The following is a 42,694-nucleotide window of genomic DNA, read 5'->3' as shown; positions in this document are numbered from 1 at the left end:
CGCTTTGCGACGCCGACGAGCGTCATGAGGCGAGGGCAGCCGCTGCGCGCAGCCGTGCCAATGGCGAACGTACGGGCATTGCCCTGCTGATGACGCCGGTGATCGCTGCGCTCTTCGCGTTTTACGTGATCATTGCCATGGCCGGCAGCGGGATCAAGAGCTTCTCGGTGGTGGCCCTGGTGGATCTGCACGGCATCACCCTGGCCTCTGCCAACATGGCGCTCAGCGCGTACTTCGTCGCGGCAGCCGCTGGCACGCTGCTGGGCGGCTGGATGGCGGACCGTGTGCAACGCCGTGAGCTGGCCACGGCGGTGGCGTTCATTCTTTCGGCCGGTTTCGTCATGTTGCTCACCTTTGCCGGGTTGCCGTTGGCGGGCGTGTTCGGGCTGATGCTCGGCGCGGGGTTCTTCATTGCGGTGGTGGCGCCCATGCGCGATGTGATGGTGCGCCAAGCCGCGCCCCGCGGCACCGTCGGCACGGCCTTCGGCCTGGTCACCACGGGCTTCAGCGCCGGCGCGGCCGTGGCTCCGGTGCTGCTTGGCTGGGTGGTGGACCAGGGTGCTCCTGGCGGGGTGTTCTGGGCCATCGGGGCGTTTACGCTGGCCGGGGTGCTGACGCTGACGGGGGTCGGGGCTGCTCGTGCCGCCCACCGCGTTCGGGCCTGAGCCTCCGGCAGCACTGCGCCGGTTCACCTGCTCTGTGTTCTCTCCATTATCCTTTGCCTGTACGCGCCGGTGATGGCCGGCGACGAGAGACGGCGTCTGTACGTGCAGACCTCGGTGCCGGTGCATGTGGTCGAAGGGCTTGCGCATGAGGAGCCGTCGGCCCGTGCCGGCTTCGCGGCGCTTGTGCTTGAGGCACTGCTCAAGGCCTGTGATGAACTCTAGCAGTCGCGTGGGGCAACGGAACCTGATTCGAAGCGGGCGTAGCGGCTCAGACGATGGCGTCGCGCCATGGAACTGGAACTTGCTTGCCTGTCACGGTTTCGGTCCGCACTTGCGGAGGCGGACGAGGTCGTGGTCAGCATCGATCGTCAGGGGCAGGTCCTGCTCCTTGTGGGCGGTTCACTGCTCCTGGTGAGCTGGCCGTGGGTGGCTGGGCAGGCCGAACGGGGGGCAGCCGGTCGTGGAGCCCGAGCCTTCGGCGTAAATGACCCGCAAGTGGGTCACACTGGTGGACTGCAGTGAGGGGCGACGCACGGATGGCCTGACCACGGTCGAACGTCTGGAAAGATACGGTGAAATGGAGCGGGATGCCTAGGTCGGTGCCGAAGAGGCCGAGCAGATTCTCGATCACATCGAGCACGGAGTCTACGATTAAGTGCAGGTCTGGCGTCTGACTGCCCGATGTCGAGCGTCTGACACCATCACAGGAGAAGGTGCCCGAAAGCATCACAACCGGCGGGTGCCGAGGAGCTTGCTCACCGTTGACACTTCGGATTCAATCGGATTTGCCGAAATCGAGACTCTCGTGCATATGGATATCGCGCATAAAATGACGTCGGCCTGCACCCAGGAAGATCCAGATCCAGAATGCACTGCCAATCGAGTGGGTGCGCTTTAACGACATAACGATCCAGACCATCGGGCGTGAATGGTTTGCTGGAGAGGAGAGTGCCGTCCCGATCGTGGCTCTTGGCCGTTATCTCCAGCGACCAGTTTCATCCTGAACACAGAAGTTCCCGACATCGACAAGATTGTTGGCGACCAGCCGGTCGACTTCGGACTCAAATTGGGCCTCTGGAACCAACAAGGTGAGGTTGTTGGCCCTGCCGACTGAGCCCCCCAGGAAAGGGGGCCCACCAGAGCATTGTCGGGTGTGTGCCGCCCTCCCGGAAAGTGCCCGCATGTGACCTTCGTTCCCCTATACCACGGCGTGACGGTCCCGGATTCGCACCAGGTTCCCCATTGTCACAGTCACATAATGTTGTGGCAAAAACCGGGCTGTGCGCGTCAAGACTAATGGGGGCGCAAGCCCCGAGGAATCCCAGCACCGTGTCGCCCACATGAACCCTGCAGCTTGGTGCTGGGCCAGTGCTCATGGCGCGGTATGGCAGTGAGGCGATCAGGGCTCCGGTACTTCGTCACGATGCGCCCGTGCCAGATCGACGAAAGCATGCAGATACCCGATTCCGGCGTCTGCCTCGCGGAAACCTAGGAAGATCTGCTTGGTCACGCCCCGTCGCCCCAGTCTCACCGGCATAACGCTGAACTTGGCGGCGTTTTCCTCCACCAGCCAGCGCGGCAAGGCGGCCACGCCGCGCCCGCTCGCGACCATCTGCAGCATGATGTCGGTGGTCTCGATGTGCCTGTGGCGCTTCGGGGTGATGCCCGCCGGGGTGAGGAACCGGTTGTAGATGTCCAGTCGGTCCGCTTCCACGGGATACGTGATCAACGTTTCGTCGGAAAGCTGTTTGGGCTGTACAAAAGCCGCCTCGCGCAGAGGGTGTCCCGGACCGACCACCAGTACCAACTCGTAATCGAACACCGGCTCAAAGCAAAGCCCGGTTTTGTAGAGTGGGTCAGGTGTGACCAGCATGTCTATCTCAAACCCAAACAACGCGCCGATGCCGCCAAACTGGAACTTTTGAATCACGTCCACATCGACCGTCGGCCAGGCGGCGAGATAGGGCGCCACGATTTTCAGCAGCCACTGGTAGCAGGGGTGGCATTCCATGCCGATGCGAAGCGTGCCGCGCCCTCCCTCGGCAAACTGACGCAAATGCGCCTCGGCATGTGCGAGCTGTGGTAACAGGCGCCTGGCAACGCTCAGCAGATACTCACCGGCTTGGGTGGGCCGCAGGCTGCGCCCCTCGCGCCGCCAGATGGCCAACCCCAGGTGATCCTCCAGCTTGCGCACACTATGGCTGAGCGCGGACTGAGTGAGATGCAGTTTGTCCGCCGCGGCGGTCAAGGAGCCGTGTTGGTCGACCGCGCGGATGATTTCGAGATGGGTGCGTTCCAGTCGGGCCATGCCGGGCCCCCCTCATGTGAATATGCTTCATGTATTGATGAAATAATACCGTTTTTGTTCATAGTTGTGGCGACGTAGCATGGCACCCTCGTTCAACCGACGGAGGCTAACACCATGGCACGCACCCACAACCTCGGCTATCCGCGTATCGGCGTCCGGCGGGAACTGAAGTTCGCCCTCGAATCCTACTGGAAAGGACAGTCATCCCTCGATGCACTCAAGGAACTCGGTGCCGAGCTTCGTCAGCGCCACTGGCGCGACCAGGCGGGGCTGGATCTCCTGCCCGTGGGCGACTTCTCCTTCTACGACCAGGTGCTGGATATGAGTTTCACTCTGGGCAATCTGCCCGAGCGCGTGCGAGGCCTCCAGGGCGAAACACTGGACAACTATTTCCGCGTCGCCCGCGGGCGCTCGACGCAGGCGGCCGAAGCACACACGCGATGCGGTTGCGGGATCGCAGCTGGTGAAATGACCAAGTGGTTCGACACCAACTACCACTACATCGTCCCCGAATTCAGTTCCGACACCGCGTTCAAGCTGGATGCCTCACGCCTGCTGGACCAACTGGCCGAGGCGAAAACACAATCCGTCAAACTCAAGCCCGTCATCATCGGTCCGGTGACCTACCTCGCACTCGGCAAGGCCAAGGACGGTTCCAACAAGCTCGCACTGCTCGAGCGCCTGCTGCCGGTCTATGGCGAGCTGTTGGAGACGCTGGCCGGACAGGGTGTCGAATGGGTGCAGATCGACGAGCCCATCCTGGTCACCGAACTCGCTACCGACTGGCAGCATGCCTTCAACACCGCCTATCACGATCTCAAGGCGAGCCGGATCAAACTACTGCTGACTACCTATTTCGGCACGCTGCAGGACAACCTGCAACTGGCCTGCAATCTGCCGATAGCCGGTCTGCACGTGGACGCGGTGCGCGGCCGCGAGGAAATCATCAATGTCGTTGACTGGCTGCCGGCCCACAAAGTGCTGTCAATCGGTCTGATCGACGGCCGTAATGTCTGGAAAACCGACCTGAACGCGACATTGGACTGGCTGGAGCCGTTGGCCACGAAACTCGGTGAACGTCTGTGGATCGCGCCGTCATGCTCGTTGCTGCATGTGCCGATGGATCTGGACAGCGAAGCAAAACTAGACGCCGACATCCGCAGCTGGCTGGCGTTCGCCACACAGAAGTTGGCGGAACTGTCCGTACTGGGCAAAGCCATAAACGAAGGGCGCGATTCTGTGGCCGAAGAACTGGCTGCCAACAAAGCCGCCATGGAGAGCCGTCAGCGGTCCGGGCGCGTACATGATCCGATGGTGAAAGAGGCCGTAAAGAATATCACCTCCGAACTCGGCAACCGTCGTAGTTCCTACGCCGAGCGCGCCGCCAAACAACGCGCCCACCTGAATCTGCCACTGTACCCGACCACCACCATCGGCTCTTTCCCGCAGACGCACGATATCCGTAAGACCCGTCTTGCCTTCAAAAGGCAGGAAATTTCTGCCGATGAATACACCGCAAGAATGAAGGCCGAAATTGAACGCGCCGTGCGTGAACAGGAAAGACTCGGTCTGGACGTTCTGGTGCATGGAGAAGCCGAGCGCAACGACATGGTGGAGTACTTTGGTGAGCAACTGGAGGGGTATGTATTCAGCCGGTTCGGCTGGGTGCAGTCCTACGGTTCACGCTGTGTCAAACCACCCATCCTGTTCGGCGACATCAGGCGCCCACGGGCAATGACCGTGGAGTGGACCGGGTACGCGCAGTCTCTGACCGACAAGCCCATGAAAGGCATGCTCACGGGCCCGGTGACCATGCTCAACTGGTCGTTCGTGCGTGACGATCAGCCACGCCGAGAATCCTGTCTGCAACTGGCTCTGGCCATGCGCCAGGAAGTTCTGGATCTGGAAGCCGCCGGCGTGAACCTGGTTCAGATCGACGAAGCGGCGCTGCGCGAGGGCCTGCCGTTGCGTAAGGCGCAGTGGCGGGACTACCTGAACTGGGCCGTCGAATCCTTCCGCATCACCGCCAACGGCGTGGCGGATGAGACTCAGATCCACACTCACATGTGCTACTCGGAGTTCAACGACATCATCGAGGCCATTGCTGCCATGGACGCCGATGTCATCACCATCGAGACCTCGCGTTCCGACATGGAACTGCTCGACGCCTTCGACCACTTCAGGTACCCGAACGAAATCGGCCCCGGCGTCTATGACATCCACTCACCCAATATCCCTTCCGAGCAACACATGGTCGAGCTGATGCGCAAGGCAGCCGAGCGCATCCCGGCCGAACGCCTCTGGGTCAACCCCGATTGCGGACTGAAGACCCGCCAGTGGAACGAGGTCATCCCGGCTCTGACCAACATGGTCGTGGCGGCCAGACGCCTGCGCGCCATGCAGTGACCCGGACCGTGCCGGCAACGGCGGGCGGACCATCGCCCGCCGTCCGACCTTACTCTGTCAACACGGTCCACGACCTGATCGTGCCGAGAGAGTCTCTTGTCTTAGGCAATGCATCATCATCAGCCGTGGGAAGATGCACCATGCGAGATCTGAGACAGCCCCTGAGCCTGTTGCCTTCCATCTAGGAACCGAAGCCGCCTGATCAGGGGTGTGGGACCTACAATGTCGAGTTCGTCTAAAGCTGAGGGTGGCATTGGGGCGGCTAAGCGGAAGCAATAACTCGCAACCCAACCATTCGTGGAAATGCGGTAGAATCCTGGTGACGATACGACCGTTGCCGAGCTTCGTGGGCGCACCGGTGATGATGTCTCAGTTCACATCGACCTGTTGTCTTGTGCCGTAGAGCACCGCGTAGGGAATCAAGGGACTGACGCCAGCCGGCTCGGGCATTCGCTCGGCAGACAGGCCGAGTCATTATTGCAGTCGTCGGCCGTGGCACTGATCAATTCCACCTCTCGACCCTGAACGCACATTTACGGGGACGCCGGCTACGGCGAGGTGCTGTTTTGCAGCATCCCGGACTCCGTGATAATTCTGTCCATCGGGATATCGAGATCCTGTGGATAAATGGTTTTCAGCCGGGAATGGTCGTAACCGATTCCAAGCACTAACGGCCTGGGAATGAACCTCACTATGGTTCTGTCGTAATAACCGCCACCGTATCCCAATCGGTACAACGACTCGTCGAACCCCACTAGGGGAATCAACAGGAGGTCCGGCCGTATCGGCTGACGCGTCTTTGGTGCTGAACCGCCCCGGGCACCGCGGAGGCTCCAACTCTTGAGAGGATGGAGCCATGAACAAGTCAAACAAGTTTTCACCTGAGGTCCGGGAGCGGGCGGTGCGCATGGTCCAGGAGCACCGTGGGGAGTACCCGTCGCTGTGGGCGGTTGTGGAGTCGATTGCGCCGAAGATCGGCTGCGTGCCACAGACGCTGCTGGAGTGGGTCAAGCAAGCGGAGATCGATGCGGGTGCGCGACCGGGCATGACTGCGGCCGAGACGCAGCGCATCAAGGACCTGGAGCGCGAGAACAAGGAGTTGCGGCGCGCCAATGAGATCCTGCGTACCGCCAGCGCTTTTTTCGCGCAGGCGGAGCTCGACCGCAAACTGAAGTCGTAAACGCCTACATCGATCAGCACCGGGACACCCATGGGGTCGAGCCGATCTGCAAAGTGCTGCAGGTTGCCCCATCGGCCTACCGGCGCCATGCGGCCCGGCGGCGCAATCCGGAGATGCGCAGTGCCCAGGCCAAGCGCGATGAGCGGCTGGTTACACAGATTGAGGGTGTCTGGGAGGCCAACCTCGAGGTTTACGGCGCCGACAGGGTCTGGAAGCAACTCAAGCGCGAAGGTGTTCCCGTGGCGCGCTGTAGCGTGGAGCGGCTCATGCGCCGCCTGGGCTTGCAAGGTGCACGCCGTGGCAAGACGGTCTGCACCACCGTGCCCGAGCGTGACGATGCCCTGACCCATCACTCCGACCGCGGGTCGCAATACGTCAGCATTCGCTACACGGAGCGACTTGCCGAGGCCGGTATCGAGCCGTCGGTCGGAAGCCGTGGCGACAGCTACGACAACGCCCTGGCTGAGACCATCAACGGCCTGTACAAAGCGGAGCTGATCCATCGCCGCGGCCCCTGGAGGTCCAGGGAGTCGGTGGAGCTGGCGACGCTGGAATGGGTGTCCTGGTTCAATCATCAGAGGTTGATGGAGCCCTTGGGGTATATTCCGCCGGTGGAAGCTGAGGCAAACTACTATCGGCAACTCGCCAGTCAAGCCGCGATGGCGGCTTGACTTAAACCAACTAGCCTCCGCGATACCCGGGGCGGTTCAGTGGACGCTCATGAGGTCGCACAAGTGATGGCTAGAGTCGGGCCTCATTTGGTACTGTGTCGTAATCCAGCTAGCTAGCCGTGGATAGGTCGCGCAATGGAAGGTTCATTGAAGAGCGAGAACAGCGCAGCGCTGTATGCCGTGATGGCCGCCAATTTGATCGTCTTCTATGCGATCCTCAAGGGCCAGCTGCTCCTCGCCGGCGACTGGATTGCAGCTGCCTACGACCTAGGCCAAGCGCTACCCGCTGGCTTGGGGCTTATTCTGACAGGAGTCCTGAGCGCACAACTTTCTGCTGATGCCAAGTCCAGAATTGTGTTTTTGCGCTGGAGCAATCCGCTACCCGGATGCGAGGCCTTTTCCCGATATACCCGCTCAGACCCGCGCGTCGATCTGAGCGCTCTTGAGAAGTAGCACGGACCGCTGCCCACTGATCCTCGGGCACAGAATGCTCTTTGGTATAAGCTCTATAAGACCGTCGAATCAGAGCCTTCGGTGGTCCAAGCGCATCGGGCCTACTTGTTCACGCGGGATTACGCCGGTATCGCCTTGATGATGCTTGTGGCACTAGGGGCCGCAGCCATATTTCAGATGTCACCTATGAAGGTGGTGCTGCTCTATATCGGAGGACTGGCTTTGCAGTTCTTGCTTGCGGGACAGGCCGCGCGCAACCACGGACGGCGGTTTGTTTCGACGGTATTGGCAATAAAGGGTGCGGGGCGCTAGCGGCACGATGAGCGACTACTTTGAGATTGACTTCCTGGACGTAGAATCTTCCAAAAGTGGAGACGCAATCTCGCTCCGCTATCAGATTGACGATAGCGCGTACATCCACGTGGTAGATGGCGGATTCCAAGCTGCTGGGCAGAGCGTTGTGGAGCACATCAAGAAGTACTACGGAAACCCAGCGTACATTGGACATGTAATTGTGAGTCATCCGGATGGCGACCACGCGGGCGGCCTAAGAACCGTCTTGGAGACGTTTGAGGTTGGGCATCTCTGGATGCTAAGGCCGTGGGTCTACGCGGGCGAGATCATCGATCGATTCTCTCGCTTCTCATCAATAGAGAACCTCCAGAGGCGCCTACGGGAGATCTATCCGAATATCGCCGCCTTGGAGGAGATAGCAGAGGAAAGAGGTATCCCTATATACGAGCCGTTTCAAGGCGAAAGGATTGGAGCATTCTGCGTCCTGGCGCCTACGAAGCAGCGATATCTCGATCTTGTAGTCCAGTCAGAGCGGACGCCTGAGTCGACAGAGGAGGAAAGAAAGTTCTCTGGGGATGGAATTGCGGCATTCTTGGAGAGGGCGGCTGCAAGGACAATGTCGTTACTGAAGGCGGCGTGGGGCACGGAGGTGTTCTCGCCGGAGGAGACCAGCGCAGAGAATGAGATGAGCGTCATTCAGTACGCCAATCTTTGTGAGAAACGCATAGTTTTGACTGCTGATGCCGGCCGAGCGGGCCTTGCCGAGGCGGCAGACTATGCCCCACATGTCGGTCTCGCATTACCCGGAGTGGATCGGTTCCAGGTCCCTCATCACGGGTCGCGGCGCAATGTGTCGACAGAGCTTCTTGATCGGTGGCTTGGTCCTCGACTTTCTGCGAAACCGCAGAATGGCCAAGAGAGATTTACAGCCATCATCAGTTCTGCCAAGAAGGACGAGGACCATCCGCGCAAAGCCGTTGTACGAGCCTTCATCCATAGGGGTGCGAAGGTGATCACAACCGAGGGACGGAGTATCAGAACAGGCCATAATGCGCCCCATAGGGAAGGATGGACAGCTGTAACTCCAGTCGAATATCCAGAGGAACAGGAAGAGTAATAGATGGACGGGTGGCAGGGCGAATCAGACAAAGCCCAATAAGGTGTTCCATCCGACGCGTATCGTGCATGGACGACTGGCGGACGTTGGGCAGCGGGGATCTATGGAAATGGCATCCCCTTGTGCATGGGGGAGGAGACTAGATGCATGGCACGACCTCAATGAGGCGGCCGAATGAGTCGGACCAAGCTAAAAAGTAGGGGGGTATATGCAGCACATTCTTCGCCTTGCTTTGGGAGCATGTCTAGCGATCGCTACTTTCTCTTCGCAGGCATATGAGATTAGTAGGCATTCGGATGGTTCCTTCAATCTCACCATCAGCGGCATAGCCATCAACAGTGGGTCCTCACTAGAGCGGGAAAGCATCCTGTTCAACGATCCCAGTTCGCCGGTTCAGATCCGCTCACATGCCACGGCGATCGCATATCAAGATCGCGCCTTTCGGTTTGCCGCTGAAACGATCATAGTAGTGGACCATCCGATTCGCGGTCTTCAGCTACGTACGATCCAGTACGACGCCTTTGGGCAGCATATGAGTAACCTTGCAAACACGGAGATCAAGGATTTTGGTGCAGGTGAAGTGTCACTGTCTGCTCAGTGGCGTGCTCGAGAGACGGATATCACTCGATTGCTCACGTCAGTTACGTATATTGCCAGAGTTCGACTGGCGGACGGCTCGCAGTGGGTCTATGACCAAGATGAGCTAATAGTCGCGCTTCGCAGTCTTAATCTCGAGCAAAAGATAGGAGATGACGGAGACTCCGAGTAGCAGAAGCGATGGGCAACGTAGTGCGAGAACGGACAGACTTGATTGGTGGGGATTCTGCAAGGACCATGAGCAAAACGATCCGCAATGAGGGCTCCGGCTCAGCACTGCGTTGCCTCGCCTAGAGCGATTGTTTTGGGAGATCTCAAAGGAGTTTTCGCGCCAGCGGCTTGACAAGGCGGAAAGATGGAACCAGATAACTAATCGATTCAGACAACGACGTGTCTTTCCGAGAGAAATGACGGCATGTTCGCGGGGGGGTAGCCCGGTAGTGCCAACTGACCGAAGGAGTGGGAGATGTACGATTGCGAGTGTTTGTCGGCGATGCTGGACGAGGTGAACAGAGCGACCGAGCGGGCGGAGCGCGCGGTGGATGACGCAATCGAGCATTGTGCGAGATCGATGGAACGCATTGCGGAGATGGAAGCGACGGCCAAAGCGCGACGAAACGACCCGGGACTTGGGTCAAACGGTTGAAAGAACCAGATAGTCGGTTGCGATTTCGAAGCGTACGATGCTAATCTTAAATTACTGCGGGTGTTACTCCGTGGTGTTACGCGCAAAGAAAGTCGTTGTGAAAAGGCTCCCTAAATCAACGGCTTAAGGGCAGGGTGCTCGAATCCCTCCCTCTCCGCCATATCCAAACGCAGAGGGGCNNGCCCCTCTGCGTTTGGATATTTGATGGGAACGAGATTCGAACCCTCGATATAGAGACGTGGGTTCGATCAGATCGGCAGGAAGCCGATCTGACGTTGCGCGTAGCGCAACGCCCCGAAGGGGCGGGCGACATGGAGGTCGCCCGTCAATCCCTCCCTCTCCGCCATATTCAAAGCAAAGGGTCCCCGGTGTTATCGGGGCCCCTTCGCTTTCAATCTCTTGAAACAGCGCTTGAACACTTGGTAACAAATCTTCCTCAGGTGTCGCCCTCGGGAGACAGGCCTGACGCATCATTTTCTCTCTGGCATAGTGACCCGCAGGGATCCGCCTTGGTGCGTCCCTGACGATACGGGTTTGGGATGGATGATGTTTGAGCAAGCCGAAAGGACGGAATGGCGGCGACGGAACGCCATCCTGATTTTGGCAGGTTTGGTGATTGCGGCCCTGCTGGGATCCGCGGGCGCCGACGATGAACACCTTGGCCTGCCACGCTTCCCCTCGATCAGTCCGGATGGTTCGGAACTGATCTTCAGCTGGGGCGGGGACCTATGGCGTGTTCCCGGCGTTGGCGGGGATGCGATACGCCTGACGCGTCATCAGCTGGATGATCTGCACTCCAGCTGGAGCCCCGACGGGGAGTGGATCATCTTCACCTCCATGCGGGACGGGTACCTCAACCTCTGGCGGATTCACCGCGACGGCACCCGCCTGTCCCAGATCACGCACGGCGACCGCCACGTTCGCTTTCCGGCCTACAGCCTCGACGAGGACGGGCAGTCGGTGATCACGTTCTCCGGTCTTCTCGAGGCCGACGTCTATCGCGATCAGCGCCCCTATGTAGTTTCCCCGGAAGGCGGAGAGCCGAGGCGTCTGCATGAAGCGTTCGGATCGGCGCCCCGGCTCTCGCCCGATGGCCGCCGTGTGGCGTTCACCCGGGGCGGGTACTACCACGACTGGGGCCGCCGGCATTACCGGGGTCCGGATGCGATGAACATCTGGATACTGGACCGTCGGGAAGGCACTTTCGAGGCGCTGACGGATCGGGACGGAGACGACGGCAACGCCCAGTGGGTCGATGGTCGCACCCTGGTTTTCATGTCGGATCGTGAACTCGATACCGTCAATCTCTATCGTGTCGATCTGGACGACGAGGACCGACAGGTCCGGCGCCTGACCGGGTTCGAGGGGCGCGATATCCAGCATTTCGATGTGGCACGTCACGGCGACACGGCAGTGCTCCATGTCTGGGACACGATCTATACGCTGGATCTCACCGATCCTGAGGCCGAACCCCGGCCGGTCCGCATGCATGTGGGCGACGAGGGCCATGACGACCACGAACTGCGCCGCATCGACCGGGATGTGACCGAGGCGAGGCTGAGTCCCGACGGGAGGACCATGGCCTATATCGCGTATGGGCGTGTCTATGTGCGCCATACGGATCGGCACAGCGCCACCCGCGCCGTGACACCCGGCACCCATGCCCGTCACAGGGATCTGGCCTGGTCCCCCGACGGCGTCAGTCTGTACTTCACCAATGACTCCGATGGGACGGAGTCCATCTACGAAGCGCGCGTGGCACTGACGCGTGGCGAGATCCGTCGCACCTACGAACGCCACCCCGGCGGTGAGTCTGCCGCGACACCGGATCCCGCACCCCGGGCCGCCGCCGACGTCCCGGATGCAACGGGGGCGACGGCCGAGCCGGATCAGGCCGACGAACCGGAGCCGGAACCCGAACCACCCGCGCTGGATCCGGAAGACCCGTTCGCCCCGGTGGATCCCGCCATCCCCGATGATCCACTCGCGGAGCCGGATCCCGATACGCCCACCGACCCGGCAGCGCTGCCCGAGCCGATCCAGGAACTGCCCGAACTGCCGGAGAGCATTCCAGAGCGGGAACTGGAGCCGACCCCCGCGCGGGAGCCGCCCCTGGCGGACGATCCCGCACGCTGGCACGAGGCCGTGATGTTCACGGTGCTGCCGGTGGTGCAGACGGAACATAACGAACGGGATGCCGCGCCATCGCCCGACGGACAGTACATTGCGTTTCGGCGCGGACGGGGTGACCTGGTGGTCAGGCACCTGGAAAGCGGTGACGAGCACAGGCTGGTACGCGGGTGGGACAGCACCATTCGCTGGCGGTGGTCGCCTGACGGTCGGTATATCGTCTACGCCCAGAACGATCTCAACTTCAGTGCCAACATCTTCATCGTGGCTGCAGACGGATCGGGGGATCCGGTCAACATCACCCGACATCCGCGTGACGACATCAACCCCCGCTGGTCCGCGGATGGACGCAAACTGACGTTCATTTCCAACCGATCCGGTGGCAGCTACGACCTCTACCGGGTATACCTCGACCGGGATCTGGAGCGCTACACGGCAAGGGAGCTGACAAGGTACTACCGTGACGCGCGCACGGCAGCCGCCGCAGGACAGTCGGAGAGTGATCGGGACGGGAGCGCCCGGGCCGGCGAGGAACTCGACCTCGACCTGGAAGGGGCCTGGCGACGTGTGAAGCGCGTGACGGCGCAACCGACGCATCAGTTTTCCAACGAGATGAGCCCCGGGGGGGATCGTTACGTGTTCAATTCCGCGGGGGAGGGGCTGATCGTCATGAACTGGGACGGCAGTCTGAGGCAGCCGCTGGGGCCCGAGGTCAACGTGCAGCACCTGGACAACGCCGGAGACCGGCTGATCTACATCTCCCGGGGTCGCGTGGGCATGGTGAACCTGAGCGGGAATCCGGTGCACCGTCAACTCGACATATCGGATACCATCCGCGTCGATCTGCGGCGCCAGTCCCTGCAGAAGTTTCACGAGGCGGCACGCATGATCGAGGAGCACTTCTATCGCCCTGACATGAAGGGGCTCGACTGGGCCACCGTGGTGGAAGACTACGAGGCGCTGATCGCGCGCGCGCGCACGCCGAGCGAGTTCAGCGACGTGGCCAACCGCCTGATGGGTGAACTGGCGGCATCGCACACGGGCGTATCCAATCCCGGCCCGGGCTCGCCGTTGCGGCAACCGGTCGGGCGCCTCGGCATCGAGCACGAGACCGTGACCCTGGCGAACGGCTATGTCGGTTTTCGAATCACCGGCATCGTGCCAAACGGCCCTGCCGATAGCGGTTCGATGCAGCTCCGGGAGGGCGACATCGTCACTGAGGTCGACCTGCAGCCCTTCGAGCCGGATGAGTCGCTCACACGGCGACTGCGCGGACGTGTCGGGCAGGAGGTCATCGTGACCCTGGAACGTCCGGTCGGGACCCTGCGAAACGTCTATCGCACTCTGATCACACCGGTGGATTACGACGCGCTCGCCCGGCTTCGTTACGAGGCCTTTCTGGAGGAGAGCCGCCGCACCGTCAACACGCTCTCCGACGGGCGGATCGGGTATCTGCACATTCAGGCGATGAACCAGACCTCCCTCGAAGGGTTTCAGGCCGACCTGTACGCCGCCGCGGAGGGCAGGGAGGGTCTGATCATCGATGTACGCAACAACGGCGGAGGGAGCACGACGGATCGCATCCTCACGTCCATCATGGCGCCGGAGCATGCCTACACCGTCCCGGCCGGCGCCGACCCCGAACAGGCCGGCCATTACCCGCAGGGCAGGCTTGATGCGCCGCGCTACACCCTGCCCATCAATATGCTGGCCAACGAGAAGAGCTATTCCAATGCAGAGATTCTTGCGCACGCGTTCACAACGCTGGATCGCGGCACGCTCGTGGGCCGCCAGACCTACGGCGGTGTGATCTCCAGCGGCCGGTACAGCCTGATCGACGGCGCCACCGTACGGCGACCGTACCGCGGCTGGTATCTGCCGGACGGAACCGACATGGAGCATCACGGGGCCATGCCCGACCTGCCGGTGGACCAGACGCCCGAGGACGAGGTGGCCGGCCGGGATCCCCAGCTCGAACGGGCCGTGGAGGATCTGTTGCACCGGCTGGACGGGGAACGATAGCGCCAGCTGCGCCAGGGGACTCCCGAGACGCTTTTCTGTCCGGATCGAGGTATTTCGGGCGCCCATCGCTGGCCCGATGAACCGGCGGGTGCGACAGCCGGAGCATATTGACAGATGAACTGCGCAAAAAATGTGAAAAATATGAATAGTATTACAATTGTTAATTTGAGCCGGGTATCGCTGACATGATCCTGGCCCTGGGGGCAAGTACGCCGAATGTGCTGACCCACACGGGGCAGTGCAGGAGGCCATCGACGACATTTGTTGGGGGGCAGCATGCCGGAACGTGAACAATCGAGGGCTCAGGGGGACGCGACCTGCGTGTCTCTGCCCGAATCAATGGACATCACGAGTGTGCGGGCGGTACGCGAGCAACTTCTCGCGGCCCTGGGTGCGGGTGTCCCGGTGGAACTGCACGCGCACCCCGTATCCCGGACCGACACCGCGGGCCTTCAGTTACTGGTGGCGTTCCTGCGAGAGGCTCACGCACGCCAGGTACCGGTCAGCGTGCACGCCGCGGGAGATGTGTTGCCGGCCGCCGTTCGGCGGCTGGGTGTTGAGTCCCTGTTCGGGCCCGCCATTCGGGGCCGGGACGACTGAGTTGACAGGAAGCAACGGAGAGAAGCCAGTGGCAAAGATTCTTGCGGTAGATGATTCGACCTCGTTGCGCCAGATGGTTGTTTTCACCCTGAAGGAGGCCGGTCATGACGTGTTGGAGGCGACCGACGGGCGTGATGCCCTTACAAAGGCCAAGGGGGGAGGCGTGGACCTGGTGCTTTCGGACGTCAACATGCCGGGCATGGACGGGATCTCCCTTGTGCGCGAACTGCGATCCCTGCCCAGCTACAAGTTCACGCCCATCCTCATGCTGACCACCGAATCCAGCCCGGAGAAGAAGCAGGAGGGCAAGGCGGCCGGTGCCACCGGCTGGATCGTCAAGCCCTTCAGTCCGGATCAGCTGCTGTCCACCGTCAAGCGTGTCCTTGGCTGACCGGTCATCATGAGCATCGATGTCAGCCAGTTCGTGCAGACCTTCCTCGACGAGAGCTTCGAGGGTCTGGATGCCATGGAGTCCCAGTTGCTGGAGCTTCAGGCGGACGACGTGGAGGCGATCAACACTATCTTTCGAGCGGCGCATTCCATCAAGGGCGGTGCGGGGACCTTTGGCTTTGGTCCCGTAGGCGAGTTTACCCACGGCGTCGAGACGTTGCTCGATGAGATGCGCGGGGGGCGCCGCGCGGTCAGCCCCGAACTGGTGAAGCTTCTGCTGGAGGCGGTGGACTGCATGCGCGAGATGCTGGTGGCCGCCCGTGACGGCGTGGAGGTGGACGCGCAGCGCATCGCCACGGTGCGAAGTGCCATCGACGCCTCGCTTAACGAGGAAAACACCGCCCCGATGCCTGAGCAGACTGCGGTAAGCACCGGAGGGAATGGCGCCGGATGGCACATACGATTTGCCCCGGAGCCCGATGTCATGCGTACCGGGAACGATCCGTTGCGCATTCTCGCAGCCCTGGAGGAGTTGGGCAGCGTGCAGGTGACGTGTGATCTGGCGCGGCTCCCCTCCCTTGAGGAGCTCGATCCGGAGGACTGTCTGCTGTCCTGGGATATCCGCCTCGAAGGTCCCGTGGGTCGGGAGGCGGTCAACGAGGTGTTCGAGTGGGTGGAGGATCAGTGCGAGTTGCGCATAGAGCCGCTCTCGGGCGGCGAGGTGGCGGCACCCGTTCAATCATCGACGGCCGTCGCGCAGCATGCGTCCGCCGGCTCCGGGGTGAATCCGCCTGCGCAGACCCGTTCCGGGTTTGATCGGCGTTCCGGTGGTGACCGCCGTGGGGCGGGCGACCGGCGTGCCGACACCGGCTCCATTCGTGTCAACACCGACAAGATAGATGCCCTCATCAACATGGTGGGTGAGCTGGTGATCACCCAGTCCATGCTGGGCCAGATCGGCAACGAACTGGTGCAGGGCGGCTCGCAGGTGCAGCTGGAGAAGCTGCGCGACGGTCTGACGTCACTGGAACGCAACACCCGGGAACTCCAGGAATCGGTGATGCGCATCCGCATGCTGCCCATCAGCTTCGCCTTCAACCGCTTTCCGCGCCTGGTGCACGATCTGAGCGCGCAGCTGGGCAAGCAGGTGGAACTGAGCATGTCGGGCGAGAACACGGAACTGGACAAGACGGTCATGGAGAAGATCGGCGATCCACTGGTGCACCTGGTGCGCAACGCGCTGGATCACGGTCTGGAGGTCCCGGAGGTGCGGTTGGCCGCCGGCAAGCCCGCTACCGGTCATCTTCTGCTCAACGCGTACCACCAGGGGGGCAACATCGTTATCGAGATCATCGACGATGGCGCCGGCATCAACCGGGAGAAGGTGCTGAAAAAAGCCATCGAGCGGGGCCTGATCAGCGAGGCGGATGCGGCCGCGATGCCCGATGAGCGGGTGTGCGACCTCATCTTCCAGCCCGGCTTCTCCACGGCCGAGACGGTGAGCGATGTATCCGGGCGCGGTGTCGGCATGGACGTGGTTCGGCGCAACATCCAGGACCTGGGTGGAAGCGTCGAGATCACCTCGCGCCAGGGACAGGGTTCGCGCATCACCATCCGCCTGCCGCTGACGCTCGCCATTCTGGACGGCCAGCTGGTACGCGTGGGCGAGCAGATCTACATCATCCCGCTGGTCTCTATCATCGAATCGCTGCAGGCCATGCCTGAGTCGCTCAACGTGGTGGCGGGTATGGCCGAGGTCTACCGGCTGCGCGACGAGTATCTCTCGGTGATCCGCCTGCACCGGGTGTTCGGCGTTCGGGGCGATACCGAGGACCTCACCAAGGGCCTGCTGGTGGTCGTGGAGGGCGACGGCCAGCGGGCCGCCGTGTTCGTGGACGAACTGCTCGGTCAGCAGCAGGTGGTGATCAAGAGTCTCGAAACCAATTTCCGGCGCGTGGAGGGCACCTCGGGGGCGACGATCCTCGGTGACGGCTCCGTCGCGCTGATCATGGACATCCCCGGACTGATCCGCATGACCAATCCGCCGGCGCAGGACGCCGTACGAAAACGGGCCCAGATTGAGGAGGCTGTATGACCCAGGTGATCAAGCAAGAGCAGAGTCTTCGGGAGACCGCCGGGAAGGCCGGCGATTCACAGGTCAACCAGTACCTGACCTTCTCCCTGGCCGACGAGTACTACGGGGTGGACATCCTGCGCGTTCAGGAGATCAAGGGCTGGACCCCGGTGACCCAGATCCCCAACGCGCCGGCCTATCTCAAGGGTGTGTTGAACCTGCGCGGCGTTATCGTGCCCATCGTGGACCTGCGCATGCGCTTCAACCTGGAATCGGTGGAATACACCCCCACCACGGTGGTGATCGTGCTGTCGCTCATGCACGAAGACCGCGAGCGCACATTCGGCATCGTCGTCGATGCGGTCTCGGACGTGCTGAACTTCGCGCCCGAGGACATCCGCCCGAAGCCGGATTTCGGCACGGTGGTGGACGCCGACTTCATCAGCGGTCTGGCCACCCTGGACAAGAGCATGGTGATGCTTCTGGACATCGACCGCCTGTTGAGGCCGGAAGAGCTGAGCGCTATCTCCCGCGCAACCGAATGACCTTTTCGAGGTAATCAAACGATGAAGTCTCTTACGGTCAAGCTGCGATTGAATGTCACCCTGGCGGTGGCGATCGTGCTGTTGCTGATGGTGGGCGCCATGGGCATTACCGGCCTTGGCATGGTTCGCGACGGTCTGCAGACGGTCTACGAGGACCGCACCGTTCCCCTGGATCAGCTGCGCAACATCGGACGATTGCTGCAGGAAAACATCAACCTGGCCACCCGTTCCACCATGAATGCCGACGCACAGGCTGCCCGCCGGGACATGGAACGCATGGACGCCAATATCGCCACCATCACCCGCATCTGGGACGAGTACATGGCGACTTACCTGACCCCGGAGGAGGCGCGCCTGGCGGAGGACTTCGCCCGGAACCGCGGGCGGTTCGTGCAGGAGGGGCTGCGTCCGGCGCAGTCGCTGTTGCGCGCCGGCGAGTTCGAGCAGAGCCGTGCCCACATCAACGCCAACATGATGCGGCTGTTTGAACCGGTGGGGGAGAACATCGAGGCGCTGCTGCGTCTTCAGATCGACGTGGCCGGCGAGGAATACGCCAACGCCGTGACGCTCTACGAGAACCTGCGGCTGTATACGGTGCTCGCCATGGGCTTCGGCCTCGTGTTCCTGGTCGCCATGGGGTGGCTGCTGGTGCGCGCCATCATGGGCCCGCTCAACCAGGCGGTGACGGTGGCCAACCGCATTGCGCAGGGAGAACTGGACAATGACATCCAGGTGCAGCGAAACGACGAGCTGGGCCGGTTGCTCACCGCCCTGCGGGAGATGTCCGGCAAACTCTCGGAGATCGTCGGCGAGGTGCGCACGGCGTCTGATTCCGTGGGCTCGTCTGCCCGTGAGATCGCCTCAGGCAACGACGATCTGAGTCAGCGCACGCAGGAGCAGGCGTCTGCGCTGGAGGAGACGGCGTCGAGCATGGAGGAGATGACCTCCACGGTGAAGCAGAACGCCGACAACGCGAGCCAGGCCAATCAGCTGGCGATCGGCGCGCGCGGCCAGGCAGAGTCGGGCGGCAAGGTGGTCTCCCAGGCGGTTTCGGCCATGAACGAGATCAGCGCCTCGAGCCGCAAGATTGCCGACATCATCAGCGTAATCGACGAGATCGCCTTTCAGACGAACCTGCTGGCGCTCAACGCGGCGGTGGAGGCGGCGCGAGCCGGCGAGCAGGGCCGGGGCTTTGCGGTGGTGGCCACGGAGGTGCGCAATCTGGCGCAGCGTTCCGCGGGTGCGGCCAAGGAGATCAAGGACCTGATCGAGGATTCGGTGGAGAAGGTGAAGAACGGATCGGAGCTGGTGGACAACTCCGGCAAGACGCTCACGGAGATTGTGGAGAGCGTGAAGAAGGTGACGGACATTGTGGCGGAGATTGCCGCGGCGAGCCAGGAGCAGTCGGCGGGCATTGAGCAGGTGAACAAGGCGATCACGCAGATGGACGAAGTGACGCAGCAGAACGCCTCGCTGGTGGAGGAGGCGGCCGCGGCCTCGCGTTCCATGGAGGAGCAGGCCCAGCGCATGGTGCAGATCATGAGCTTCTTCCGCACCGGCGCGGCCGCGGCCCGTGCCGTGACGGCTTCCGTGCCGATGCGTCAGGAGAAGGCGGCTCCGGCCGCCGCGAAGACCAACGGGCAGGACAAGCCTAAACCCGAAAAACCCAAGTCCAAGCCAGTACAGGCCGCAAAGCCACGCCCGGAGCCGCCACCCCCGCCGCGCAAGCCGCTGCGCCCGGTCGCCGAGCCCGACGAATGGCAAGAGTTCTGAGGGGCCGTTTCGGTCCGAGGAAACGATCCCGAACATCAGGAGGGAGTTGACATGATTTCATTCAATAACATGACCGTACGCGCCAGGCTGCTTCTGGTTCTGGCCTTCCCCGTGATCGGGCTGCTGTTCTTCTCCGTGAACAGCGTGCTGGACCGGTCGCGCACGGCCAACGCCATGCAGGACCTTGAGGCCCTGGCGGAACTGTCGGTGCGTTTCTCCGCAGTGGCGCACGAGTTGCAGATCGAGCGCGGCATGACCGGGGGCTTCCTGGCCAGCCGCGGCGAGCGCTTTGCCTCGGAACTGCCGGCCCAGCGCACGCAGTCCGATCGCATGCTGGGTGAACTCAACACCACCCTGCAGGCCTTTGACCGTTCCGGACAGTCCGCTGACCTGATCCAGGCACTCAACGCGGCCGAGCGGGACCTGCGCGAACTGGATTCCACGCGCGGCGCCATCAGCAACCATTCCATCGCCGGCGCGGATGCCCTGGGCTACTACACCCGCACCATCGCCTCGCTGCTGTCCGTGGGCCGTCAGGCGATGCTGCTCAGCGACGACCGCGAGGTGACGCGGCTCGCCACGGCCTATTCGAACTTGTCCCATGCCAAGGAGCGGGCCGGCATCGAGCGCGCCGTGCTCAACGTCGTGTTTGGCGCGGGCAGCTTCACGCCCGAGATGGTGGAGCGTTTCCTGAGCAACGCCGCCGCCCAGGCTACCTATTTTCACGAGTTCGAGGTGGCCGCCGGCGAGCAGCAGATGCAGTTCTTCCGCCAGACCGTAAGCGGACGCGAAGTGGAGGCGTCGGAGCGCATGGTGCGTACGGCCGTGGAGGGCATCGACGGGCGCCCCCTGAACGTGGACGCCGATCACTGGTTCGAGATGGTCACGGGCAGGATCGACCGGCTCAAGGACGTGGAGGACCGCCTGGCGGTGGATCTCATGGACGCGGCTGCGGCCTTGCGTGCCGGCGCGCAGAATACCCTCTACCTGTTCCTGTTGCTCACGGCCATGGCGCTGGCGGCCACGGCCCTGCTGGCCTTTTCAACCATTCGCAGCATCCTGCGGCAGCTGGGCGGCGAGCCCGCCCTGGCCGCGTCCATCGCGGGCCGCATCGCCGCGGGTGAACTGGATGTGCAGGTGCCCGTGCGCAGCGGTGACAGCACCAGCCTGATGGCCGCCATGAGGACCATGGTGGAGAAGCTGGCCGGGATCGTCACTGAGGTCCGTCAGGCCTCCGATGCCGTGGGCACCTCCGCCCAGGAGATCGCCACGGGCAATGACGATCTGAGTCAGCGCACGCAGGAGCAGGCATCCGCGCTGGAGGAGACGGCGTCGAGCATGGAGGAGATGACCTCCACGGTGAAGCAGAACGCCGACAGCGCGAGCCAGGCCAATCAGCTGGCGATCGGCGCGCGCGGCCAGGCAGAGACGGGCGGCAAGGTGGTCTCCCAGGCGGTTTCGGCCATGAACGAGATCAGCGCCTCGAGCCGCAAGATTGCCGACATCATCAGCGTAATCGACGAGATCGCCTTCCAGACGAACCTGCTGGCGCTCAACGCGGCGGTGGAGGCGGCGCGTGCCGGGGAGCAGGGCCGGGGCTTTGCGGTGGTGGCCACGGAGGTGCGCAATCTGGCGCAGCGTTCCGCGGGTGCGGCCAAGGAGATCAAGGACCTGATCAAGGATTCGGTGGAGAAGGTGAAGAACGGATCGGAGCTGGTGGACAACTCCGGCAAGACGCTCACGGAGATTGTGGAGAGTGTGAAGAAGGTGACCGACATCGTGGCGGAGATTGCCGCGGCGAGCCAGGAGCAGTCGGCGGGGATCGAGCAGGTGAACAAGGCGATCACGCAGATGGACGAGGTGACGCAGCAGAACGCCTCGCTGGTGGAGGAGGCGGCCGCGGCCTCGCGTTCCATGGAGGAGCAGGCTCAGCGCATGGTGGAGATCATGAGCTTCTTTCGGACCGCCGGCGCGGGCGCTCAGGCGCACACCGTCCAAGGCGGGAAGCGCGAGAATCCGGTGTCCGAGGATTCGATGGTGGCCGCCCACGCGGGTGCCTCCTGAGTGATCGGTGCGAGTTGTCCGGCACCGGCGAACGGGGGGGGTACCTGAGTGAACCCGGCGGCATCCTGTGTGGCGTACCAAGGACCGCCCGGGCGGGCGGCCATGGCGGCCAAGAGGGGAGTTCGTCCCGTGGATACAGAGATCCGGGAGTTCCAGTTCACCGACCGTCACTTCGACAAACTGCGCCGTCTGGCCTCGGAGCACACCGGTATCGTACTGGGGGAGAACAAACGCCAGATGATGTACGGGCGTCTGGCGCGGCGTATCCGGCAGCTGGGTCTGCGCAGCTTCGACGAATACTGCGCGCGCCTGGAGGAGGACCCGGAAAGCGAGCTGGGTGAGCTGGTCAACGCCATCACCACCAACCTGACCGCCTTCTTTCGTGAGAATCATCACTTCGAGCATCTGGCGCGTACGGCCGTGCCCGAAGTCCTGGAGCGCAACGCCGCCACGCGGCGTCTGCGCATCTGGTCCGCGGGCTGCTCCACGGGGGAGGAGCCCTACTCCATCGCCATGGTGCTCGGGGAGAGTGCCGCGCTCTCCGGCTGGGACACCCGTATCCTGGCTACCGACATCGACACCAACGTGGTGGCCAGGGCCGATACGGGTGTCTACCCCATCGAGCGCGTCAGGGACATGGACTCCAAGCGCCGGCGCCAGTGGTTCCAGAAGGGCACGGGGGCGAACGCCGGCAAGTGCCGGGTGCACCCTTCACTGCGCGAGATGATCGCTTTTCGTCCCCTGAACCTCCTCGGCCCGTGGCCGATGCGCGGCCCGTTCGACATCATCTTTTGCCGCAACGTGGTGATCTATTTTGACAAGAAGACCCAGCGCAACCTGTTCGACCGCTACGCGGACATTCTGGCACCGGGCGGCTACCTGTATATCGGTCACTCGGAGAGTCTGTTCCGGATCAACGATCGCTTCGACTCCGTGGGCGGCACAATCTACCGGAAGCGCTGAGATGGACACCCCCGTGCGCCATAACCAGGTCCGTGCGCCCATGCCCAGGGCGCTGCCCGGTTTCGCTGCCATCAACCGTTACTGGGACGATGCCCACGGCATGTACGCCGCCAAGCTCCTGCCAGGCGAGTTCTACGTGACCGCGGAGAACGAGACCATCGTCACCGTGCTGGGGTCCTGCGTCTCGGCCTGCATCCGGGATCCGGAGACCGGCGTGGGCGGCATGAATCACTTCATGCTGCCGGTGAGTCTGGGTGCGGGGAGCTGGGAGGCCAGGGGGGTCGACGCCTCCACCCGTTACGGCAGCCATGCCATGGAGCGGCTGATCAACGAGATCCTCAAGCACGGCGGCCGGCGGGAGGCGCTGGAGGTCAAGCTCACCGGCGGCGGGCGTGTCCTTGCGCAGATGACGGACGTCGGCGACCAGAACATCCGTTTTGTGCAGGAGTATGTGCGCGCCGAGCGTCTGCGGGTGCTCTCCCAGGACCTGGGGGACATCCATCCGCGCAAGGTCTATTACACCCCCGCCACCGGCAGGATGCTGGTCAAGAAGCTGCGCTCCCTGCACAACAACACCGTCCTCGAGCGCGAGACGCGCTATCTGCATGAGATCGAGTCGAAGCCGGTGCAGGGCGAGGTGGAGCTTTTCTGATGCGAACGACGGACGGCCATGGAGCCGGCGATGCCGGTCGACGGCACGGCGGCCACGGGCCGCCCTATGGGTATCGAGGCAGACAATGAACAGGGTGAAGGTGTTGGTCATCGACGATTCTGCGCTGATTCGCAAGCTGCTGACCGAGATCCTGGGGGGCGACCCGCAGATCGAGGTGGTGGGCACGGCGCCGGATCCCTATGCGGCCCGGGAGCGGATCAAGGCGCTGCATCCGGATGTGTTGACGCTCGATGTGGAGATGCCGCGCATGGACGGCATCACCTTTCTGGGCAACCTGATGCGGCTTCATCCCCTGCCGGTGGTGATGATCTCCTCCCTGACGGAAAGAGGCGCGGAGATCACCCTCCAGGCCCTGGAGCTGGGCGCGGTGGATTTCGTTTCCAAGCCCAGGATCGATGTGCAGCAGGGAATGCAGGAGTACGCCGAGGAGATCCGTGCCAAGGTGAAGACCGCCGCCCGGGTGCCGCGCTCGCGCCTGACACGGGAGCGCGTGTCGGCGGTGACGGGCAGCGCGCCCCCCAGGCTCGGTGCCGACGCGGTGCTCAATGCGCGTCCCGGGGGCCGCCCTTTCAGGACCACGGATGCGATCATCGCCATCGGGGCCTCCACGGGCGGCACCGAGGCGATCCGCGAGGTGCTGCAGCGACTGCCCGCCGATGCCCCCGGCGTCGTGATCACCCAGCATATCCCCGCCGAGTTCAGCGGCCCGTTCGCCCGGCGCATGGACGGGGTGAGCGCCCTGTCCGTGTGCGAGGCGCGCGACGGCCAGCAGCTCCTGCCGGGTCACGCCTACATCGCCCCGGGGGGGCGCCACCTGCTGGTGCGGCGCGACGGCGCCCGTTACGTGTGCGACCTGAGCGACGGTCCCCCGGTGAACCGGCATCGTCCGAGCGTGGACGTGCTGTTTCGCTCGGTGGCCCAGAGCGCGGGCATCAACGCGGTGGGGGCACTGCTGACGGGCATGGGCGACGACGGTGCCCGGGGGCTCAGGGAGATGCGCGACGCCGGGGGCCGGACCCTGGCCCAGGACGAAGCGAGCAGCGTCGTCTGGGGCATGCCCGGGGCGGCGGTGAAACGGGGGGCGGCGGAGGAGGTGTTGCCGCTGGAGGCCATCGCGGGTGCCCTGTTGCGCGCCGCCTTCCGCCAGCCTGCGGCCCATGCGGGATGAAGGAGCGATGATGTTGAAACAGGCAAGATCCGTGATGGAACACATGAGCGATGCGCAATGGCCGAGGTGGACGGGCATTGCGTTGGCTGTCGTGCTGGTGCTTATGGGTCTTGTCAGCGGTGCCTGGCTGCAGGCGCTGCTGGCGCTCGTTCTGGGCGCGGTGATCATGGGCGGATGGCCGACTGGCGCGCGGCCGGATGATGCCCCCGATCCCGCGCAGGCGCTTGAGAGCCACAGGCGGCATCATGAACGCGTCCTGGACGAGGTGCGTGAGACCGTGGGAGGAGAGGTGCGTGAAGTGGAGCAGGAGGTGAACCGGGTCACCTCCATGATCGGCCATGCGGTTACTGAACTCTCCGATACGTTTACCCGGTTGCACCAGTTGTCCCGCCAGCAGGGAGATCTGGTGCGCGACGGCATCGAGTTGAAGGACGAGCAGGGCGACGCCATGACTCTGAGCGGATTCATGAGCGGTTTCGCCGCGAAGTCGGAGGATGCCCTGCAACTCTTCGTTGACACCCTGGTTCAGGTGAGCAGGCTCAGTGTGCAGACGGCCCACCACATGGACGACATGCTGGGACATCTGGACGGCATCTTCCGTCTGCTGGAGGAGTCCCGCGCCCTGGCGGACCAGACCAACCTGCTGGCACTCAATGCCAGCATCGAGGCGGCACGGGCGGGGGAGGCCGGGCGCGGCTTTGCGGTGGTGGCCACGGAGGTGCGCGGCCTGTCCCAGCGCTCGGCCCAGTTCAACGAGCAGATACGCACCCAGGTGGGTGAGACGCGCCAGGCGGTGGCGCGGGTGCAGGAAACGGTCAACCGGATGGCCTCTCGGGACATGAACGAGACCCTTCGGGAGAAGGAGCGCATTCAGGACATGTTCGGCCGCGCCGAGGCCCTCAGCAGCCGCATGCAGTCTTCCCTGGATACCCTTGCAATGCTGGGTCCGGAGCTGGACGAGGCGGTGGCCACCGCGGTGCGCGCCCTGCAGTTTGAGGACATGTCCTCACAGGCCCTGGCCTCGGCATCGCGCAGTCTCGGCCAGTTGATGCAATTGTGTCAGGAGCTGGACGGCGCAGGGGATGGCGGCGAGCTCGCCGAACGCGTCCGTGAGCGGCGCGAGACATGGCAGCGCGAGCGCCATTGCCCCGTGTCGCAGACGTCCGTTGAAGAGGGTTCGGTGGAGTTGTTCTGAATGGATATCAGGGAAGGGCGGTTCGCGGCGAGGGCGCCGCTCCTACGTGGTGACGAGGATGGGCTGTAGGAGGCTCGTGCTCGGGCCGAAGGGACGTTTGAGGATGATCAGCAACCAACTCAGGAGCAGGTATGGGTATCAGATACACCTTGGGCGATAACGGAAAACGGGCCGTGATATCCGTCAGCGGCCGGTTCGATTTCGCCCAGCAGCGCGCGTTCCGGGACGCGTATCGCGATCTGCCGTCCGGACACATGAACTACGTGGTGGACCTCAAGGGTGTTACCTACGTGGACAGCGCGGCGCTCGGCATGCTTCTGCTCCTGCGTGAGCATGCGGGCGGCGACGACGCCCGCGTGCGCATCACGGGGTGCACGCCGGAGGTGCGGCGTGTACTGGACATCGCCAACTTTCCGAGGTTGTTCGACATTGACTGACTCGGTATCCCATTCGATGTCTCCGCCACCGGGGAACCCGCCCTTGCCCGCGAGCTCCCGGGGCACGGCGCTCGTGGTGGACGATTCGCCGGCCAACCGCGGACTGCTCGAGGCGCTGCTCCAGCGTGAGGGCTTCGCCACCGTCTGCGCCGAGAACGGGCTGGAGGCGGTGGAGCGCTTCTCGGCGGACAACGTGGACATGGTGTTCATGGACGTCATGATGCCGGTGATGGATGGCATCGAGGCCTGTCGGCGCATCAAGGCCCTGGCGGGAGAGCGTTTCGTGCCGGTGATCTTTCTCACCGCCCTGAAAGACGACGACTCCATGTGGCGATGCACCGAAGCGGGCGGGGACGACTTCCTCGGCAAGCCGTTCAGTTTTGCGGCCTTGAATTCCCGGGTACGGGCCATGGAGCGCATCCGGGATCTGAACCGCCGCCTGGTGGAACAACATCGGATGCTGACCTGCGCTCATGAGCGTGACCTGCTGGAGCAGCAGCTGGCGGAACGCATCTTCAACCGGGTCGTGGCCGCGCGCAACGTGGCAACCGATCGGATCGGGGTGCTGCAGCGGCCCGCGACGCTTTTCTGCGGTGACCTGGTGCTCACCGCCCACCTGCCGGACGGCGGACTGCGTGTGCTGGTGGGGGATTTCACGGGCCACGGCCTGGGAGCGGCCATCGGCGCCTTGCCGGTGACGGAGATTTTCCACTCCATGAGCTGGGACGGTGCGCGTGACACGGACCTGCTCGCGGAGATCAACCGCAGGCTGTTCGAGCTGTTGCCGGCAGACCGATTCATGGCCGCGTGCATGGCCACCCTCCCGGCCCGGGACGGGGAGCTGCGCTTCTGGAACGGGGGCATGCCCTGCGCGCTGTTGTCCGGGCCCCGGGGCCGACGTGTGTTGTCTTCCCGTTCCCTGCCGCTGGGCATCCTGCCGGAGCTGCCCGGCGACGGCGCACTCGAGCGCGTCCCCGTGCAGGGCGACGAGCGGCTCCTGATGGTCTCCGACGGTCTGTTGGAAGCGGAAGGGCTTGACGGGACCATGTTCGGGGAGGCCGCCTTGTACTCCCTGATGGAGACGGCTGTCGGCGGCCCGTTGCTGCCCGAGCTGGTGAGGACGCTGGATGCCCACTGCGCAGGTGTTGAGCAGCGCGACGACATCACGGTGGTGGAGATCCCCATGGACGGCGTGTCGGGGCCGCGAGCGCACGGCAAGGGCGCGGGCATGACGGACGGCTGGCGCTGGTCCATGGAATGGGCAGACCGGCGTCTGGTCGGCGCGCCCGCAGTACTTGAGGCCCTGCGTCCGCTGGGGCTCCTGGATGGCCTTGAGGCGCATGCGGGGGCATTGGAGGTCATTGTCAGCGAGCTCTACGCCAATGCCCTGGAGCACGGCCTCATGAGACTGCCGTCCACCATGAAGGTGGATTCCGACGGTTTCGATGCCTATTACACGGAGCGTGCCCGGCGTCTGGCCGAGGGTGTGCGCGGGTCCATTGCCCTTGAGCTCTCTTACGAGCCTCTGGATGACGGCGGCCAGCTCGTCGTGCGCATATCGGACAGTGGGCGGGGATTCGACCCCGGGACGCTGGTCCCCGTCGAGGAGGCGCTGCTTCGTCCGTGGGGACGCGGCATTGCGCTGGTACGGGAGTTGTGTGAATCCCTGGAGTTCTTCGCCGGCGGCAGTCTCGCGGAGGCGGTCTACCGCTGGCAGGGGTCCCGGGCGGTCTGACGGTTTGCGCCGTACAGGCATCCCGGCATTGAAAAAATGTGAAATCTGTTAACACTCCTGGATATGGCGAAGCAGAAGCAGTCAAGGAAACAACGGGATTTCTACACCACCCGCGAGGCGGCACGTGTGCTCGACGTGTCGCTGACTACGGTGCAGTTGTGGGTGGAGGCCGGGGTGCTGCCCGCCTGGAAAACCCCGGGCGGGCACCGGCGGGTATCACGTGCAGCAGTGGACGCGCTGTACTCGGAGCAGCGCAGCGCAGCCAAGGCACGCGCCGGGCACCTGCGGGTGTTGGTGGTGGAGGACGAGCCGGTGCAGCGGGAACTCTACCGGCTGCAGTTCGCCCGCTGGGGGCTGAACCTGGACGTACGCCTCGCGGAGAACGGCTTTGACGGTCTCGTTCAGGTGGGCCGTCAGGTCCCGGATCTGGTGATCAGCGATCTGGACATGCCCGGCATGGACGGGTTCCGGATGATCCGTCACCTGCTGGAGCACGTGCCGGGCATCAGCGAGGTCGTGGTGGTCACGGCCCTCACCCCGGAGCAGATCGCCTCCCGGGGCGGGTTGCCGCCCGAGATCCCCGTCTACGCAAAGCCCATACCCTTTGCGGCCTTGCGCAGTCATATCGAGGGGATGCTCAGCCGTGACCGGAGGGCATCGTGAAATGGGCCTGTGATTCCCGGGCGCTGCTCGTGGAGGACCATCCGGTCAACCGGAAACTCCTGAAGCGGCAACTGGGAATGCTCGGGGTCAAGGTGGATGCCGTCCCCGATGCCGAATCGGCGCTGCAACGAATGGAGCGGGTCAGCTATCGGCTGGTCCTGACCGATCTTGGGCTGCCCGGCATGGGCGGCGAGGAACTCTTGCGCCGGCTGCATGAGCGATTCCGCGGGCAGGTTTCCGCCCCGGCGCTGATCGCGGTCACCGGAGAGAGCGATCCCGAGACGCTGGCGAGTCTGCGGGCCGCGGGTGTGGACGACGTGCTGGTCAAGCCGGTGAGTGTGGAGCGCCTGAAGGCCCTGCTCGAAGACTGGATCGACGGCTCCAATCCCGAACCTGCGTCGCCAGCCTCGTGCCCCGATCCCGATGACGGCTCCCCCGACCTGGACCCCGCTGTACTGCGGGGATTGCTGGGTGAGGACGGTGCCGAGGACGCGCGTCGACTGATCCACCTGTTCGTCGAGTCGGCGCGCGCGGGAATGGCGGAGGCGGCCCGGGCCATCGAGGCGCGGGATGCCCGGCCCTTGAAGCGTTACCTGCATCGGCAGTGGTCCGCCGCCGGGGCTGTCGGCGCGGCGCGATTCGCCACGCTGGCGGGCCGCATGGAGTCGGCCGTGGCCGCGGAGGACTGGGAGACGGTAGGCGAGTGCTGGCCGCAACTGGAGGCCACCGTGTCAGGGATCGAGACGTATCTGGCTGCCGACCTCGAGAGCTTCAGGCAGCAGGCGGATGGCAGGAGCCACAAACCGACCCGTCGGTCCGGCGGCCGTCACCGCAGACAAGTTGAACAAAGCAGATGAACGAGAATCGTCTTTCCATGTTTTCCAACGCCTACGACGTTGTTCCCCGGCAACTGAAGTTCCTGGACCACCTCTTCGCGCGGGCGCACGCTGTCATTGGGGATCTCCGGGCTTTGGACGCAGCGTCGGTCGATGCCGCGCGGCTGGAGGCCCTGCGCGGCCGCGTCGGAGACCTGGCCGGCCTGGCGGACCGGTTGCACCTGAATGCCCTCGCAGGTGCCGTCCGGGCCCTGGAGGCGGAACTGGAGCACCCCCCGGGGGAGGGCAGCGGATCGGCCGGGATGACGCCCGCTGAATTCCAGGCCACCGTGCAGCGTTTGACCGGGGTCCTTGAAACCCATTTGCATGCGGTGGGGCCGCGGCGCGGGCATTGGTTCAGGGAGCGGGAGGAAGGGGCGCAGGAGGAGCAGGCGAGCGCCGCCCGAGTCCACGTGGTGGAGCCGGATTTCGCCCGGCGTGAGCATCTGCGGGCGCTGCTGACCCGTGCCGACTACCGTGTCGAGGCCCATGGTGACCTGGATGCCCTGCGCCGGGTCTGCCGGTGCGGTTCGCCACCTGACGCGGTGATCCTCGACGTGGCCTGTCTCGGGGAAGATGCCCGTGAGCAACGGGAAGGGGCCTGGGCCGAACTGCGTCCGGGTTGCTTTTGTTCGGCGCCGGTGATCGTGATCACGGATGACGATGATCTGGATTCACGCCTGGCCGCCTACCGGGCCGGCGCCACCCGCCGCCTCTCCCGGCCGTACCACGACCGGTGTCTGCTGGAGATGGTCGGACAGCTCGTGCGCCAGGTACCCGCCGTGCCCTATCGGGTGATGGTGGTGGACGCAGACCTCACTGCCCTGGAGCAGCAGGTGGCCGCCCTGCGCGAGGCGGGCATGGAGGTGCTGGCCGAATCGGATCCCCTGAAGGCCCTGGAGGCGGTGGGGCGCTTCAATCCGGACGTGCTGGTGGCCGGGGTGCGCATGCCCGCCTGCAGCGGGCCGGAGCTGGCCGCCCTGCTGCGTGAGGACGAGGCCCATACCGGCCTGCCCATCGTGTTTCTGTCCGGGGAGACCGATCCCTCGCGCCATGCCCTGGCCCTTGCCATGGGTGCCGATGATTTTCTGGTCAAGCCTGTGGCGCCCGCCTATCTGGTCAACGTGGTCATCGCCCGGGCACGCCGTGCCCGGGAAGTGGGTGACATGGTGAACACCCTGCGCCAGACACTCTACGAGCGTGAATGCGAGCGCATGGCGCTCAACGAGCACGCCATCGTGAGTATCGCCGACGCGGCCGGCGACATCATCGCCGTGAATGACAAGTTCTGCCAGGTGAGCGGTTACACCCGCGCGGAACTGCTGGGGCATAGCCATCGCATCGTCAAGTCCGGCGCCCATCCGCCGGAGTTCTACGACGAGATGTGGTGCGCTATCAGTTCCGGCCGCATCTGGCAGGGTGAGATCTGCAACCGGACCCGCGACGGTTCCACCTACTGGGTGGAGACCACCATCATGCCCCTGCTGGACGACGCGGGGCTGCCTTACCAATACATCTCCATCCGTACCGACATCACCCACGTGAAGGCCGCCGAGGAGGAACTGCGCCGCCGCCACAACATGCAGCAGATGATCACCCGGGTGGCCGCAGGCTTTCTGGGCGTCGGCGCGGCGGACATGGACGCGGCGCTGGAGGGCGCACTCGAGGCCAGCGGCGAGTTCATCGGTGCGGACCGGGCCTACCTGTTCCTCCATTCCGAGAACGGGACCACCATCACGAACACTCACGAATGGTGTGCGCCGGGGATCGCGTCGCAGGTGGACAAGATCCAGGCCATGGCCGTGGGCGAGAATCCCTGGGTGGCGAGCGCCGTCGGCGGGCGCGGCATGCTGTACATCCCCGACGTGGAGGCCCTGTCGGCGTCGGCCGCCGGCGACAAGGCGGTGCTGGGGGATCAGGGTATACGCACCGTGCTGCTGATGGCGCTCGAACACGCCGGCCGCACCATCGGGTTTCTGGGCTACGACGCGGTGACCGGGTGCCGGCACTGGCGCGAGGATGAGATTGCGGGCCTGGGCGTGCTGGCGCAGATGTTCGCCAACGCCCTGGCCCGTCACCGCAGCGAGGTGGAACTGCGCCGCAGGGAGGCCGACTTGCGGCTGATGGCACGGCGCAACGAACTGGTTCTCGCCACCACCACCGACGGATTCTTCGCCGCCGATCTCAAGGGCGACGTCCTGCACGCCAACCGGTCGTTCTGCGAGATGCTGGGCTACGACGAATCGGAACTGAGGGTCATGAACATCGCCGATATCGAGGCCAGCGAGTCCCCGCAGGAGGTGCGGGCCCACATGGAGAGAATCATCGAGGGCGGCGGTTCCGATCGCTTCGACAGCCGTCACCGGCGCAAGGACGGGGCCGTGCTGGAGGTGGAAGTCAGCACGAGCCTCGTGGACGCGGGCGACGGTCCCCTGTTCTATGCCTTCGTGCGGGACATCAGCGCCCGGGAGGAGAACCGGCGGGCACTGATCGAGGCCCGCGAGGAGGCGGAACGGGCCAGCAGGGCCAAGTCCGATTTCCTTTCCAGCATGAGCCACGAGCTGCGCACCCCCATGAACGCCATTCTCGGTTTTGCTCAGCTGCTGGAATACGACGGACGGCTGGACCGGGACCAGCTCGATAGCGTGCAAGAGATCCTGCGCTCCGGGCGCCACCTGCTGGATCTGATCAACGAGGTGCTGGATCTGGCCAAGGTGGAGTCGGGGCGCATCGACCTGTCCCTGGAGCCGCTGGATCTGTGCGACCTGGTGGAGGAGTGCTTCGGGCTGGTGGAGCCGCTGGCGGCGGAACGCGGCCTGTCGATGCAACGGCGCTGCAGCACCGGGGCGGCGCTGGTGCGGGCGGACCGGGTGCGTCTCAAGCAGGTGCTGCTCAACCTGCTCTCCAATGGCATCAAGTACAACCGCGAGCAGGGCCGTGTCGAGGTCACCGCATGCGACACCGGGGAGGATCGGGTGCGCATCACCGTGGCCGACACCGGGCCGGGCATCGCCCCCGAGCGGATTGCCGATCTGTTCCAGCCCTTCAGCCGCCTGGAGGCGGAGTACAGCGGTGTGGAGGGCACCGGAATCGGCCTGACCATCACCCGACGCCTGGTGGAGATGATGGGCGGCGAGATCGGGGTGGACTCCGAGCCCGGCGCGGGCAGCCGCTTCTGGGTGGAACTGCCTCTGGAAGACGCCGCCGGGAATGTGGAAACCCTCCAGACGCCGGCAACGGACGGCGCCACCGGATGCTGCACGGAGCGCCGGCACCTGGTGCTCTACATCGAGGACAACCCGGCCAACCTGAAGCTGGTCAGCCAGCTCCTGGGCCGACACCGGCAAGTGTGCCTGATCACCGCCCATACCCCGGAGCTGGGGCTGGAGCTGGCCGCCGCGCGCCGCCCCGAACTGATCCTGCTGGATATCAACCTGCCGGGTATGGACGGCTACCAGGTCCTGGAGATCCTGCGCGCCGACAGCCGGCTTCGGGACACACCTGTGGTGGCCATCAGCGCCAGTGCCATGCCCCGGGAGGTAGAGCGCGGGCGCGCGGCCGGGTTCGCGGAGTATCTGTGCAAACCGATCGATATCGGACATTTTCACGCCACTGTCGATCGCTGGTTGGGGGCGGACACGTGAACGATGTTGCCTCCCGTTCCGTCACACCCATCCTCGGGCGCCTGCTTTGGCCCCTGTCCCTTACCCTGGTGCTGATGGTCGCGGCGGCCACCGCGCTGCTGTGGCATCAGCAGGAGCGGCGTCTGGACGATGCCATTGGCCAGCGAATCAACGAGATCTACACGCATCTGCAGGGCATACAGTCGCGTGACATCGCCGTGATGGAGGCGTTGCTGGAACTGATTACGAGCGACGAGGCGATTCGTGCCAGCCTGGCGGCCAGGGACCGGGTCGGTCTGCTTGAACAGAGCCGGGATCTCTTCGAAACCCTGCGCCGGGAGTGGGGTATCGCGCATTTCTATTTCCAGGATCCGGCGCGTTACAACATCCTGCGGGTGCAGTTTCCGGAGAGGTCGGGTGGCCGCATCGACCGCTACACCACGCTCGAGGCGGAACGCTCGGGCAAGACCGTGGGCGGTATCGAGACAGGCACCTTCGGCATCTATATGCTGCGGGTGGTGCGCCCGGTGTTCGTGGATGGGGCCCTGATCGGCTACGTGGAGCTTGGGCGCGACATCTACGACATCCTGCGGGAACTGCATGCCGACCCGGCAGTGGAAGTGGCGGTGACCCTGCGCAAGGAACTTCTCGATCGTGAACGCTGGGAAACCGGCGTTGGGTTGATAGACGGCACAGGCGACTGGGACCTGTTGCCGGATGAGGTGATCAGTTACAGCTCCCTGGAAGACTTTCCCACGCAACTGCTTATCCGGGAACATTCAGGTTCTGCTCTCCCCGGGGACGGCCGGGCGAGCCGCATGTTTCATGCCAAGGGCCGCGCCTGGCGTTTTGCCGACACGCCCATGCTTGATGCCTCCGGCCGCGAGGTCGGTAACCTGGCGGTGATGCTCGATATGTCCGCCACGCAGGCGGAATTCCACCGCACCCTGATCGTGGTCGGCACGGCAATCCTGCTGGTGCTGAGCCTGCTGTTGTTTTCGCTGTATCGCCTGCTGCGGCGCACCGACCGGCAATTGCTGGCCCAGCAGGCGGAACTGCTCCGTACCGAGGCGCTGCGCAAGGCGGTGTTCGATACCGTGCCGGACGGAATTATCGTGATCGACGAACGCGGCAATATGGAACTGGTCAATCCGGCGGCGGAAACCATCTTCGGTTACCGGTCCGAGGAAGTCCTGGGTCGTCCTGTCAGCCTGTTGATGCCTGACCTGCCGGGTTCCGGGCCAGAGGATGACGGACGCCCTCATCCGCGGGGCGGCGAGACGAACGGCCGGAGCAAGGACGGCGCCGTTTTCCCGGTCGAACTGGCCATCACTGAAACCCGTCTCGCCGGTCGTCAACTCTTCACCGGGGTGGTGCGTGACATCAGTGACCGCAAGCGGGCGGAGCAGGAACTGATATCAGCCCGAGAGGCCGCGGAAACCGCTTCGCGCGCCAAGTCCGATTTCCTTTCCAGCATGAGCCACGAGCTGCGCACCCCCATGAACGCCATTCTGGGTTTTGCCCAGCTTCTGGAATACGACGGCCGCCTGGACCGGGACCAGCTCGACAGCGTGCAAGAGATCCTGCGCTCCGGGCGCCACCTGCTGGATCTGATCAACGAGGTGCTGGATCTGGTCAAGGTGGAGTCGGGGCGTATCGACCTGTCGCTGGAGCCGCTGGATCTGTGCGGCCTGGTGGAGGAGTGCTTCGGGCTGGTGGAGCCGCTGGCGGCGGAACGCGGCCTGTCGATGCAACGGCGCTGCAGCACCGGGGCGGCGCTGGTGCGGGCGGACCGGGTGCGTCTCAAGCAGGTGCTGCTCAACCTGCTCTCCAATGGCATCAAGTACAACCGCGAGCAGGGCCGTGTCGAGGTCACCGCATGCGACACCGGGGAGGATCGGGTGCGCATCACCGTGGCCGACACCGGGCCGGGCATCGCCCCCGAGCGGATTGCCGATCTGTTCCAGCCCTTCAGCCGCCTGGAGGCGGAGTACAGCGGCGTGGAGGGCACCGGAATCGGCCTGACCATCACCCGGCGCCTGGTGGAGATGATGGGCGGTGAGATCGGGGTGGACTCTGAACCGGGTGCGGGCAGCCGCTTCTGGGTGGAACTGCCCACGGGGGGTGTTGAGGGGGCCGGCGACATGCGTCCTGCGTCGGTCGGTGGTAACGCGTGGCGGCCTGACAGTGACCATCAGCACCTGGTGCTCTACATCGAGGACAACCCCGCCAACCTGAAGCTTATCAGCCAGCTGTTGGGCCGGCACGAGCATGTTCAACTGATCACCGCCCACACCCCGGAACTGGGCCTCGAGCTGGCCGCCGCGCGTCGCCCCGAACTGATCCTGCTGGATATCAACCTGCCGGGCATGGACGGCTACCAGGTCCTGGAGATCCTGCGCGCCGACAGCCGGCTTCGCAATACACCCGTGGTGGCCATCAGCGCCAGCGCCATGCCCCGGGAGGTGGAGCGGGGCATGGCGGCGGGGTTCGATGACTACCTCACCAAGCCCATCGACGTAGGGCGTTTCTATGCTGTCGTGGAAAGCTGGCTGAGCGGGGGTGCCGAGAGGGCAGATGATGAATCAGGCCCCGGGGCGCCCCGGCATTTCTGTCCTCCGTCCTCGGTAATCTGAGGTCTGTCTTGTGAAAAGGGGCTGTCTGATATGGCGCCGAGCACCGAATTGTCCCGTATCCTGATCGTCGACGACGAGCCGTCCAACCTCAAGCTACTGGACAGGATGCTGCGCCAGCAGGGTTATGAGCACCTGATTCTGGTGGACGACCCGCGAGACGTGATCGTTCAGTATCGGGGTGCGCGTCCTGACCTGATCCTGCTGGATCTCAATATGCCCCACCTGGACGGGTACCAGGTCATGGAACAGCTCACGGCGCTGGGAGATCCGCTGCTGCCGCCCATCCTTGTGCTCACCGCCTGGCACAGAAAGGACACGCTGTTGCGCGCGTTGGCCTCCGGCGCCCGGGATTTCGTCACCAAGCCCTTTGACCGCAACGAACTGCTCATGCGCGTGCGCAACCTGCTGGACGCCCAGCGCGCACACCGCCTGCTGTACGAGCAGAAGACGGTGCTCGAGGAGATGGTGCGGGGGCGCACCCGGGAACTCTGGCGCACCCGGTTGCAGGTTGTGCAGCGCCTGGGCATGGCCGCCGAGTACCGGGATGAGGAGACCGGCAACCACATCCTGCGCATGAGCCACACCGCGTCGCTGCTTGCGCGTTCCGTGGGCTGGTCGGAAACCTCGTGTGAACTGCTCCTGCATGCCAGCCCCATGCACGACATCGGCAAGATCGGCATCCCGGACGCCATCCTGCTCAAACCCGGCCGGCTGGATCCGCAGGAATGGGAAATCATGAAGAGCCACACGGTGATTGGAGGGCGGTTGCTCGACGGCGACGACTCCGATCTTATGGGCATGGCGAGGGAGATCGCCCTGAGCCACCACGAGCGATGGGACGGCGGCGGCTATCCCCGGGGGCTGTCGGGTACGGACATCCCGCAGGCCGGGCGTATCGTGGCGGTGGCCGACGTCTTCGACGCCTTGACCTCCGAGCGCCCCTACAAGCAGGCCTGGCCGGTCGAGGAGGCGGTGGCCTACATGCGTGACAACCGCGGCGGGCATTTCGATCCGGAGCTTGTGGACGCCTTCCTGCGGGAACTGGATGGTGTGCTGGAGATTCGCCAGCGCTTCGCCGGTCCATGACGTGCAGATGAGTCGGACAGGCTCCTAGGAGTGTGAAATCCATGCCAATGGTCTAGTATCACTCCAAACTCTAAGGATAAAGGTCCATGCCGCCGCTCTCCCCGTCATGCTGGAGCGAACTCGCAGGCCAGGTCCTGGAGGGTCTCCGGGACCCTGTGGCCGTGCTGGGGCAGCATGGGGAGATTCTCTGGGCGAACCGACGCTGGAAGGCGTTCGCCAGGAAGGCCTTCGGTGCTGGCGATCGGGACCATCAACTCCCGCAACTCTGCGAACGCATGGCCGCCGGGGGCGTGGCGGGCATGTCGAAACTGGCCGAGGGCATCCGTCAGGTGGTTGCCGGCCGGTTGCAGTCTCTGGAACATCCCCTGATCCTGCCCGGCGAGGGCGGAACGTCGACCCATGTAGTCCAGGTGACGCCACTTGATGCGGCGGATCCGGGCCGGGCGTTCGTGCGCATCGACGAGGCGGGTCACGGGGGCGCGGCCGAAGCCAGGCTCGCGGAGGGCGAGCGCCAGCGGCGCAGCCTGGAACAGCAGTTGGTGTACGCACGAGACCGTGCGGAACACGCCAGCCACGCCAAGAGCGCTTTTCTCGCCAGCATGAGTCACGAGATGCGCACCCCCCTGAACGCGATCCTCGGTTTCGCCCAGCTCCTGGAGATCGAGCCGGAGGCCGACCGGGCCGAGAACATCCGCGAGATCCTGCGCGCCGGGCGCCATCTGCAGGAATTGCTCGACGACGTGCTTGACCTGTCCCGGATCGAGGAGGGGCGGGTGGAATTGCAGATGGAAGCGGTGCGCGCCCAAGTGCTGATCTCGGAATGTCTGGCATTGGCCGAGTCAGAAGCGGCGGCGGCCCGGGTGGTGCTCCTGCCGCCGGACTGTGGCGGAAACGATCCATGGATCAGGGCCGATCGAAGGCGGCTGCGCCAGGTGCTCATCAATCTGATATCGAACGCCATCAAGTACAATCGCCCCGGCGGGCGCGTGGAGGTCCGCTGCGATCTCCGGCAGGCAGACAGGGTGGCCATCTGCGTCGTCGACACCGGCATGGGCATTCCCGAGGCGCGGCACAATGAACTGTTCACGCCCTTCAACCGGCTGGGGCGGGAGGGCAGCGGCATCGAGGGCACCGGCCTGGGGCTGGTCATCAGCAGGCACCTGGTCGAACTCATGGGCGGAGAAATCGACGTGGACACCGTCCCGGGCGGGGGGAGCACCTTTCGCGTGACCCTGTCGGGGACACGGCCGCCCGAGACCGAACCCGCCATCGCGACGCGGGTGGAGAAGGTCCCGGCCGCCGCGGGCGACCGCTGTCACACCGTGCTCTATGTGGAGGACAACCCCGCCAACCTGCGGCTGGTGGAGCAGATCCTGGGCCGACGTTCGGACATCCGGTTTCTGGGCCTGCCACACCCGCGGGGTTGCCGGGAACTCGCGCTGCGGGAATCTCCCGATCTGATCATGCTGGACATCAACCTCCCGGAAACCGACGGATTCGAACTGCTCGAGCTGATGCGGCGTGAACCCGCCCTGCAACGCACGCCGTTCGTGGCCGTGAGCGCCAACGCCATGCCCCCCGATGTCAGCAGGGGGCTCGAAGCCGGCTTCTCCCGTTACCTCACGAAGCCCCTGGACATGCATCTCCTGATCGACACGGTGGAAGAACTGCTCTCGGACCGCGATGAGCGGTGAGCTGACCGTTCATTCATCGAATTGCCCCGATCATCGGAAATTCTGCTGCAAGAACTGTGGTTTATTTCACTGATCGCCGGTGGGCGCTAGCCTCATCGTATTAGGGTTGTCCGCCGGGGGGCCGCCAATGGCCGCGGCGTGACGGGGAGGACTATGGTGCGCGGGGCGGTTTCAGCCCCCGCAGGGAGGCGGGGTGGATAGCGGGGTGCCTTCCGGGGAGGCATCGTATCGCACCCTGTTCGAGCATGCGGCAATGGGCGTGGCCGTCGTCGATCTCGACGAACGGATTCTTGAGGTCAACCCTTATCTCTGCGAGCTCCTCGGATACCCGCGCGCACGCCTGCTTGAGAAGTCGCTGGCGGAAGTGACCCACGCTGACGACCTGGCCAGGGACCGGGCCCAGGTGCGGCGTGTGCTGGCCGGGGAGCTGCCGTGCTATTTCATGGACAAGCGCTATGTGCGTGCTGACGGTCAGTCGGTCTGGGCGCACCTGACGGTTTCGCCGGTCCGGGAGGGCGACGGGCAGCCAGCCTTCTTTATCGCCTTTATCCAGGACATCACGGCCCGCAAGCTGGCCGAAGCGGCGCTGCGTGAAAGCGAGGCCCGCTATCGAACACTGTTCGAAACCGCTTCCGACGGGATCGTGTACGCGGACCCCGCCAGCGGGCAGTTCGTGGAAGCCAACAGCCGGTTCGCCGACATGCTGGGTTATGAGCGTGATGAGATCCCGGGGCTCGGCGTCACCCGGATTCATCCGCCCAAGTCCCTGCCGTGGGTGCTGGAGCAGTTCAACGAGATGGCCACGGGGCGCCTGCGGGTGGCCATGGATGTCCCGGTGTTGCGGCGCGACGGCTCTGTTTTCCATGCCGATATCACCGCGCAGTCGCTGACGCTCTCGGGGCGCACCCTGCTGACGGGTTTCTTTCGGGACGTGAGCAGGCGCAGGCAGGAGGCGGAGCGGATCCGTCGGCTGAACCGCCAGCTCGAGGCCCGGGTGAGGGAACGTACCCGTGAATTGTCCAGGGCCCGGGATCTTGCCCACCAGGCGAATCGGGCGAAATCCGCGTTCCTGTCCCGCGTCAGCCATGAGCTACGTACCCCGCTCAATGCCATCCTGGGGTTCGCCCAGTTGCTGGAAACGGGTCTGGACGGAGCGGCGAACGCCGAGCATCGCAGCAATGCCGAGGAAATCCTGCGTGCGGGATCGCACCTGCTGCACCTGATCGACGATCTGCTGGCCTTCAGCAGTGTGCAGGCAGGTGGGGTAAGTCTGGAAAAGACTGCGTTTCCCTTGGCGCCACTGCTACGGGAGTGTGCGGACGAAATGCACCAGGCGGCCTCCGGGAGGGGTGTTTCGGTGGAGTCGTGCGAGACCGACTTCCGTCATGAGGTGTACGTACTGGGTGACCGCGAGCGCCTCAAGGAGGTGCTGCGCCAGCTCCTGTCCAACGCGGTGAAGGCCAGTCAGGCCGGCGGCAGGGTATGCCTTGGCCTGGAAGAAGCGGGTGATTCGGTCCGGGTGCGGGTATCGGACGCAGGGCGTGGCGTCGATCCGGCCGTGAGGGATCGGCTGTTCCGGGCGTTTGAGTCCACGGACGCGGGCATCCATGGTGCCGGCGGTCTGGGCATTGGGCTCGCGCTCGTCCGGGCGCTGATGGCGCTCATGGACGGGGAAGCCGGGGTTGATGCCGTGCCGGGCGGCGGGAGCAGCTTCTGGATCCGGATACCGCGGGCGCAACGGCCGGAAACGCCGTCCGCGGCGGCGGACGGGATGCCGGCCGCGGGCCCTGTCGTCTGGCATGTGCGCGACCGTTGTGCCCGGGGGCCGCTGATCGGCCGCGTGCTCGCCAGGCGGACGGACCTGCATGTTCATGCACTCCCAGTGGAAGAGTTCGACCAGGCCTTCCGCGAGCACGGTTGGCCGGATCTGGTGGTGCTGGAACTGGCTTGTCGCGGCTCCGAGCCCGAGGAGGTTCTGAATCTGCTGCGTGATGGCACTCAGGCCGAGGAGGTGCCCGTGATCCTGATTGTTTCGGAACAGGATGCGGCGGGCGAGGTGCCCCGCTACCATCAGGCCGGATTCGCCGGCGTGGTTCACATGCCGGTGGATGTCGCCAGGCTGTTGCGGCAGGTGGACGATCTGCTCGGCCGCTGACCGTGTCCGGTGTACCGTCCGCGGGCGCGGTGTTACACTGCCTGCCCGCCGCACGGACGACCACACGGTTCGTGCCCCCGCTCAATGGTGACCCGCATCGGTCCCCTCGCGACGACAAGCTGTGAACCCCGCCAGGCCCGGAAGGGAGCAACGGCAGCAGCGGACTCGGGCGCCGGGGTGTGGCTGGTGCGGGTTGCCACCTTTAAAGGCTGTCAGTGGTCTAAGGGCTGTCAGTGGTCAGTTGTCCGTGGTCCGTTGTTTTTCAACTGACGACTGACCACTGACCACTGACAGCCCTTAGACCACTGATAACTGACCCACCCTGCTGTATGATGGAGTTCTCTTCGATCCATCACTGAGCATCCATCGGATCCCATGTCTTATCAGGTCCTCGCCCGTAAGTGGCGTCCGCGCAGTTTCGAGGAAATGGTGGGCCAGCCCCATGTGGTACGGGCGCTGGCCAACGCCTTACGCGAGCAGCGTCTGCACCATGCCTACCTGTTCACTGGCACGCGGGGCGTGGGCAAGACCACCGTGGCGCGGGTGCTGGCCAAGTGCCTGAACTGTGAGACCGGTGTCACGGCCACGCCGTGCGGGCAGTGCGCCGCCTGCACGGAGATCGATGAGGGACGATTTATCGATCTCATCGAGGTGGATGCCGCCTCGCGCACCAAGGTGGAGGACACGCGCGAGCTGCTGGACAACGTGCAGTACGCCCCTACCCGGGGCCGCTACAAGGTGTACCTCATAGACGAGGTCCACATGCTCTCCGCGCACAGCTTCAACGCCCTCCTGAAGACCCTGGAGGAGCCGCCGCCGCATGTGAAGTTCCTGCTGGCGACCACCGATCCCCAGAAGCTACCGGCCACCATCCTGTCCCGCTGCCTGCAGTTCAGTCTCAAGGCCATGCCTGCTGACATGGTGGCGGGGTATCTCGCCAGGGTGCTGCAGGAAGAGGGCATCGAGCACGACATGCCGGCCGTGATGCGCCTGGCGCGGGCCGCGGCGGGCAGCATGCGCGACGCGCTGAGCCTGGTGGATCAGGCCATCGCCCACGGAGGCGGCAGGCTCACTGATGAGGATGTGCGTGACATGCTCGGGGCCCTCGCGGGCGATCACCTGGAGCGTATCCTGCAGGCGCTCGCGGGGGGCGACGGACCGGCCGTGATGGCTGTGGTGGACGATCTGGCCCAGCGGGCGCCGGATTATGCAGCGGTGCTGGGCGAACTGGTGTCCTTGCTCCACCAGGTGGCGTTGGCGCAGCAGGTGCCCGAGGCGGTGGACGAGGCTGCCGTGGATGCCGAGGCGGTGCGCGGTCTCGCCGGGTTGCTCGCCGCTGAGGACGTGCAGCTGTACTACCAGATCGCGCTGCTCGCCCGTCGTGACCTGCCACTGGCGCCGGACCCAAGGGCCGGTTTCGAGATGACCATGCTGCGCATGCTGGCGTTTCGCCCTGTCGCGGGGGAGTCGGGCGGTGCGGTGGCGTCGGGCAAGCGTCCCGCAAGCACACCGGCGCGACGGTCCGCGTCGCCGGTGGAATCGGCCGGCACGCCGCAGGCAAGGATGGAGACACCGCCGGTCAGGCCGGCGACGCGCGGAGATGGCGACGCCCTGGACTGGACGGCCACGGTAGCGGCTCTCGGGCTCTCGGGGCCGGTACTGAACCTGGCCAAACATTGTGCGCCGGGGCGCGCCACGGACAAGGAACTGGTGCTGATGCTTGCACCCAGCCACGAGGCCATGAAATCCGCCGCCAGTGAACGCCGTCTGGTCGAGGCGGTGAAGCGGCAGCTCGGGGAACACCTGAGCGTGCGCATTGAACTGGGCCAACCGCAGATCGAGACGCCGGCGGCGTC

The 42,694-nt window shown here is 64.4% G+C and carries 29 protein-coding genes, 1 other RNA gene, 2 pseudogenes and 1 other annotated feature; of the genes and pseudogenes, 30 read left to right on the top strand and 2 right to left on the bottom strand.

Annotated elements, in window-relative coordinates; all coding sequences use genetic code 11:
* The 3 genes from B1C78_RS09165 to B1C78_RS17400 all read left to right on the top strand — a co-directional run.
* On the top strand, positions 1 to 665 hold a 665-nt coding region (locus B1C78_RS09165; RefSeq protein ID WP_139349873.1), incomplete at its 5' end, for an MFS transporter.
* A 72-nt stretch (positions 666 to 737) separates the two neighbouring features.
* The gene (locus B1C78_RS17625) at positions 738 to 887 is read left to right on the top strand and encodes a hypothetical protein (protein WP_175628273.1); all 150 of its coding nucleotides are present in this window, start codon (positions 738 to 740) and stop codon (positions 885 to 887) included.
* Between the two features lie 66 nt (positions 888 to 953).
* Positions 954 to 1,187 (top strand): hypothetical protein, encoded by a 234-nt coding sequence (locus tag B1C78_RS17400; RefSeq protein ID WP_139349872.1) that lies wholly within the window; start codon positions 954 to 956, stop codon positions 1,185 to 1,187.
* A gap of 877 nt (positions 1,188 to 2,064) precedes the next feature.
* On the opposite strand, the gene B1C78_RS09160 is transcribed toward B1C78_RS17400, so the two are convergent.
* Positions 2,065 to 2,973 (bottom strand): LysR family transcriptional regulator, encoded by a 909-nt coding sequence (locus B1C78_RS09160; RefSeq protein ID WP_077278858.1) that lies wholly within the window; start codon positions 2,971 to 2,973, stop codon positions 2,065 to 2,067.
* A 114-nt stretch (positions 2,974 to 3,087) separates the two neighbouring features.
* On the opposite strand from B1C78_RS09160, the gene metE reads away from it, so the two are divergent.
* Complete coding sequence (gene metE / locus B1C78_RS09155; RefSeq protein ID WP_077278857.1) at positions 3,088 to 5,379, top strand: 5-methyltetrahydropteroyltriglutamate--homocysteine S-methyltransferase; 2,292 nt, start codon at positions 3,088 to 3,090, stop codon at positions 5,377 to 5,379.
* A gap of 548 nt (positions 5,380 to 5,927) precedes the next feature.
* On the opposite strand, the gene B1C78_RS18065 is transcribed toward metE, so the two are convergent.
* The gene (locus B1C78_RS18065; RefSeq protein ID WP_077278856.1) at positions 5,928 to 6,260 is read right to left on the bottom strand and encodes a 5-formyltetrahydrofolate cyclo-ligase; all 333 of its coding nucleotides are present in this window, start codon (positions 6,258 to 6,260) and stop codon (positions 5,928 to 5,930) included.
* On the opposite strand from B1C78_RS18065, the pseudogene B1C78_RS09145 reads away from it, so the two are divergent.
* The 26 genes and pseudogenes from B1C78_RS09145 to dnaX all read left to right on the top strand — a co-directional run.
* Positions 6,236 to 7,230 (top strand): annotated as a pseudogene (locus tag B1C78_RS09145) (transposase). The gene B1C78_RS18065 and the pseudogene B1C78_RS09145 sit on opposite strands and share 25 nt — an antisense overlap.
* Positions 6,514 to 6,630, top strand: a sequence feature (AL1L pseudoknot). (Overlaps the previous pseudogene by 117 nt.)
* A gap of 135 nt (positions 7,231 to 7,365) precedes the next feature.
* Positions 7,366 to 7,683: a hypothetical protein gene (locus B1C78_RS09140; RefSeq protein ID WP_139349871.1), complete on the top strand. Its 318-nt coding sequence runs from the start codon at positions 7,366 to 7,368 to the stop codon at positions 7,681 to 7,683.
* A 319-nt stretch (positions 7,684 to 8,002) separates the two neighbouring features.
* Positions 8,003 to 9,094, top strand: a complete 1,092-nt coding sequence (locus tag B1C78_RS09130) for a ComEC/Rec2 family competence protein (RefSeq protein WP_077278861.1) — start codon at positions 8,003 to 8,005, stop codon at positions 9,092 to 9,094.
* 208 nt (positions 9,095 to 9,302) lie between these two features.
* A complete protein-coding gene (locus tag B1C78_RS09125; RefSeq protein WP_077278853.1) occupies positions 9,303 to 9,863 on the top strand; it encodes a hypothetical protein in 561 nt (186 codons plus the stop codon).
* Positions 9,864 to 10,937: 1,074 nt separating this feature from the next.
* Positions 10,938 to 14,489, top strand: a complete 3,552-nt coding sequence (locus B1C78_RS09115; protein WP_245795385.1) for a S41 family peptidase — start codon at positions 10,938 to 10,940, stop codon at positions 14,487 to 14,489.
* A gap of 276 nt (positions 14,490 to 14,765) precedes the next feature.
* Positions 14,766 to 15,089 carry an STAS domain-containing protein gene (locus B1C78_RS09110; RefSeq protein WP_077278850.1) on the top strand — a complete coding sequence of 108 codons (324 nt, stop codon included), beginning with the start codon at positions 14,766 to 14,768 and terminating at the stop codon, positions 15,087 to 15,089.
* Between the two features lie 28 nt (positions 15,090 to 15,117).
* Complete coding sequence (locus B1C78_RS09105; RefSeq protein WP_077278849.1) at positions 15,118 to 15,480, top strand: response regulator; 363 nt, start codon at positions 15,118 to 15,120, stop codon at positions 15,478 to 15,480.
* A gap of 9 nt (positions 15,481 to 15,489) precedes the next feature.
* On the top strand, positions 15,490 to 17,574 hold the full coding sequence (locus B1C78_RS09100) for a chemotaxis protein CheA (protein ID WP_077278848.1): 2,085 nt from the start codon (positions 15,490 to 15,492) through the stop codon (positions 17,572 to 17,574).
* Positions 17,571 to 18,098, top strand: a complete 528-nt coding sequence (locus B1C78_RS09095; protein ID WP_077278847.1) for a chemotaxis protein CheW — start codon at positions 17,571 to 17,573, stop codon at positions 18,096 to 18,098. The genes B1C78_RS09100 and B1C78_RS09095 overlap by 4 nt, the downstream gene beginning before the upstream one ends.
* 21 nt (positions 18,099 to 18,119) lie before the next feature.
* Complete coding sequence (locus tag B1C78_RS18060; protein WP_077278846.1) at positions 18,120 to 19,871, top strand: methyl-accepting chemotaxis protein; 1,752 nt, start codon at positions 18,120 to 18,122, stop codon at positions 19,869 to 19,871.
* Between the two features lie 234 nt (positions 19,872 to 20,105).
* A pseudogene (locus B1C78_RS17945) lies at positions 20,106 to 21,935 on the top strand (methyl-accepting chemotaxis protein); the annotation flags it as partial.
* A 102-nt stretch (positions 21,936 to 22,037) separates the two neighbouring features.
* Positions 22,038 to 22,898 (top strand): CheR family methyltransferase, encoded by an 861-nt coding sequence (locus tag B1C78_RS09080; RefSeq protein WP_077278845.1) that lies wholly within the window; start codon positions 22,038 to 22,040, stop codon positions 22,896 to 22,898.
* A 1-nt stretch (position 22,899) separates the two neighbouring features.
* Positions 22,900 to 23,550: a chemoreceptor glutamine deamidase CheD gene (cheD, locus tag B1C78_RS09075; protein ID WP_077278844.1), complete on the top strand. Its 651-nt coding sequence runs from the start codon at positions 22,900 to 22,902 to the stop codon at positions 23,548 to 23,550.
* A gap of 85 nt (positions 23,551 to 23,635) precedes the next feature.
* Positions 23,636 to 24,739, top strand: coding sequence for a protein-glutamate methylesterase/protein-glutamine glutaminase (locus tag B1C78_RS09070; protein WP_077278843.1), 1,104 nt, complete (start codon positions 23,636 to 23,638; stop codon positions 24,737 to 24,739).
* Positions 24,740 to 24,746: 7 nt separating this feature from the next.
* Entirely contained in the window at positions 24,747 to 25,934 is a 1,188-nt protein-coding gene (locus B1C78_RS09065; protein WP_175628271.1) for a methyl-accepting chemotaxis protein, read from the top strand.
* A gap of 131 nt (positions 25,935 to 26,065) precedes the next feature.
* Complete coding sequence (locus B1C78_RS09060) at positions 26,066 to 26,371, top strand: STAS domain-containing protein (RefSeq protein WP_077278841.1); 306 nt, start codon at positions 26,066 to 26,068, stop codon at positions 26,369 to 26,371.
* A gap of 43 nt (positions 26,372 to 26,414) precedes the next feature.
* Positions 26,415 to 28,106 (top strand): ATP-binding SpoIIE family protein phosphatase, encoded by a 1,692-nt coding sequence (locus B1C78_RS09055; RefSeq protein WP_245795383.1) that lies wholly within the window; start codon positions 26,415 to 26,417, stop codon positions 28,104 to 28,106.
* A 63-nt stretch (positions 28,107 to 28,169) separates the two neighbouring features.
* Entirely contained in the window at positions 28,170 to 28,769 is a 600-nt protein-coding gene (locus tag B1C78_RS09050; RefSeq protein WP_077278839.1) for a response regulator, read from the top strand.
* A complete protein-coding gene (locus B1C78_RS09045) occupies positions 28,766 to 29,626 on the top strand; it encodes a response regulator (RefSeq protein ID WP_077278838.1) in 861 nt (286 codons plus the stop codon). Before B1C78_RS09050 ends, B1C78_RS09045 begins: the two co-directional genes overlap by 4 nt.
* A complete protein-coding gene (locus B1C78_RS09040; protein WP_245795382.1) occupies positions 29,623 to 33,288 on the top strand; it encodes a response regulator in 3,666 nt (1,221 codons plus the stop codon). The genes B1C78_RS09045 and B1C78_RS09040 overlap by 4 nt, the downstream gene beginning before the upstream one ends.
* A complete protein-coding gene (locus B1C78_RS09035; protein ID WP_077278837.1) occupies positions 33,285 to 35,903 on the top strand; it encodes an ATP-binding protein in 2,619 nt (872 codons plus the stop codon). Before B1C78_RS09040 ends, B1C78_RS09035 begins: the two co-directional genes overlap by 4 nt.
* A 30-nt stretch (positions 35,904 to 35,933) precedes the next feature.
* Positions 35,934 to 36,989, top strand: coding sequence for an HD-GYP domain-containing protein (locus tag B1C78_RS09030; protein ID WP_077278836.1), 1,056 nt, complete (start codon positions 35,934 to 35,936; stop codon positions 36,987 to 36,989).
* Positions 36,990 to 37,075: 86 nt separating this feature from the next.
* Positions 37,076 to 38,683, top strand: a complete 1,608-nt coding sequence (locus B1C78_RS09025) for an ATP-binding protein (RefSeq protein WP_077278835.1) — start codon at positions 37,076 to 37,078, stop codon at positions 38,681 to 38,683.
* Positions 38,684 to 38,876: 193 nt separating this feature from the next.
* The gene (locus tag B1C78_RS09020; RefSeq protein WP_139349870.1) at positions 38,877 to 40,838 is read left to right on the top strand and encodes a PAS domain S-box protein; all 1,962 of its coding nucleotides are present in this window, start codon (positions 38,877 to 38,879) and stop codon (positions 40,836 to 40,838) included.
* Between the two features lie 95 nt (positions 40,839 to 40,933).
* An RNA gene (gene ffs, locus B1C78_RS09015) (signal recognition particle sRNA small type) lies at positions 40,934 to 41,030 on the top strand.
* Between the two features lie 183 nt (positions 41,031 to 41,213).
* On the top strand, positions 41,214 to 42,694 hold a 1,481-nt coding region (gene dnaX, locus B1C78_RS09010; RefSeq protein WP_139349869.1), incomplete at its 3' end, for a DNA polymerase III subunit gamma/tau.

It is taken from the genome of Thioalkalivibrio denitrificans (assembly GCF_002000365.1).
GTDB classification, from domain to species: Bacteria; Pseudomonadota; Gammaproteobacteria; order Ectothiorhodospirales; family Ectothiorhodospiraceae; genus Thioalkalivibrio_A; species Thioalkalivibrio_A denitrificans.
Note: the sequence above shows the minus strand (reverse complement) of the source record. Positions and strands in the feature narration are given on the sequence as shown.

Excerpts from the sequence above, each read along its gene's own strand:
- B1C78_RS09080 (WP_077278845.1), top strand. The coding sequence starts at position 22,038 with ATGGCGGCCAAGAGGGGAGTTCGTCCCGTGGATACAGAGATCCGGGAG.
- B1C78_RS09125 (WP_077278853.1), top strand. The coding sequence starts at position 9,303 with ATGCAGCACATTCTTCGCCTTGCTTTGGGAGCATGTCTAGCGATCGCT.
- B1C78_RS09140 (WP_139349871.1), top strand. The coding sequence starts at position 7,366 with ATGGAAGGTTCATTGAAGAGCGAGAACAGCGCAGCGCTGTATGCCGTG.
- B1C78_RS09040 (WP_245795382.1), top strand. The coding sequence starts at position 29,623 with ATGAACGAGAATCGTCTTTCCATGTTTTCCAACGCCTACGACGTTGTT.
- B1C78_RS09110 (WP_077278850.1), top strand. The coding sequence starts at position 14,766 with ATGCCGGAACGTGAACAATCGAGGGCTCAGGGGGACGCGACCTGCGTG.
- B1C78_RS17625 (WP_175628273.1), top strand. The coding sequence starts at position 738 with ATGGCCGGCGACGAGAGACGGCGTCTGTACGTGCAGACCTCGGTGCCG.
- B1C78_RS09025 (WP_077278835.1), top strand. The coding sequence starts at position 37,076 with ATGCCGCCGCTCTCCCCGTCATGCTGGAGCGAACTCGCAGGCCAGGTC.
- metE (WP_077278857.1), top strand. The coding sequence starts at position 3,088 with ATGGCACGCACCCACAACCTCGGCTATCCGCGTATCGGCGTCCGGCGG.
- B1C78_RS09070 (WP_077278843.1), top strand. The coding sequence starts at position 23,636 with ATGAACAGGGTGAAGGTGTTGGTCATCGACGATTCTGCGCTGATTCGC.
- B1C78_RS17400 (WP_139349872.1), top strand. The coding sequence starts at position 954 with ATGGAACTGGAACTTGCTTGCCTGTCACGGTTTCGGTCCGCACTTGCG.
- B1C78_RS09130 (WP_077278861.1), top strand. The coding sequence starts at position 8,003 with ATGAGCGACTACTTTGAGATTGACTTCCTGGACGTAGAATCTTCCAAA.
- B1C78_RS09160 (WP_077278858.1), bottom strand. The coding sequence starts at position 2,973 with ATGGCCCGACTGGAACGCACCCATCTCGAAATCATCCGCGCGGTCGAC.
- B1C78_RS09100 (WP_077278848.1), top strand. The coding sequence starts at position 15,490 with ATGAGCATCGATGTCAGCCAGTTCGTGCAGACCTTCCTCGACGAGAGC.
- B1C78_RS18060 (WP_077278846.1), top strand. The coding sequence starts at position 18,120 with ATGAAGTCTCTTACGGTCAAGCTGCGATTGAATGTCACCCTGGCGGTG.
- cheD (WP_077278844.1), top strand. The coding sequence starts at position 22,900 with ATGGACACCCCCGTGCGCCATAACCAGGTCCGTGCGCCCATGCCCAGG.
- B1C78_RS09065 (WP_175628271.1), top strand. The coding sequence starts at position 24,747 with ATGATGTTGAAACAGGCAAGATCCGTGATGGAACACATGAGCGATGCG.
- B1C78_RS09050 (WP_077278839.1), top strand. The coding sequence starts at position 28,170 with ATGGCGAAGCAGAAGCAGTCAAGGAAACAACGGGATTTCTACACCACC.
- B1C78_RS09095 (WP_077278847.1), top strand. The coding sequence starts at position 17,571 with ATGACCCAGGTGATCAAGCAAGAGCAGAGTCTTCGGGAGACCGCCGGG.
- B1C78_RS09030 (WP_077278836.1), top strand. The coding sequence starts at position 35,934 with ATGGCGCCGAGCACCGAATTGTCCCGTATCCTGATCGTCGACGACGAG.
- B1C78_RS09060 (WP_077278841.1), top strand. The coding sequence starts at position 26,066 with ATGGGTATCAGATACACCTTGGGCGATAACGGAAAACGGGCCGTGATA.